The organism is Micromonospora sp. NPDC005203 (assembly GCF_042872705.1).
Classification (GTDB): domain Bacteria; phylum Actinomycetota; class Actinomycetes; order Mycobacteriales; family Micromonosporaceae; genus Micromonospora.
On sequence record NZ_JBIAKV010000002.1, the window covers coordinates 102214 to 159445 of the forward strand.

Consider the following 57232-nt stretch of genomic DNA (forward strand, 5'->3'; position numbering starts at 1 on the left):
GGTCTTCTTGGTGGTGGGTGCGTTGGTGGTGTTGCGGGCGTTCTGTTCGCGGAGTTTGCGGGTGCGTTCGGTGACGCAGGTGTCGTAGCCGCCGCATTCCTTGCGGGCCTGGAGGTAGGCGGGGTCGTTGTTGGATCGGTCGGCGCGCGTGGTGGTGGTCTTCTTGGTGTCGGTCTTCTTGGTGGTGGTGGTCTTCTTGGGTGTGGTGTTGTTGCCGGTGGTGGTCTTCTTGGTGGTGGGTGCGTTGGTGGTGTTGCGGGCGTTCTGTTCGCGGAGTTTGCGGGTGCGTTCGGTGACGCAGGTGTCGTAGCCGCCGCACTCGACGCGCGCCTGGCGGTACGCGGGGTCGTTGTTGGACCGGTCGGCCTGCTTCTTGACCTTGGTGTCGAGTTCGCGGAGTTTGCGGGTGCGTTCGGTGACGCAGGTGTCGTAGCCGCCGCACTCGACGCGCGCCTGGCGGTACGCGGCGTCGTTGTTGGACCGGTCGGCCTGCTTCTTGACCTTGGTGTCGAGTTCGCGGAGCTTGCGGGTGCGATCCGTGACGCAGGTGTCGTAGCCGCCGCAGTCCCGGTGGGCCTGGAGGTAGTTGCGGTCGTTCCTGGACCGCTTCGCGATGTTCTCGGCCTCCTCGTACTTGATCAGTGCCGGGGCGATCCGCAGCGCCTCGGTCTGTCGAAAGCCCTTCGACCCGTCGAAGTCACGCCTGGTCTTCTCCCACGGGCTGCGCTCCGGGTACTCGCGGTAGTCGGCGATGATGCGCCGGCGCAGCGCCGGATCCTCCATCGCGCGGTGCAGCAGCTTCTCATCCTTCACCCGGCCGTGCTTGCGGATCTCGTCGGCGATGCCCTGGCCGATCAGCTCGCTGGCGCCGCTGTCGACCCGCGGGCCGCCCGGCCGGAACATCGAGGACCACGGACGCGTCGCCTTCGAGCCGACGGGCCGGGGTCCCTTCGGCTCGGTCCTGGTCGCGCCGGTCGGTGGCTTCTTCGGCCCCTTCGGTTCCTTGGGGCCACGGGCGGTGGTGCCGGAGGTGTCGCCGTCGTCGCCCCTGCGACGGTCGTAGTCGGCCTTCTCCGCCTCGGCCTCGTCCAGCTCCTTCTGGATGACGTCGCGCTTCTTCGCCAGCTCCTTCTTGGCGCCCGGCAGGGCACCCCTCCGCTCGGCCGTGGCCAGATCGCGGTCCAGATCATCGAGCCTGTTCCGCAGCCGGGTGATGGTCCCGTCGTGGTCGGGTTTGGTGGTCTTCGCATCGAGGAAGTCGCGACGGTTGTCGGCGACGTCCTTCCGCTTCTGCGGCAGTTCGGCCGCTGCCTTGGCCCGTTGCTCCGGCGACCGGGTGGTGTCCTTAGCGATCTCCGTCAGCCTCTTCAGCTCTCGCTGGCTCTTCTCGTACTCCCTCTTCAGGCCCGCAAGGCTCTGCTTCGATTTGCGGTAACCCTCCTCGATGTCCTGGGCCAAGGACTGGAGGTCTTTCCAACTGAAGCCGGTCTTGCCCTCCGCCACCCACCCCTCGACCCTCTTGACGGCCAGATTTCCGATGATTTTCTTCATGTAGTTCGGGTCGTCCGGGGTCGGTGAGCCCAGGGCCGAGATGTCGTAACCGAGTTTCGCGAGCATCCGGCGGGCTCGCGACATCGCGTTACGGGATTCGGCCGGGTCCGGTGTCGGGCTGGCCGCCGCCGGGCGCTCGTCCGGATCTCCGGGGGCAGCCGACGCTGCCGAGGCCGGGGCGACAAGCACGAGGCTCGCCGCGACGGCGACCACCGCGACCAGCGGCACCAGCCAACCGCGCACCACCGCCGCCCACCGCGCCAACACCCAGCCGGTCCGCGTGGAACGGCCTTCCGCACGCCTGGTACCCATCACTGCCCTCCAGTTTTCGTCTGCCACGGTCACCCGCCGCCCAGGGCGGCCGGCCGGCCCGGGTCACGACCGGGCCGGTGGGCGCCGCCATCGCGGCCGGCGCTCACTCGTTTCATGACAGCCGTCCCCACCTCGTCCCGGAAGAGCAGCCGCAGGTCGGGACAGTCCCGGACAGCTCTGGACGGGGTCCGGGACGGGCGAGGAGGTGAACGGGTCAGACCGGCTTCAGCGGCCGTCGCGGGGAGCGAAGACGGCGAGCGCCTCGGCGTCACTGTGCCGGGACCGCAGGAATTCCTCGGCCCACTCGGCGGCGTCCGGGAAGGTCGACTCGGCGGCCACCCGGGCGCAGGCGGCGTCGACATCGAAGCGGGTACGGCGGAGCTGGACGCCCGGCCCGAGCAGCGCCCAGTACGCCCCCGCGCCGCCGTACGGCATGCCGAGGCTGCCCGGGTTGACCACCAGACGTCGATCGACAAGCCGGGTGAAGGGCATGTGGGTGTGGCCGCAGACCACCGTCGTCACCTCGGCCGGCACCTCGGCGAACACCTCTGCCCAGCGCTCCATCCGGGTGTCGACGAGGACGACCTCCTCGTCGTCGCGCGGGGTGGCGTGGCAGAACAACGTCGGTCCGAGGCCGTCGATCTCCAGGGTCACCGTCAGCGGAAGTGCGGCCAGCCGATCCAGTTGGTCGTCGCGGAGCTGCTCGGCGGCCCAGTTCGACACCTCGATGGAGGCGGGGCGGCCGGCGCGGGCCTCGACCAGCTCGCGCTCGCAGTTGCCGCCGACCCAGCAGACCCGGTCGCCGAGATCAGCGAGCAGGTCCAACACCTCGACCGGTTGTGGACCGGCCGCGATGTCCCCGGTGAGCACGATCAGATCGGCGGTGGCGACGTCCGGCTCGGCCAGCACGGCCTCCAGCGCGGGCAGCACACCGTGGATGTCGGAGAGGACAGCGACTCGGTTCGGCATCAGCCCACCCTGGCGCTGGCGCCGCGCCGGGTCCAGCGAATCTGCGGCGGGCAGACGACGAAATCCGGCCCGGTCCGCGTACCGCGGGCCGGGCCGGAACGTCGCGGGCGCCGGGGGTGGTAGCCCGGCGCGCCGGGTCAGACGCGGGCGCGCCGGGCCAGGCGCTCCGGGTCCAGGATGATGATGCTCTTGCCGTCCAGGCGCAGCCAGCCACGCGAGGCGAAGTCGGCGAGCGCCTTGTTGACCGTTTCCCGGGAGGCGCCGACGAGCTGGGCGATCTCCTCCTGGGTGAGGTCGTGGGTCACCCGCAGGACGCCACCGTCGCGGGTGCCGAACCGGCCGGCCATCTGGAGCAGGTTCTTCGCGACCCGACCCGGCACGTCCGTGAAGATCAGGTCGGCGAGCGAGTCGTTCGTCCGTCGCAGCCGCCGGGCGAGCACCCGAAGCAGTTGCTCGGCGATCTCCGGGCGGTTGGCCAGCCACGGCCGCAGCGCCTGCTTGCGCAGCCGCACGAGCCGGGTGTCCGTTACCGCGGTGGCGGTCGCCGTACGCGGACCCGGGTCGAAGAGCGACAGCTCACCGACCATGTCCGACGGCCCCATCACCGCGATCAGGTTCTGCCGGCCGTCCGCTGCGCGGCGACCAACCTTGATCTTCCCGGACAGCAGGATATAGAGGCTGTCACCGGGCTCGCCCTCATTGAAAACGATCTCGCCCTTGCGGACTTCGATCGTCTCCATCTCCTTGGCAAGCGCCTCGGCAGCTTCCGGGTCGACACCCTGGAAGATCCCGCTGCGGGCCAGTACCTCGTCCATCGCGCACCTCCGGTTGCGCGTGCCGTCCGTCGGCCGGGTCCGCCGTCCGCTGATCCCCTCGCGCGCCGCCAAGTCTAGGCGCACATGAGCTTGAATCAGAGGTCGCCCCTGGAATCTTGATCGTTGGGCGTAACCTGCCCGACGTGCTGAGCGAGCCAACTCTGACCAGTCGCTCCGAGGGCGGGTGGGACATTCCGCTGCTCGTCTGGCGCGCCGACGGACCTCTGCGGGCCGTCAGCAGCGGCCCGCTGGGCGGTGGAATCGGCGAACGGCACTGGGTGCTGAACGCGACAGTGCCGATGTCGTACGACCGGGACGACCCGGCCGCCCACCTGACCGCGCTCGCCGCCGACCTCGCCCTCGACGGACCCGGCGTTGGTCTGCTGACCGGCGTCGACGTGGCCGAGGTGGTGGCTCGGGCCGACACCGGGGTCCGGGCCTGGGCGACGGTCGGGCTCGGCACGCCGGTGCGCGCGGCCGCGCCGGCTCCGGCCGGGCTCGTCCAGCGGGTCGGCACGGTCAACATCGTGGTGTACGTGCCAGCCCGACTCGCCGACTCGGCACTGATCAACGCGGTGGCCACGGCGACCGAGGCGAAGACCCAGGCGATCACCGACCTCGGACTGCCGGGGACCGGCACCCCGACCGACGCGGTCACCGTGCTCTGCCCGGTCGACGGGCCGGGGGCCGCGTACGGGGGGCCGCGCTCCACCTGGGGCGCCCCGCTCGCCCGAGCGGTGCACGCGGCGGTGCTCGCCGGGGGTGCTCGGGCGGTCGTGCCCTGGTCAGAGCAGCTTGCCGACTGAACTTCCGACCGATCGGCTGTCGTCGGCGCGTTGTCGGCCCGGTAGGGTCGCGAGCGATGTATGCTCCCGCCTCCCTCGCGTCCCGCCCGCGTCCCCGCGTCGTCCTCGGCCTCGCCGGGCTGCTGGCCGTCCTGCTCGTCGCCGGCTGCGGCGACCCCGGCGGGGAGAAGGCTCCCGTCTGGCAGCCCGGTGCCGGCGGCGGTGGCACCGGCGCACCGGTGACCACGGCCGGCCCGGAGGCCACCGGGCCGGCGGACTCCGCCACGGGCGGCGCGATCTCGCTGTCCGCCACCGGCGACATCATCATGGGCAACGCACCGAGCCGGCTGCCCGCCGCCGGCGGCAAGGGCTTCTTCACCTCGGTCACCGAGGCGCTCAAGGCCGACCTGGTGATGGGCAATCTGGAAGAGCCGCTGACCGTGGACACCGGCACCGGCAAGTGCGGTGCCAACTCCACCCGCTGTTTCCAGTTCCGGGCCCCACCGGAGTACGCCGCGCACCTGCGCGACGCCGGCTTCGACGTGCTCAACCAGGCCAACAACCACGGCTACGACTACGGGCCGAAGGGCTACGAGAACACCCAGCAGGCGCTGGAGAAGTACGACCTGCGACACACCGGTGCGCCGGACCAGATCACCGTGGTCGACGTCAAGGGCGTGAAGGTCGCGGTGGCCGGCTTCTCGTCGTACGTCTGGTCCAACAGCCTGGTCGACATCGCCGAGGCGAAGACCGTGGTCGCCAAGGCCGCCACCATGGCCGACGTGGTCGTGGTGCAGGTGCACATGGGTGGCGAGGGGGCGGACAAGACCCGGGTCAAGCCGGGCACCGAGATGTTCCTGGGCGAGAACCGGGGCGACCCGGTCAAGTTCTCCCACGCCATGATCGACGCCGGTGCCGACCTGATCGTCGGACACGGGCCGCACGTGCTGCGCGGCATGGAGTTCTACCAGGGCCGGCTGATTGCGTACAGCCTGGGCAACTTCGCCGGCGGCGGCAACTCGCTGAGCAACGATGGCCGCCTCGGCTGGGGTGGGGTGCTGAAGGTCTCGCTGAAGCCGGACGGCAGCTGGGCCGGTGGCTCGTTCACCTCGACGTACATGAACGACGCCGGTAAGCCGACGATGGACTCGAACGACAGGGGTCTGGGCCTGATCGGCGACCTGAGCGGGAGCGACTTCCCGAAGAGTGGCGCCCGGTTCGACGAGCAGGGCCAGATCTCTCCGCGAACGGGCGGCTGACCCGAGCGGGAACGTCCGGGGCGCGACGTAGGCTGACCGTCGTGACAAGTAGTCCCCCCGGCGCCAGCGAGACCGACCTCGGGCGCACCCGCCGTGCCCGCAAGATCGGCCGGGTGCTGACCGAGACGCATCCCGACGCGCACTGCGAGCTGGACCACTCCAGCGCCCTGGAGCTGTCCGTCGCCACGATCCTCTCCGCGCAGTGCACGGACAAGAAGGTCAACGAGGTCACCCCGAAACTCTTCGCCCGCTATCCGAGCGCCGCCGCGTACGCCGGTGCCGACCGTGGCGAGATGGAGGAGCTGATCCGGCCCACCGGCTTCTACCGCAACAAGACCGACTCGCTGATCAAGCTGGGCCAGGCTCTCCTCGACCGCTACGACGGCAGTGTCCCCGGCCGGCTCGCCGACCTGGTGACGCTGCCCGGGATCGGCCGTAAGACCGCGAACGTGATCCTCGGCAATGCCTTCGACGTTCCCGGCATCACCGTCGACACGCACTTCCAGCGGCTGGTCCACCGGTGGCAGTTGACCAGCGAAACCGACCCGGTCAAGATCGAGCATGCGATCGGCGCGCTGTACCCGAAGCGGGACTGGACCATGCTGTCGCACCGGATCATCTTCCACGGGCGGCGGGTCTGTCACGCCCGCAAACCGGCCTGTGGCGCGTGCACGCTCGCAAAGCTCTGCCCCTCGTACGGCACCGGCCCGACCGAGCCCGCCGCCGCCGCGAAGCTGCTCAAGGGGCCTCGGGCGCGGGACCTGGCGGTGGCCGCTGGCGTCGACCCGGAGCTGGTGCCCGCCCAGGCGGTCGCCGCGGAGGTGCCGTGAACCGTCGCCTCGCCCTGGTGATCCTGCCGCTGCTGACCCTCGCCGGCTGCACCGGTGGCGCCGCCGACGATCCGGCCCCCCGCCGGGCCGCCGCTGAACGACCATCACCGTTCCGGGACTGTTCCATGCTGAGCGCCCGACCCACGGCTGCCTCGCCCGGCTCTGCCCCGACGGCTCCCGCCACGCCCGGCGCCACCGCCCCCGCCGCCACGGGGGGCGCGACGGCCCCCGCCGCCACGGGGGGCGCGACGGCCCCCGCCGCCACGCCCGGCGCGACGGCCCCCGCCACGGCGGCCTCCGCAACCGGCACCGGCGCGACGGCCTCCGCCGCTGGCGGTCAGGCGCTGCCGGAGCTGACGCTGGCCTGCTTCACCGGCGGCGCGCCCGTCGCCCTTCGGGACGTGGCCGGGCCGGTGGTGATCAACGTGTGGGCCTCCTGGTGCCCGCCGTGCCGCAAGGAGCTGCCCGCCTTCCAACGCCTCAGCGAGCGGGCCGCCGGTCAGCTCCAGGTGCTCGGGGTCAACAGTCGGGACAGCCGCGACGGCGCACAGTCCATCGGTGAGGACTTCGGCGTACGGTTCCCGATCCTGGTCGACCAGGGCGACGCGGTGCAACGGGAGTTGCGGCGCAACGCCATCCCGCTGACCCTGTTCGTCGACTCGCAGGGCCGGATCCGGTACGTGGACGCCAGCGGTGCGCTCGACGACGCCCAACTCGCCGCCCTGGTCCGTACGCACCTCGGCCTGGCGGTGTCCGCGTGACCCGTCGACCGCCCGAGTGGATCGAGCCGTTGCTGACCCGGCTCGGCACCGCCCGCGCCGAGGACTTCACCCGGCTGACCACTCCGGCCGAGGGTGGTCGGGAGAGCGCCGTGCTGGTGCTGCTCGGCGAGCAGCCCGGCGTCGGCCCCGACGTGCTGGTCCTGCAACGCGCCGCCACCCTGCGTACCCACGCCGGCCAGCCGGCCTTTCCCGGGGGTGCGGCCGACCCGGAGGACGCCGACGTCCGGGCCACCGCCCTCCGCGAGGCGAACGAGGAGGTCGGCCTCGACCCGACCAGCGTGACCGTACTGGCGGAGCTGCCGAAACTGTGGATCCCGGTCAGCGACTTCGTGGTCACCCCGGTGCTGGCCTGGTGGCACGACCCGCACCCGGTGCACCCCCGGGAGCCGGCCGAGGTGGCGCACGTGGCCCGTCTGCCGGTGAGCGAGCTGGTCGACCCGGCCAACCGGCTGCGGGTCCGCCACCCGAGCGGCTGGATCGGCCCGGCGTTCTCCGCACGGGGGATGCTCGTCTGGGGCTTCACCGCCGGGGTGCTGGCCACCCTCTTGGAGATGGGCGGGTGGGCTCGGCCGTGGCCGCGTGAGCGGGTGGTGGAGCTGCCGCCGAGTGGAGCGGCCCCAGCCCCGTCGGCGGGCACCGACGACGCCGACGAGAGTGCCCTGCGCTGACCGCGCCCTCACTTTCCGCAAGCGATGGTCATCCGGTGGGCACACTGCCCGTACGCTTGACCCGTGTCGGTCGTGGATCTGCTGCTGCTCCTGCTCATGCTCCTGTTCGCGATCAGCGGATACCGTCAGGGCTTCGCCATCGGCATTCTGTCGCTCGCCGGGTTCTTTCTGGGCCTGCTGCTGGGCCTCCAGCTCGGGCCGCTGTTCGCCAGGCAGTTCGCGGATCCCGTCGCCCGGGTGCTGATCTCGCTGGTGGCGATCTTCGGCCTGGCAGTGATCGGGCAGGCACTCGCCGGCTGGCTCGGCTCCCGTCTGCGTAAGACGATCACCAGTGAGGTGGGCAGGCGGGCCGACGACATCGGCGGAGCCGTCGTCTCACTGCTCGCGGTGCTCCTGTTCGCCTGGCTGATCGCCGTGCCGTTCGGCTCGTCCGCGGTGCCCGGGATCGCCGCTGCGGTGCGCAACAGCGCGCTGATCACGGTGGTGAACCGGGTCCTGCCCAACCAGGCCCACGATCTGACCACGGCATTGCAGGACACTCTCGACACCGACGGGTTCCCGGACGTCTTCGGTGACCTCGCGCCCACGCGCGCCCGGCAGGTCGAGCCGCCCGACCCGGCACTGGCCGGCTCACAGGTGGTGGTCAACGGGCAGCGGTCGGTCGTCAAGGTGCTCGGCTCCGCGCCCAGCTGTTCACGCCGCATCGAGGGTTCCGGCTTCGTCTATGCCGACGACCGGGTGATGACCAACGCCCACGTCGTCGCCGGGACCCGCTCGGTCGCCGTGGAACTGGGCGGCGAGCGGTACGACGGCAAGGTGGTGGTCTACGACCCGGACCGGGACCTGGCCGTGCTCCTCGTACCCGGACTGCCCGGTCCGTCCCTGCGCTTCGCCGCCGGTAACGCGGGCAGCGGCGCCGACGCCATCGTGCTCGGCTTCCCGCTCGACGGCCCCTACAACGCGCAGTCGGCGCGGATCCGCGACGTCGACCGGATCAAGGGACCGGACATCTACTCCGACGGTGACGTCACCCGGGAGATCTACACGATCCGGGCGCTGGTCCGCAGCGGCAACTCGGGAGGTCCGCTGCTCTCCGCCAACGGCCTGGTGCTCGGCGTGATCTTCGCGGCGGCGGTTGACGACTCGAACACCGGCTTCGCGGTGACCGCGGCCGAGGCCCGCCCGGTCGCGCTGGCCGGTGCCGAGCGTAACCGGCAGGTCGGCACCGGCGAGTGCACCTGACCGCCGTGCGGGGTCAGCTGGGAGTCGGCGCGGCTCGTCGCGCGGCCGGCAGCTTGGCCCGCCCCCACCGCAGCCCGCGGTCCAGCACGGCACGGGCCATGATCGCCACGCAGGTGCCGCCGTTGAGGAAGGACGCCACCACGTCGCTCGGGTGGTGCATCCCCCGATACATCCGGGTCAACGCCACGCCCAGCGGCACCATCAGCAGCAGCGTCCACCAGGCGACCTTCGCCCCGGTGCTGCGGACCCGCAGCGCCATCAGCACGGCGATGCCGACGTAGAGTGCCACCGCCGCCGAGGTGTGCCCGGACGGGAAACTCGACGTGGGCGGCGAGACGTCCATGTGCTCCACCGCCGGCCGTTGCCTGTCGATCACCATCGTGGTCAGCAGGAACACCAGCGCCTGGGCGGTGACCGCCGCGCACAGGAACAGGGGCTCCCGCCAGCGCTTCAGCCAGAGCCGCAGCGCCAGCGCCACCAGCACGGTGACCACGACGATCATCTGGGTGCTGGCCAGCGTGCTGAACACCAGCGAGACGTCGTTCCAACCGCCGGTGCGGTCACCGGCGAACTCCCGATTCACCGCGTCCTCGACGGTGAACGGCCAGGTCCGGGCGAGCACCCGGGTGACCAGCACTCCGAGCAGCACCATGACGCCGAACAGGAGGGACACCGGCAGGAGCACCCGCCGGACGATCTGGACCACGGTGTCGGGCATGGGCCGGCCAATACCCGTTCGACGTCGTCGGCACGCCTCAGGCCGCGTCGGGATGCCGCTCGATCTCGGGAGCGACGCCGTCGCGGGCCGGCCGGACCGGTCGCAGGCCGGTGTGTGCCCGCCAACTGGTGAACGCGGCGGTGGTCGCCGCGACCACCGCCACGCCGAGCAGCCAGCCGCCGAGCACGTCGCTGCTGAAGTGCACGCCGAGCGCCACCCGGCTCAGCCCGGTCACCACGGTGAGCAGCAGCGCGCCGACCCAGAGCGCGATCCGTGCCACTCCCCGGCCGACGTACGGCAGAAACACCAGCAGCAGCACCCCGGCGGTCAGGGTGGCGTTCAGCGCGTGACCGGAGGGGAACGAATAGCCGGCGGCCCGCGCCACCGGGTCGAGCAGCTCCGGTCGGTCCCGGCCGACGAGCAGCTTCAGCAACGGGCCGAACAGCCCACCCACCACCATGGTGGTGGTCGCCCACAGGGCCAGTCGGCGGGCTCCCCGGCGCAGCAGCCAGATCACCACGAGCAGGGTGACGGCCCGCAGCGGCATCGGCGCGAACACCTCGCTCCAGGTGTGCATCAGCACGACCCAGGCCGGGTGGTCGACGGCGTGACCGTGCAGCGCCTCGGTGACCGCCGTGTCCAGCCGGTGCAGCGGTGCCCAGGCGCCGAGCACCAGCAGCGCGAGCAGCGCGAAAGGCACGAGCACCAGGAACGCCGCCGTCGCGGCCAGGGTGAGCCGCAGCCCGAGCGAATGGTCGGGGTCGAGTCGGCGGTGCCGCCAGGACGGGTGCCGGGCGGTGCCGAGGGTACGTGGGCCGGGCGCGCTCATGCGAACCGTTCTACCCCACCGTCCGGCCGGTCAGGCCTGCCGGTGGGCCCCGATCACCGGGACCGCTGGCGGAGCCGGCGCACCAGCAGGGTGGCGCCGCCGGTCAGGGCGACGAGAAGCATGAACCCGGTCCACAGTTGCTCCGGTGCCGACGTGTCCTCGCCACCAGCCGCCCGGGCCGTCCACCGGCTCTGCTGACGAGGAGCGGCGAGACCGAGCGGATTGCTGCCGGCGCCGGCCACCGAGTCGTCAGCCGAGCCGGGTGCCGGACCGAAGCCGGTCACCCCCGGCGACGTCTGATCGTCGAGCGGGTTCGCGGTCACCGGTGGCACGTCGGCGCTCAACGCGGCCACCGGGTCGACCATCCCGTACCCGAAGCGGTCGTCCCGGCCGGTCGGCCCGAGGTCCCGGGCGGTGGTCAGCAAGCGGTTGACCACCTCACCCGCGGACATCTGGGGATAGCGGGACCGGACCAGCGCGGCGGTGGCCGCCACCAGTGGCGCGGCGAAGCTGGTGCCCTGCACCCGCCAGTACCCGCTCGGGGGTTTGGCGCCGACCAGCCCGGTGGCGGGGGCGCTGAGCACCGTCGCCCGGCCGGTGATCGACCCGGACCACAGGTCCTCGCTGTTGCGCTCCAGGCCGGCGACCGCGATCACCCCCGGCTCACGCGCCGGATACCACACCTTGGTGCTGCTGGAGGTGGCCAGGTTGCCGGTGCAGGCGACCACGACCACGTCCCGGACGAACGCGTAGTCCAGGGCCGCCGCCAGGGCGGGGCTGTCGCCGCTGCCGCCCAACGACAGGTTGATCACGCGGGCGCCGTGATCGACCGCCCAGCGGACCCCCTGGGCCACGATCAGCGCGTCGTCGTAGCGGTTGTCCTCGTCGAGCACCCGGACCGGCAGGATCCGCGCGTCCGGCGCGAGCCCGACCACACCCCGCTTGTCGTCCCTGCGGCCGGCGATCAGGCCGGCGACTGTCGTGCCGTGCCCCACCGGATCTGGTCCCGCGCCGCCGCTGGAGCCGACCAGATCCTGACCGGGCAGCACCTGGCCGACCAGGTCCGGATGACTGCCGTCCACCCCGGAGTCGACCACCGCGACGGTCACGCCCCGGCCGGTCGAGCTGCGCCAGGCCGTCTCGGCCTGCAACTCGTCGAGCTGCCACTGCTCGTCGCGGACCTGATCGGTGCGAGCGATCGAGTCGCCGGGGGCGAACATCGTCGGCCCGCCGGCCAACTGGCCGCCGTGGCTGGGCGCGGCCACGGGCACGGCCGCCGCGGTCGGCGCGACGACGGCGAGCGCCGCGGCCGCACCGAGCAGCGCCCGGACGGTCGCCCGTCGGGCGGCCGACGGACCGCTGTGCCGCACCCCTGTCACATCCCCAGCCATTCATCCCGACAGAACCATGACGATCGGAGATTACCGGTTTCCCCACCCGCCACGGGAAGAACCGGCGAGTCGGGTCATTGTGGCGGCAGTTGTGCGAGCTGAACGAGGCGTACGCCCTCCCGCCGGGTGACCAACCGACCACGCCCCGGCGGCAGCGGCCCCGGCCGCACCGGCCCGACGAGCGCACCCTCCTCCGGGCTGCCCGCCATCACCAGACCGGCGGTGGAAAGCTCCCGCAGCCGTTGCACGATCGGCTCGTACTGGGCCCGGCCCGCGCCACCGGACCGGCGGGCCAACACCAGGTGCAGCCCGACGTCCCGGGCGTGCGGCAGGTGCTCCTCCAGCGCCCGCAGCGGGTTGGCCGGCCCGGCCGCCACCAGGTCGTAGTCGTCGACGAGCACGAACAGCTCCGGCCCGGACCACCAGGATCGATCCCGCAGTTGTGGCCCGGTGACCTCCGGCCCGGGGGCACGCCGCTCCAGGTAACCGGCGGCCGACTCGACAAGCTCGGCGGTGTGCGCCGCGGCGGTGCCGTACCCGATCAGGTGCGGCGTCTCGATGGCGCCGAGCAGGCTGCGCCGGTAGTCGACCAGGATCACCCGGGCCTGCTCGGGGGTGAACCGGGTGGTGATCGACGAGGCCAGCGCGCGCAGGAACGACGACTTGCCGCACTCCGAGTCCCCGAAGACCACGAAGTGTGGCTCGGTGGCGAAGTCGAGCCACACCGGCCGCAGGTCCGCCTCCGCGATCCCGATCGGCAACCGCAGCCCGGACGTCGCGGTCAGGTCCATTTCGTCGTACGGCAGCACCGGCGGAAGCAGCCGCACCCGGGGCGCCGACGGGCCACCCCAACTGCCGGCGACCCGTTTGACCAGATCGGCGGTGTCCCCGTTATCGGCGAGCTGGGGCAGCGCGGTGAGGAAGTGCAGGCCCTCCGCGGTCACTCCCCGACCGGAGCGCTCCGGCACGTTGGCGGCGGCACGCCGGGCCACCAGCGAGTCGGACGGATCGCCGAGGCGCAGTTCCAGCCGGGAGCCGAACAGGTCCCGGATCGCCGGCCGGAAGTCCAGCCAGCGCAGCGCGGTGGCGACCACGTGCAGCCCGTACGACAGTCCCCGGGTGGCCAGGTCGGTGACCAGCGGTTCCAGATCGTCGTACTCGCCCCGGACCGTAGTCCAACCGTCGATCACCAGGAACACGTCGCCGAACGGATCGGCCCCGAGCTGGCTGGTCGTTGGAGCTGCGGCCCGCCGCTGCCGGTACGCGGCCATCGACTCCACGCCCAACTCCGCGAACCGGCGTTCCCGATCGGCCAGCACGGTGCTCATCTCGCCGACGGTGCGCCGGACGGCGGTCGGGTCGGCCCGACCGGTCACCCCACCCACGTGCGGAAGGTCGCGCAACGCGGCCAGCCCGCCGCCACCGAAGTCCAGGCAGTAGACCTGCACCTCGACCGGGGTGTGGGTGAGCGCCAACGCGCAGATCAGCGTACGCAGCGCGGTGGACTTGCCGCTCTGTGGCGCACCGACCACCGCGACGTGCCCGGCTGCCCCGTCCAGCGTCAGCCAGAGCAGGTCCCGGCGCTGCTCCAACGGCTTGTCCACGACGGCCAGTGGCACACCCAGCGAGCCGTGCAGCTCCGGGTTGCCCACGCTGAGCCCGCGCTCCTGGTCCACCTCGACCGGGCCGAGCAGCTCATCCAGGGCCGGTGGCGGACCGAGCGGCGGGAGCCAGACCTGGTGCGCTGGTGGACCCTGCCCGACGAGCCGGTCCACCAGCAGGTCGAGCAGTGTCTCCCGGTCCTCCTCCTCCGCCGCGGCGGGCACGACCGGGGTCGCCGGTTCGGGCACCGGCACCACGTGGGTGGTGAAGGTGAGTAGCCGGGCACCCCCCTCGGCCGCGACGCCGGCCGGCGCGGTCTGCCGGCGGACCGCACCGGAGACGTACGCGGCCTTGAACCGGGCCAGCGGGTCGGTGCCGGCGCGCAGGTAGCCGTGCCCCGGCGAGCGGGGCAGCTCGTGCGCGTCCGGCACCCCGAGCACCGTGCGCGACTCCAACGCGGAGAAGGTTCGCAACCCGATCCGGTACGACAGGTGGGTGTCCAGCCCACGGAGCCGCCCCTCCTCCAGCCGCTGGCTGGCGAGCAGCAGGTGCACGCCGAGCGACCTGCCCAGCCGGCCGATCTGCACGAACAGGTCGATGAAGTCGGGCTTGGCGGAGAGCAGTTCGGAGAACTCGTCGCAGATCAGCAGCAGCGACGGCAGCGGGGCCAGTGGGCTGCCGGCCGCCCGGGACCGCTCGTAGTCGCGCACGCTGGCGAAATTGCCGGCGCGGCGCAGCAGTTCCTGCCGGCGGACCAACTCCCCGTTGATCGCGTCGACCATTCGGTCGACCAGGGGCAACGCGTCGGCCAGGTTCGTGATCACCGCCGCGGTGTGCGGCAACCTGTCGAACGAGGCGAAGGTGGCGCCACCCTTGAAGTCGACGAGCACGAAGTTGAGCTGCTCAGAGCTGTGCGTGGCGGCGAGCCCCAGCACCAGCGTGCGGAGCAGCTCGGACTTGCCGGAGCCGGTCGCCCCGATGAGCAGGCCGTGCGGTCCCATCCCGTCCTGGGCGGACTCCTTGAGGTCCAGCTCGATCGCGCCGCCATCCGCACCCACCCCGATCGGCACCCGCAGCCGGTCCCGTGCCGAGCGCGGCAGCCAGCCCTGCTCAGCGGTGAAGCTCTGCGGGTCACCGAGCCCGAGTAGTTCGGGAAGGCCCAGGTCGGCCTGGAGCGGGGCGTCCGGTCCGCGGGCCGCGCCGGCGAGCCGCAGCGGCGCCAACCGTCGGGCGACCGCCTCGGCGTCGGCGAGGTCCAACTGATCGGCGGTGCCCACCTCGGCGTGCCCGTCGGACGACCACGAGTGCAGCCGTCGGTCGTGCAACTCCAGCAGCAGCGCGTACCTGTCGAGCAGCCGGGGCGGCGGAGTGTCCAGGTCCAGCACGGTGAGCGCATCGATGCCGCCGTCACCGGTCAGGTCACTGGCGCCGGTCAGGTCGCCGCCGTCGAGCACCACCACCACGTGCGGGCCGTCGGTGGCGGGTCCGGCCGGGCTGAACCGCGACCGGCTGGCCAGCACGTCGGCGAGCAGCCGTTCCAACTCGGCGGCGGAGCTGGTGACCAGCCGTACCGGGCCGAGCGCGTCGGTGCGGCTCGGATGGTGGGCGTGCGGGAGCCACTTCACCCACTCCCAGCAGGCCCGGCGTTCCGGTCCCGCGCAGACGGCGACGAGCAGCTCGTCGGGGGCGTGGAAGACCGCGAGCTGGGTCAGCACCGCCCGGACCAGCGCCTGCGCCGCCGGGTCGCCGGTGGGTGGCCCGCCGGTGGTCGGGGCGCCGCCACCGCTCCGGCTGGCGGGCCGCACGTGCACCCGGGCGAAGCTGCGCAACGACAGGGCCACCGGCAGGTCCGGCACCACGGAGTACGCGTCCAGAAAGCGGCGCAACGCGCCGGCGGTCATCGGCTCCAGCTCCTCCAGCGGCCGGGTGACGGGTGGGACGAGCGGGGTGGCCAGGGTCTGCGGCCCGACGGCGACCCGGACCACCGCGAAGTCCGGGTCGGCGGGACGTCGTTCCCAGACCCGGTGACTGTCCACAGTCGACCAGAGCCCGCCCGGGTCCGGGTGCCGGTAGTAGAGCCCGGCCCGCTGCTGGCCCGCGGTGCGTCGGACCCGCCGCCGTAGCGTGGCCAGGTGGCGCAGGTACTCCCGGCGGGCGGCCATCATCTCGGACTTCTTCGGTGTGCCGGAGGCGCTGCCCCAGGAGGTCACCAGCATCGCCAACGAGGAGAGGCCGAACATCCCACCCACCACGTACGAGTAGGCGCCGCCGCCCCGGCCGAACATCATCGCCATCGCGACCGTACCGCCGAGCATCGGCAGCAGCATGAGCATCTGCTGCCACCGCCCACCGGTCACCACGGGGATCTCCGGCGGTGCCTCGACCGGCAGTTCGCCGGCGGGAATCTCCGGCGCCGGTCGACGTGGTGGGCGCTTGATGACGACTGTCGACACTCGGCCTCCTGACTGCGCTGGGTAACCCGAGCCGGACTCATGGTAGGTAAAGTCCTGTCGTCCGCACAGCCTCCGATCCCTCCGAGATGGAGACCAGTCGATGACTACCGGTCTGGCCCGCGTCACCATCAGCGCGCCACAACGACGGGTGGACGTCGCCCTGCCAGAGCAGGTGCCTCTCGCCGAGCTGCTGCCCGACGTGCTCCGGCACGCCGGCGTCGGGCTGGCCGACGACGGCGAACAGCACGGCGGTTGGGTTCTACGCCGCACCGACGGCGCGCTGCTGACGACCGCACAGGCACTGCTGCCCCAAGGGGTCCGCGACGGTGAGGTGCTGCACCTCGTGCCGGCCCGCGCGCACTGGCCCGAGCTGGAGTACGACGACGTGGTCGAGGCGATCGCCGACGGTGCCCGCCGCCGCGGCGGCGCCTGGTCGCCCACCGCCACCCGGGCCGCCGGTCTCGCCGGTGCGGCCGTCCCGCTCACCGTCGGGCTGCTCGCCCTGCTCGTCGGCGGCCCGACGTACCGGGCTGGCTGGCTGGCCGCCGCCGTGGTGGCGCTGCTGCTCACCGTGGCCGGTGCGGTCGCCTCCCGCGCCAACGGCGACGGCACCGCCGGGGCGACACTCGGCGGCTACGCGCTGCCGTACGCGTTCACGGCCGGCGCACTCGCGGTCGGCTCCGGCGACCCGGTCGGGCCGTTCGGGCCGGTCCGCTGGGTGGGCGCGCCCGAGCTGCTGGCCGGCTCGGTGGCGCTGTCACTGGTGGCGCTGATCGGCCTGCTCGGAGTGGCCAGCCGGCTACGGGTCTTCGTGGCCGGTGTGACGGTTGGCCTGATCGGTGCCGGCGCGGCGCTCGGTGGGCTGCTGCTCAGCCCGGCCGGCGCGGCGGCGGTGCTGCTCAGCGCCCTGGTCTTCGCCGTCGGCGTGATCCCGCTGCTGGCCATCCGGCTGGGCAAACTCCCCCTGCCGCCGATCACCCTGCCGACCTCGACCTCCAGCGAGGGGCCGGAGCGATCCCGGGATCTGCCGGACCGGAGCCGGGTGAACGCGGCGGTGACCCGCACCGAGGAGGTGCTCACCGGGATGTTGATCGGGCACGCCCTGCTGGCGGTGGCCGCCGCGGTCGTACTCGGGGTTGCCGGCACGGCGGCCGGCTGGGTGCTGCTGGCGGTCACCTCGGCCGTGCTGCTGCTGCGTTCGCGGCTGTTCGTGGCGTTGCGGCACCGGCTTCCCACGGTGCTGGCCGGGCTGGCCGGCTACACCGTGCTGGGCGTGGTGCTCGTTGGCCGGGCCGACGACGTCGGGCGGTTGGCGCTGGTCCTGGGCGGTGCGGCGTTGGCCCTGGTGGCTGCCGCCAGCGGCACCGGATACGCCCGCCGGCCGGTCTCGCCGTACCTCGGAAGGGTCGCCGACCTCATCGACACGGCCCTGGCGGTCGCCGTGGTGCCGATCGCCTGCGCGGTGCTCGACCTGTACGAACGGGCCCGAGGGCTGCTCGGTTGAGCGGCCCTCGGGCCCGGTGCGTCAGGGGTACGTTAGTGCATGGATTCGCCGCGCGCCTCGGCGTCCCTGGCCCGCTGGTACGAGGCATGGACCTCGGCCTCGGCCTCGGTGCGGCCGACCCAGGTCGCGCCCTCCACCGACTTGCCGGGCTCCAGATCCTTGTACACCTCGAAGAAGTGCTGGATCTCCAACCGGTCGAACTCGCCCAGGTGGTGGATGTCGCGCAGGTGCTCCTGGCGTGGGTCCTCGTAGGGCACGCAGAGGACCTTGTCGTCCCCGCCCTTTTCGTCGGTCATCCGGAACATGCCGATGGTGCGGCAGCGGATGAGGCAACCCGGGAAGGTCGGCTCGGGGACCAGCACCAGAGCGTCCAGCGGGTCGCCGTCCAAGCCCAGCGTGCCCTCGATGAACCCATAGTCCGCCGGGTACTGGGTTGAGGTGAAAAGGGTGCGGTCCAGCCGGATGCGACCGGTCTTGTGGTCCACCTCGTACTTGTTCCGGTGACCCTTGGGGATCTCAACCGTCACGTCGAAATCCATCTGCACGCTCCCTCGTCTGCCCACGCTGGCTAACGGAACCAATGGCGGCCCCTCCGGACAGGTGAATGCCCACCCGCCGACTCCGGCCGCCGCATAGTCTTCGGACCGAAGTAGTGTCACCCAAGCCGATTTTCGCTGGGGGAGGAGGGGGTCGTGGGGAGGGAAGATTCACACTACCGCCCGGACGGGGGCTCCGCGCACGGTACCGGACGATCCGGCTCCGGCGGCGCCACGGGCCGGGTTCCGGTGCCGGAGGCCCACCTGCCCCGGGCTCCCGAGCCGGGGACGCCGGCAACCGGGACGCCCCCACCAATGCCCTGGCGGCCCCCCGGCTCGACCCCGCCCACCCCGAACAACGGCCGCTTCCCGGTAGCCGGCGGTGACCGGCCGACGAGCGGCCCGCCGCGCGGCAGCGCGTCCGTCCCGGTGAGTCCGGCTCCGCCCGGCCCGACCTCGGGTGGCCCGTCGCGCGGGAGCGCGTCCGTCCCGGTCAGTCCGGCTCCGCCCGGTGCGTGGCCCGGCCCGACCGCCACCCCCGGTGGCGCCCCACCGCTGGGTCCGCCGATCTCCGCGTTGCCGTCGCCCGCCGGTGCCGCGCCGGCCCCCGCACCGGTCGCCCCCGCTCGTCGGCGGCGGCTGCCGGTGGTGTTGGCCGTCGTGCTGCTGCTGGTGCTCGCCGGTGTCGGCGTCGTCGTCGTCCGACCCGGGCCGGTCGCTGGATGGCTGGGCAACGACGCCGGGTCCGCGCCGAACGCCGTGGGCGCGACCCCGGAGCCGGACCCGGCGGACGTGCTGTCCGGCCCGGACCCGAACGCTCCGGTACCCACCCCGGACGGGGTTCGTGCCGCGCTCGACCCACTTGTCGGGGTCGCCGCCCTGGGCGATCGGGTGAACGTCTCGGTGGCCGATGTCAGCTCCGGCCAGACGCTGTTCGACAAGGGGGCGGACGACGGCACCGTGCCCGCCTCGGTGACCAAACTGGCGACCGCGGTCACGGCACTGGCAGCCCGGGGACCCGGCTACCGGATCCCCACTCGCGCCGTGGCCGGCACGAAGGCCGGCGAGGTGGTGATCATCGGTGGTGGCGATCCCACCCTCGCGATCGACAAGAAGGGCTACTACCCGGGCGCGGCGCGGCTCGACGAGTTGGCCGCCCAGGTGCGTACGGCGCTCGGCGGCACCACCCCGACCAGTGTCACCGTCGACGGTTCGGTCTACTCCGGCCCGGTCTATGGTCCGGGCTGGGACGACGACATCCCCACCGGTGGCTCCGGTGGCGCGGTGACGGCGTTGATGACCGACGGCGCACGCCGGGATCCGAGCGTCCCGCACGGGGCCGCAGCGCGGTTCGCCGAGCCGGACCTGGCCGCCGGCAAGGCGTTCGCCCGGCTGCTCGGCGTGTCGGGCGACGCTGTGAAGCGGGGCACGGCACCGGCGCCCGCCGCGGGCGGTGGCACCCCGGCGCCGGGCACCGAACTGGGTGCGGTGCAGTCGCCGCCGATGATCCGGCTGGTCGACATCATGATCAGCGAGAGTGACAACCTGGTGGCCGAGGCGTTGGCCCGTCAGGTCGCGATGGCCCGCAACCAGCCGGCCTCGTTCGACGGTGGCGCCGCCGCGATGGACGCGGAGGTGGCCGAGTTGGGCCTGCCCGCCGACGAGATCACCCTGTCCGACGGCAGCGGGCTGTCCCGCAACAACCGGATCAGCCCGTCGTTGCTGACCGACCTGATCCGACTGGCCGCCAGCCCGGATCATCCGGAGTTGGCGGGCGTCTTCGGCGGTCTGCCGGTGGGCGGCTGGTCGGGGACCCTGGACGAGCGCTACCGCACCGCCGCCGGCACCGCCGCCGGGGCGGGCAGCGTCCGGGCGAAGACCGGCACACTGACCGCCGTGCACTCCATTGCGGGCCTGGTCACCACCGCCGATGGTCGGCTACTCACCTTCGCGGTGCTCACGGATCGGGTGCCGGGCGGAAAGGAGACCGCCCAACCGGCGCTGGATCGGATCACCGCCGCGCTGGCCGGCTGCGGCTGCCGCTGACCGGCACTGCGGCCCTACCGGGGGACGCCCTCGCCGTGGATCGGGATCGCGAGCGCGGGCCGGGGTGTCGCGGCGCGGGTACGGTGGGTCCATGGCGCAGTTCGTGGACTGGGATCTGGCCGCCGCCACCGCGGGGGCGTTGAGCAAGTCGGGCCCCCGGGTGTCGTACTCCGAGGCCACCGACGTGGTCGGCGACCTGCGCCGGCTGACCGATGAGGCGGCCGGGCACGTGGCCGACTACACGGGGCTGCGGGCGCAGGTGGCGCATCCGCCGGTCCGGGTGGTCGACCGGCGCGACTGGGCGGCGACGAACATCGCCGGCCTTCGCGAGGTGATCACTCCGCTGGTGAGCCGGCTTTCCGGCGACAAGCAGCCGGGTGCGTTGACCGAGGCGGTCGGCTCGCGGCTGACCGGTGTGCAGGCCGGCACCGTGCTGGCGTACCTCTCCGGTCGGGTGCTCGGGCAGTACGAGGTCTTCTCGGCCGACCCGGGCCAACTGCTGCTTGTCGCACCGAACATCGTCGAGGTGGAGCGCAAGCTCGGTGCGGACCCGCGGGACTTCCGGCTCTGGGTGTGCCTGCACGAGGTCACCCACCGGACCCAGTTCACCGCCGTTGCGTGGATGCGGGCCTATTTCCTCGGCGAGGTGCAGGCGTTCGTCGACGCCTCGTCCAGCGGCAGTGAGCATGTCGTCGAGCGCCTGCGGCGCGGGGTGGCCACGCTGTCCGAGGCGGTCCGTGACCCGGAGAGCCGCACCAGTGTGCTGGACATCGTGCAGACCCCGGCGCAGCGGGCGGTGCTGGACCGACTCACCGCGTTGATGACCCTGCTGGAGGGGCACGCCGAGTTCGTGATGGATGGAGTTGGTCCGCAGGTGATCCCGAGCGTGGAGCGGATCCGGGCGTCGTTCAACCAACGTCGGGAGGCGGGCAACCCGCTGGAGAAGGCCATCCGCCGGCTGCTCGGGGTGGACGTCAAGATGCGCCAGTACGCCGAGGGGCGCAAGTTCGTCCACGGCGTGGTGGAGCGGGTCGGCATGGACGGCTTCAACTCGATCTTCAACTCGCCGCTCACGCTGCCCCGGCTGTCCGAGTTGGGTGACCCGGATGCCTGGGTGGCCCGGGTGCACGGCCCGGCCGGCACCATTCGGGCAGCTGGCTGACCACCCAGCGGTGGCCGCGCTCGCCCCGCCAGTGGCCGCGATCCGGGTGGCGGTCCGTCGCGCCCTGACCGGTCTGCCGTCCGGTGGGCCGGTGCTTGTCGCCTGCTCCGGCGGAGCCGACTCGCTCGCCCTCGCGGCGGCCACCGCCTTCGTGGCACCGCGGCTGGGTCGGGCCGCCGTGCTGGTCTCGGTCGACCACGGTTTGCAGGACGGCTCCGCAGAGCGCGCCGAGGCGGTGGCCGCCTGGGCCGGTGGGTTCGGGTACGCGTCGGCGACCGCCGTGCGGGTGGAGGTGGCGGGGCGTCCAGGCGGGCCGGAGGCGGCCGCCCGGGAGGCTCGTTACCAGGCGTTGACCGAGGTGGCCCGGCGGCAGAACGCGGTCGCGGTGCTCACCGGGCACACCCGCGACGACCAGGCGGAGACGGTGCTGCTGGCGCTCGCCCGGGGTGCCGGTCCCCGCGGGCTGGCCGGAATGCCCGCCCGGCGGGACCTTCACGGGGTGCCGCTGCTGCGTCCGCTGCTGGAGATCGGTCGGGCGCAGACACGCGCCGCCTGTGCCGTGCTCGGGCTGAGCCCCTGGCAGGACCCGCACAACACCGATCCGTCGTACGCCCGCTCCCGGGTGCGGGCCGACCTGCTGCCGGCGCTGGTGCGGGCGCTCGGACCCGGCGTGGTGGACAACCTCGCGCGTACCGCCGGTCTGGTGGCGGCTGACAACGCCGCGCTCGACGAGGTGGCGGCGACGGCGCTGGCCGGGGCACGGCACCCCGAGGGAGGCCTCTCCGTGCCCGCGCTGGCCGGTCTGGCCCCCGCGGTGCGTGGCCGGGTGCTGCACTCCTGGGCGCGTGAGGTGGGCGCCCTGCCGGGAGCGCTGTCGCACCGGCACGTCAACGCCCTGGAAGCACTGGTCACCGCGTGGCATGGTCAGGGTCCCACCGATCTGCCCGGGGGTGTCCGGGTGCTCCGCCGCGCCGACCGGCTGGCGCCGGTTACCCCGACCTGACGCCGGCATCCAGCTCGCAGCGCGCTCGATCGACGCGGTCAGCGTTGCAGGCGTTGCGTCATCAACTCGTCCAACTCGGCCCCGAGATCGCGGGGGTCGACGTCGCCCTCGTAGACCAGGGCGAGGTCGCCGGGCGGCAGGTCGGGGGAGAGGCAGTAGAAGAGGAGGCCCCCGTCGGAGCTGATCCGCAGCAGCCGGGTGGAGGAGATGTCGCTGTCCTCGTCCCATCCCGGGATGCCGTCCGGGTAGTCCGCCATCTCGGCGAGGGTCAGCATCTGCTCCGGACGGGCCGGCCCGAATCCGGTCCGCGCCCCGGAGACGAAGCCCGCGTGTACGTCGCGGAGGAACTCCCGCAACGGCTCCGGAAAGTCCGCCCAGAACGGTGGCTGCTCGAAGGTGCGCGGGTCGTAGCCGACCCATGGCACGTACTGGCCGTCGTCGGCCCGTACGACGTACACCAGGGCCGGACCGTCGGCGGTGCGGTAGGGGACGACGTCGACCAGCCGGTCGCGGAGCACGGCGGCGAATCGGGGTACGAGACGGAGGAATCCGGCGTTCCACAGGGCCATCGCGGTCTCCCGGCGCTCGGCCGGTTCGGCGGCAATGACGATCGGCCGCCACGGGCCCGGCAGGTGTCCGGCGTCGTCCACGCGGACCGCCACCGGGTCGGACGTCCAGTCCCGCAGCATGTCGGTCAGCTCGGCGGGATCCATGGCAGCCTTCCGTCCGGGGTCCACGTCATCCATCTCCGCCTCACTCCCGGAGGTCTTGGTCTTGACCAGTGCGGGTCGATTGCCGAACGGGTGCGCCTTACCGGGCGGCGATGTCAGCCGCTGTGTGCCCGGTCCCGGAAGGTGGTCCGGTAGCTGTGCGGGGTGGCGCCGACCCGGCGGGTGAAGTGGTGGCGCAGCGCTGCGGCGTCGCCGAAACCGGACTGGTCGGCGACGGCCTCCACGCTCAACGGGGTCTCTTCGAGCAGTCGCCGGGCGAGCAGCACCCGTTGGTTCGTGAGCCAGTCGTGCGGGGTGGTGCCGGTCTCGGCGCGGAACCGGCGGGCGAACGTGCGAGGTGCCATCCCGGCGCGGGCGGCCAACTCCTCGACCGTGATCGTCCGGTCCAGGTGACCCATCAGCCACTCCAGCACCGGTTCCAGGGTGGGTGCCTCGGGCGCCTTCGGGATGGGCGCCTCGACGTACTGGGACTGGCCGCCGTCGCGGTGCGGCGGGACCACCATCCGTCGCGCCAGTCGGGTCGCGGTGGCCGAGCCGTGCTCCTGGCGGATCAGGTGCAGGCAGGCGTCGATGCCGGCCGCCGTGCCGGCGCTGGTGAGCAACCGGCCGTCCTGGACGTAGAGCGAGTTGCAGCGCACCCGGGCGCGTGGGTGCCGGCGTTGCAACTCGTCCACGTACCGCCAGTGGGTCGTGCATTCCCGGTCGTCGAGCAGGCCGGCCTCGCCGAGCAGGAAGGCGCCCGAGCAGACGCTGAACAGGTACGCGCCGCGGGCGTCGGCCCGTCGTAGCGCGTCGAGCACCGGGTCGGGAACGGTGGTGCCCTGGCTGTGCGCGGGAACAGCCACCAGGTCGGCCTCCTCGACCGGGCCGAGGTCGGCGTGCGGGGTGAGGTGGAAGCCGGACGACGTACGCACCGGAGCGCCGTCGGGGCTGCACACCTGGAATTGGTAGCCGGGAAAACCGTCGGCGGTGCGGTCGGTGCCGAACACCTCGGCGAGCACGCCGAGCTCGAAGGGGGCGACCTGGTCGAGGGCGAGCACGGCGATGGACCGGAGCATGTGACGAGGGTAACCCGACTGGTGGCAGTAAATCGATGACCAATGGCATTCCTGCCACTGTTTGGTCGGCGCGAGAGGTCGCAGACTGGTCTCAGTCCGGTGCGCACCGGCGGCGAAACCGACAGCAATCATGCGAAAGTGAGCGCCGCCATGGAGTTCCTGCTCTTCCTGCTCTTCCTCGTCCTGCTCGTCGCCGCCTCGGCGGCCGGCCTGACCGTCGACAGCCACGATTCGGCGGACTGGAAGCCCAGCGACGACGGCCGCCGCTGGCGGTCACGTACGAACTGATGCGTTTAGCGTCTTTTGCCCAAAAAATCCCGGGCGGGACCGCGCCAAAAGGTGCGGCCCCGCCGACGGAGGCCATCCGACGTACGGCAGGCTAGGAGTCATGGCTGACGGCTCCTGGTACGACGCCGACATCGACCACGTGATCATCTCCGAGGCGCAGATTCGCGAGAAGACGGCGGAGCTGGCCAAGCAGGTCTCCGCCGACTACTCCCACGTGAACGACGGGCTGCTGCTCGTGTGCGTGCTCAAGGGTGCCGTGATGTTCATGGCGGACTTCGCGCGGGCGCTGGGCCGCAACGGCCCCCCGGCCGAGCTGGACTTCATGGCCATCTCCTCCTACGGCCAGGGCACCACCTCCTCCGGGGTGGTCCGCATCCTCAAGGACCTGGACCGGGACATCGCCGGCCGGCACGTGGTGGTCGTCGAGGACATCGTCGACTCCGGGCTCACCCTTTCCTGGCTGCTGCGCTACCTGGAGTCCCGCTCGGCGGCAAGCGTGGAGGTCGTCGCGCTGTTCCGTAAGCCGGACGCGGTCAAGGTGCCCGTCCCGGTCAAGTACGTCGGCTTCGACATCCCCACCGAGTTCGTGGTCGGCTACGGGCTGGACTTCGCTGAGCGCTACCGGGAGCTGCCGTACGTCGGGGTGCTCAAGCCCGAGGTCTACGCCCGCTCCTGAGGCCGGTCGCGAGCCCGCCGGGGTGACCCGGAGTGGCATGAGGTCGACTCGTATCGGCATTCATCGAGCCGACGTTCAGCGCGCTCTCAGCTCTTGCGGCTACCGTGGACCCGGTGGCCCGGAGGTTTCTCCGCGCCCGACCCCCTCGGCCGCGTGATCGGGCCGTCGGGTGGCCGGGCCGGACTCCCCGCCACGCCGGTTTCCACCCGGACCCGTCGTACGCGGGTCGCGGGGCTGGTGGGCCTGCCCACGGTGCGTGCCATCGATATGAAAGGTGCGCCCAGTGCGGGGCTCGCGGGCTCGCTCCTCGCGTACACGGTGTACCGTCGAATGACCGCGGCGCGGCAGTTTTCGCGTCTCGGGGTCGAGGTCGCCCCGCATGGCAGCTTCGACCGTCGCTCACCGCGGCGACACCAATCAGATGGTCAGGACGTCGATCAGGAGGATGCGGGCGCTCCGGCGCTCGACAACAGTATGGAACGTACGCGTTTCTTCCGCCGACCGGTGGTCTGGATCATCCTGGTCATCCTCGGCGCAGTTGTGCTCAGTCAACTGTTCACCGCTGGTCCCAGTTACCACCGCGTGGACACTTCCGTTGCGCTCGACCAGCTCCACACCGCCAAGATCAACAAGGTGATCTTCCAGGACAAGGAGCAGACGCTCCAACTGGACCTGGCCCAGAAGACCAAGTTCGGCAAGACCGAGACCAACAAGATCGAGGCTCAGTTCCCGTACCAGGTCGGTGACGAGATCTGGAACGAGGTGCTGGACGCCAAGGCGGCCAACCGGGTCACCGGCCCGGCCGACGCCAAGGTCTCCTCGGACAGCATCTGGGTGAGCCTGCTGGTCAACCTCCTTCCGATCGCGTTGCTCGTCCTGCTGCTGCTGTTCTTCATGTCGCAGATGCAGGGTGGCGGCTCCCGGGTGCTCAACTTCGGCAAGTCCAAGGCGAAGATGATCACCAAGGACACTCCGAAGACGACCTTCGCGGACGTCGCGGGTGCCGACGAGGCCGTCGAGGAGCTGCACGAGATCAAGGACTTTCTCCAGAACCCGGCGAAGTACCAGGCCCTGGGTGCCAAGATCCCCAAGGGTGTGCTGCTCTTCGGCCCGCCCGGTACGGGCAAGACGCTGCTGGCCCGCGCCGTCGCCGGCGAGGCCGGGGTGCCGTTCTACTCCATCTCCGGCTCCGACTTCGTGGAGATGTTCGTCGGTGTCGGCGCCAGCCGGGTCCGCGACCTCTTCGAGCAGGCCAAGACCAACGCCCCGGCGATCGTCTTCGTCGACGAGATCGACGCCGTCGGCCGCCACCGCGGCGCCGGCATGGGTGGCGGTCACGACGAGCGTGAGCAGACGCTCAACCAGCTGCTCGTCGAGATGGACGGCTTCGACACCAAGGGCGGGGTCATCCTGATCGCCGCCACCAACCGGCCGGACATCCTCGACCCGGCGCTGCTGCGCCCGGGCCGGTTCGACCGGCAGATCCCGGTGGACGCCCCCGACATGGAGGGCCGCAAGGCCGTCCTGCGGGTGCACGCCAAGGGCAAGCCGTTCGCGCCCGACGTCGACCTCGACGCGGTGGCCCGGCGCACCCCGGGCTTCAGCGGCGCCGACCTGGCCAACGTCATCAACGAGTCGGCCCTGCTCACCGCCCGCAAGGACCAGCGGGCGATCAGCAACGACTCGCTCGAAGAGTCGATCGACCGGGTGGTCGCGGGTCCGCAGCGACGGACCCGCGTCATGAGCGACAACGAAAAGAAGATCACCGCGTACCACGAGGGTGGGCACGCGCTCGTCGCCTGGGCGCTGCCGCACGCCGCGCCGGTGCACAAGGTGACGATCCTGTCGCGTGGTCGCTCGCTGGGCCACACCCTGGTGCTCCCCACCGAGGACAAGTACACCCAGACCCGCGCCGAAATGATCGACACCCTGGCGTACGCGCTGGGCGGCCGGGCCGCCGAGGAGCTGGTCTTCCACGAGCCCACCACCGGTGCCGGCAACGACATCGAGAAGGCCACCCAACTGGCCCGCGCGATGATCACCCAGTACGGCATGAGCTCGAAGCTCGGTGCGATCAAGTACGGCACCAGCGGAGACGAGCCGTTCCTCGGCCGCAACATGGGCCACGAGCGGGACTACTCCGACTCGGTCGCCGCCGAGATCGACGGCGAGATGCGGGCACTTGTCGAGCTGGCGCACGACGAGGCCTGGGAGATCCTGGTGGAATACCGGGACGTCCTGGACAACATCGTGCTCGAGCTGATGGAGAAGGAGACCCTCTCCACGGCCGACATGGCGCGGATCTGCTCCCGGGTGGTCAAGCGCCCGCCGCTGGCGCCGTACAACGGCTTCGGCAAGCGCCAGCCGTCCACCGAGCCGCCCGTGCTCACCCCGACGGAGAAGGACAAGCTCAAGGCGCAGGCCGAGGCTGACGGCGCACAGGCGTCCGTCGGTGGCGGAGCGCCGTCCAACAACTCGGACGGCACGCACTGAGCAACGACCCGACGGCCAGCTCCCCGCACCGGGAGCTGGCCGTCTCCGCGACCGAACCCGACGATGACCTCGACTACGTCGCCGCGCGGCTGATCAGCGGCAGGCTGACCGGCCGCCCGGTCGAGGACGCCGTCGACCTGGGTCGGATCGAGAAAGCCGTCCGCGAGATCCTGATCGCCGTCGGGGAGGACCCCGACCGCGACGGGCTCCAACAGACCCCGGCCCGGGTCGCCCGCGCGTACGCCGAACTCTTCGCCGGCCTGCGGGTCGACCCGGCCCAGGTGCTCAGCACCACCTTCGAGGCCAACCACGAAGAGCTGGTGATCGTCCGGGACATCGACGTGATGAGCCTCTGCGAACACCATCTGCTGCCGTTCCGCGGCAGCGCGCACATCGGCTACATCCCCGGGCCGGACGGGCGGATCACCGGCCTGTCCAAGCTGGCCCGACTTGTCGAGGTCTTCGCCCGCCGGCCCCAGGTGCAGGAGCGGCTCACCTCGCAGGTCGCCGACCTCTTGATGAGCAAACTCGCCCCCCGCGGCGTCGTCGTCGTGCTGGAGTGCGAGCACATGTGCATGGCGATGCGTGGCATCCAGAAATCCGGAGCCAAGACCATCACGTCGGCGGTGCGCGGCGTCCTGCAGTCGGACTCCAAGTCGCGAGCCGAGGCAATGTCCCTGATCATCCCCCGCTGACAGTCCGACGCAACCCGGCCGGCCGACCCTTGCGGGGGACGGCCGGCCGTCGCCTTCCCATCCGTCGGCTCTCCTGCCCGGCGCCGACCAGCCGGGCAGGTCACCCGGCGAGCAGGACCAGCAGCAGGCCGGCCGTCACCAGCACCGCCGGCACCAGACACACCAGCGCGCCGAGACGCACCGTCCGGTCCAGTCGCTCGGCGGGGCTCACCCGGAACAACCGCCCAATGCCCACCCAGCCAGCGACGAACGCGACCGCCGGCATCGGCAGCCCAGAGATCAACGCGGCCACACTGGCCGGTCCCACCCCCGTCGCCGCGTACACCGCGACCTGGATCAGCGGCACCACCAGCGCCAGCGGCCCGTACACCAGAAGATTGCGCACCCGCGCGGGCCAGGATCCCGGCCGGAACCGGGGCCGCGCCGCCAGGACGACGTCCGCCGCCTCGGCCCAGCCCCGCGCGGCCCGCAGCGCGGCCAGTACGGCCGCCGGACCGCCCGCCATCGACCGGGACGCCTCGGTCACCTCCGGCGGTGACGGCACCAGGGAAATCGCTGGTACGCCCAACTCGCGAAGCCGTTCCTGCTGGCTCGCCAGGCCGGTACGGACCACCGTCAGCTCCTCCCGGGCGGTCTCCGCCGACCGGGCCTGCTCACCGGCGGCGGCAGCCGCGCTGCGGCGTACCCCGTCCAGCTGGCGGGCCGCGGCCAGGTATTCCGCCCACGCCGTGCTGGGCTCGACCGCCGCCGGGGCGGAGTCCCCGTTCGACGCGGCAACCCGCTGGCGCCCCGGCCCGGTCGCCGTCGCCGTCGGACTCATCTCGACATCCCCTGCCCGCGCCACCGGATCACCCGGCCTCGTCGGCGAACGGCACCAGGACCGTGCCCCGCTCGTCCGGACCGTCCCAGAGCACCGCCCGGTCCGGGCGCGCCTGCCACTCCACCGCGTGACCGAAGACTGCGCTGAGCTGCGCGACCGGCACGTCCAGCACGGCCACGGCGGCCAACTTGTCAACCTCGCCCGCCGGCTCGAACAGCGCGGCGAACGGGGGCACCGCGCGCCACCAACCCAACAGGTGCCTCCCCGTCGGCGGTCCGTTGCGTAACAACGCACGCAACCGGTCCACCGGCACCTCCCGGGGGCCCGGCCGGTCCAGCCCGAAGGCCACCAGATACGTCGGCACGTCGTCGGCCGGGGCCGCGAGCAGCGTCGGCAGATCCACCAGCTCGGCCGGATGCCGGGCGGCCAACTCCGCAGTCAACGCCTCCGCCAGCGCCCGAGCTCCCGGATCCGGCACCGCCACCAGGAAACGGGCGGTGCCCGGCGCGTGATGGTCCGCGGTGCTCCGGGCCGCCGTCGCCAGCAACCCGCCCGCCGCGGCACCCGACCCGAGCACCGCGAGGTTGCGACCCGCGGCCGGCCCCAACGGTACGGCGACCGTCGAACGGGCCACGTCGACCGCGCGGCCCAGCAGGGCGGCCGGCCCGTGCGACTGCCCCGCCAACGCCGCCCGGTACCGCGGATCGTTGCCGAGCAGCGGGCGAGCGTACCCGGCGAAGACGACAGGCGGCACCGACCCGGCCGGCCGGGCCTCCCACAGCTCGTGCCGAAGCCCCTCCACCACCGCCGGGTGGTCCTGCGGATCGGGGTGCCGGATCAGCCGTTCATGACCTCGGATCGCGCCCCGGGGGCCGCCGAGCCCGCCTGCGGTGTTCACCACCGCGCTGCCCACCGGCAGCCCGGCGGCCGAGTCGTTCGTCGGCTCCAACACCGGACTGCCACCCGGCAGCGCCACCCGCACCGGAAACTGCCCGAGCACAGAATCCCGGTGACCCGCATCGGCGCGGGCACTCAACCCCAACTCGCCCGCACCGGCCAACACCAGGTGCACGCCGTACGCCCGACCGGCCCGAGCCAACCCGTCCAGCTGGGCGGCCACCTCGGTGGCCAGCCGGTCCCGCTCGGCGAAGAGCAACGGCACGTTGTCCAACACGCAGACGATCCGGGGCAGCGGCTGGTGCTGACGCAACTCCGCGAAACGTTGGCCGCCGGCCCGCGCCCCAGCCTCCGCCCTGCGCTGCACCTCGGCCGTCAACTCGTCGAGCAGGTCCCGGACGTACTCCCGATCGGCGGCCATCGCCGCAGCGCGCACCTGCGGAATCCACGACCGGTCCCGCTCGGTCTGCAGAAACTCCACGAACGACTCACCATCGGCGAGATCCACCAGGTAGAGCGCCAACTCGTCCGGACCGTACCGGGCGGCCAACCCCAGCAACGCGGTGGTCAGGAACGCCGCTCGACCCGCTGCGGACCGTCCACTGACCAGCCAGTGCGGGGTCAGCTCGGTGAAACCCAGCGGCACCGACCGGCCCCCGGCATCACCGACCGTCGTGGTCAGCCCGTCCGTGGAATCCGCCTCCCAGAGACGCTCACCCGTCGGCGGCAGCAGAGCCACCAACCCCAACCGCGAACCGGCCTCCACCTGCTCCGCAAGCCGTCGACACACCCCGTCGACCAGCTCGACCGGCGGGTCCACCTCGACGAAGACCGGCGAGTTCAGTCCGCCCGGCGGGTCCACGCCCGGACTCGCGAAGGACGCCCCCGGCGGATCACCGAGCAACGCGTACGAGTTGCGCAGCGCCAGCGCGGTGCTGTGCGGCAGCGCGGTGCTGTGCGGCAGCGCTGCCCGCGTCGCATACGGGCCGGCCGGAGGCCAACCCGCCACCACCAGATGCAGGCCGGCGGCGGGCCCCTGCTCGGCGAGCGCCTCGATCCGCGCCAGATCGGTCGGACCCGTCGACTCCGGCAGAGCGGCGAACACGAGCAGCAGCGTGCGATCGTGCCGACGTCGCCCACTCGCCCCCGGAGTAACCCACTGCTCCGCCTCCGTCAGCACCGCGCGCAACCCCGCCAGATCCACCGCAGGCGGCGGCAACAGGCCAGCATCAGCGAGCGCCCCGAACGGGGTCAACGCCGAACCCGTGGCATCCACCGCCCGAATCAACAGCGCACCCGCCGGCGTCGCCGCCAACAACCGCAGGAGTACGGCCCGGAGCAACCCCGCCACCCGTGGCTCCCGAGCGTCGGCGTCCACGCTCAGATGACCGGTGCCAACCAGCGGCACCAACGCGGGAAAACGCGCGTCGTCCAACGGCGCCGCCGTGCCGACCCGGACGAACGACGGCGGGCCGTCACCCGCCGGAGAGTCCACGGTGAGGGAGTCCAACGCAGCGCCCGCCCAGCCCGGAGCCAACCGCGCGGCGGCCTCCCGGAGTCGATCGGCCAGCTCGTACTGGCGGCGCTGGTCGGCGGGAGCCGGCCGCGTCTCGTCCAGAATTCCGGCGGCAGCAGTGGCGACTGCCGCCGCCCGGCGATGCAGGGCAGCGGCGCGGTTCGTGCGTGCCTTTGGACCGGCCACCGCATCCACCCCCTCTGCCCGAGGTTGGCAACCCCTCCCGAGCAGAGACGGTATCCCAGCCGAGGCTGCTCCTCCGGGAGGTGGCACGGCGCTGCGCCGGTGATGTCGTAGATCTCACCGTTGGGTAGGGGTCCGTGACGATCCGCTGGATCTGGGGCATTGGCTCCGGGGCCTCCAGCCGTTAACGTCAGGAGGTGGAATCAGTGCAGCCCCCCGCCGGTTCCCAGGTCTCCCACGTACCGGCCCAACGGGCATCATCCGAGCAGCTGCCGCCTGCCCCGGTGCCGCCACAGACGCAGCCGCCGCCCCGCCGAATGCGGACGATGCTCACGGTCGTCGCCGGGGTGCTTGCGCTGCTCTGCCTCGGCGGCCTCGCCACTGGCCTTGTGCTGTACCACCGCGCGTCCGCCCCGGACCGCAGCGCTCCCGACGTGGTGGTCGACAACTATCTGCGCGCGTTTCTCGTCGATCGCAACGACGCGAGAGCAGACCTCTTTACCTGCGAGGGCGGATCTCAGTTGGAGGCGATGCGGTCCTTACGGACCGATCTACTCGCGCGTGAGAAGCGTTTCGGCGTCACAATTGCCGTCAGTTGGGGGAGCCTCAGCGTCCAGAAGCAGGATGAGGCCGCAGCCGTCGAAGTCACGCTTATCATTTCTGCTCGAGTGGACGGTATGAATCAAAGCGATCGTCAGCCCTGGCGGTTTGAAACTCAGCGCGACGATGGCTGGCGAGTCTGCGGTGGGGCGCAAGCCAGTTGACGTCATTCGATCCACAGCAGATGGACCGGAACCTCCAACGTGGTGGGCGACTGGCCGCGCCAGGCCCAGCGGTACCACTCCACCTCCGGAGTGATCCGGACGCAGATGTCCCCCTCGGCACCCGAGTAGGTCTCGGTGACCGCGCGCAGATCCCGGCGCTCCAGACCGCCCTCGACGTGCACCACCCGGCGGCCGGTGACGGCGTCGGCCTCGAAGACCGGCGTGGGAGCCCGGTGTGCCGGGCCGTCCAGCGAGACCAGCCGGATGCCGGTTTCGCGGGGACTCTCCGACTCCGGCCGGTTGCCAACGGTTTCCACCCAGACGCGTTCCACCGGCACCAGCGGTGCGAATACCTCGACCTGGTCGGCCTCGGCTCGATACCACTCGTGCTCGGGAATCACCGGCACATAAGTCCGAGCGCTCTGCACCACCCGGTCGTCCGCGCGCAGATCTCCTCGCCAACCCAACCCCGGCAGACCGACGAGCACCCGTCGTCCGCGTAGCTCCACCCGATCGGTGGCGGGAACCATGGCCAGCGGGCGGGGTGGCCGGGGCGCCCAGTCGGGCTGGTCTGCGAAGGGGTCCGGCATAGGTCCGGTCATGCCCGTGGTGGCCTCACGCCGGACGACGCAGCGGAGCGCCCCGGTCGTGCATGAACGGGACCGGATTCACGGCGCCGGAGGAGTTGCGGTTGTTGCGAAGGTGCACCTCGAAATGCAGGTGCGGGCCGGACGAGTTGCCGCTGCTGCCCACCTGGCCTATCACCTCACCGGCAGCAACCATCTGCCCTTCTCTGACGCGGGGCCGGACCACCATGTGGCAGTACCGCGTGATGTAGCCGCCCGCATGCAGCAGGTCGACGAACCAGCCGCAGCCACCCTTGTCGGGGAACCCGTCTACGTCGCAGTCCTCACGCTGGCGGTGGTCCGGGTCGCATTTGGCGACCAGCACCCGGCCGGCCGCTGCGGCGCGGATCTCCGTCCCCTTGGCCGCGCCAATGTCGACCCCGTCGTGGCCGGGTCGGCTGGCGGTGCGGAAGCCGGAGCCGACGTCGCCGGGGATCGGCGCGGTCCAGCCGGAGGCAGCGATCTCGCCACGCTCAGCCGCGTTGCACACCGCCTTGCCGTTGATCTCGACGGTACGGGCGGCGCCTCCGGCCAGCGCGTCCACGATCCGGCTGGACAGCTCCTCGTGTTTGGCGTACGCGTCCGGATAGGCGCTGACCTGAATCTGCTGCGCTACCGAGGTCAGCGGGCGGCGCTGCCAACCCCGCATCTTGACGAGCTTCTCGTAGAACTTCCGGGCCGTGTACGCGGGTGTCATCCGCTCGGCGACCGTGCCCCACCCCGGCCGCTGCTGGAACAGGCCCAGCGAGTCGTGGTCGGCGCCGACTCCTTCGTGTGGCAGTGCCAGCGACGCAGGCACCGTGCTGTTCGCCAGGTTGCGCAGGGCGGACTCCTGCATCGCGGTGGCCAAGGCGATCACCCAGCCCCGGGTGGGTACACCCATGTCCTGACCGACCTTGATGATGATCGCTGCGTTGCGGACTTGCCCGTCGCCGTATTCGGTGAATCGTGGCAGTTTGCCGGTGATGTTCACCGGACGGACCGGTCCGCATCCCCAGCCCGCCGGGTCGTCCCCGTCCTTCGCATCTTCGCCGCCGAGCCCGGTGAGGAAGAACGCCGCAGTGCCTCCGGTGCAGCACAGGAGGAGCAGCAACCCGGTAAGCGTTGCGGCGATCAGACCGAGTCGGAGGTGCCGACGGTGTGTGACGCCACTGCCAACGTCGTTCACGGCCTCTCCCAGTCCAACACGTCGACCAGCCATGCTCCGTTAGAGGCGACTAGTTCCAGCCGGAGCTGCCCGGCGTTGAGGGGAAGTAGCATCTCGACGAAGGTCTCGGTCCGTTGCCGCATGGTCAGGGATCCCGTGACCTTCTCGGCGGGCACGGTCGCGGGCTCGGCACCGTTCAACTTCTCGGTCAGTGCCGGCGTGGAGAGCGGCCGCATGCCGGCGTGCCACTCTTCAGCGGTCATTCCGGGGCGGCCGAGCCAGGCGGCGGCGAATCGTTCGGCGGTCTGCTCGGGTGTGCGGGCGCCGGGTCGGGTCAGCGGCGTCGGCGGCGTCTCGGTGGACAGCACGCCGTCTGCGCCAGCCGTTGGGTCTACGGTGCTGACCGGCTGGTTCGGCCGACTGCTCAACCCTTCTGCGGGGTCGGCTGCGCCGGAAACGAGTCGGGCTGCCCCGATCACGCCAAGGACTAGCACCGCGATCACGAGCGCCACGCCCAGTCGGGACCGCAGCCCCCGGGTGACGAGAAACTCCAGCGCTCGTCGCATCGTCGTCACCGTGCCTCTGAGCGCACCCGCGGCCCGGTGCGGTCGGGTACACGCTCCGTGGAGCCCGGTCGATAGACCACGAACGACGGGTTCTCGGCAGGCACGTCGGGCTCGGTCCAGGTCGCTGGTTGTCGCCGGCGGGGTTGAGGCGGCACCGAGCCGCGTCGGCCGCCGGACTGCTGCAAAGGCGTCTCGTCCGGGCGTTCCTGACCGTCCGGCCGCCCGGACTCGGTGCGTCCGCCAGCGGTCGGGACGGTCGGTGTTGGAGCCGGGTCCTCCATTCGTGCCTCCGGGCGTAGCCGGGTCTGCTCCGCGTCCGGTGACCGGCGACGGCCGCCCACAGGTTGAGCGGTGCCGCCCGGCTCCACCGCATCGAGGCGCGCCGCGACACGTATGTCCCGGAAGAACCGGCGGTGCCAGGACCCAGCCGAGCTGACCGCCTCGCTGCTGTCCTTGCCGCCGAGTTGGGTGATCCGCCGGTAGGGTCGCAGCAGCAGCCAGCCGACCACGCCGCATAGCCAGACCAGCACCACCTGGAGCCAGCCCGGCAGGGCGGGCGAACTCATGATCAGATCGACCGCGAACAGGTAGATGGCTGCGCCGGTGCCGAAGATGGCAATGTTGAAGACCGCCGCGACCACGGCGTTCGCCAAACGTCGAAGGCCCGCGCTGGCCGGCCGGAGAAGCCCGATTGTGCCCAGGATCGGTGCCGCGATCACCGCCCAGCGGAAGATCAAAAAGCCCAGCAGAACCAGCACCGAGGCGGTCAGGTCGAACATCGCGAAGAGCACGGCCGCGAGCAGCGCAATGAATCCAGAGCCGATGCGGTCCATGTCGCGAGCTCCCGTCAGGAACTCGTACGCCTCCGGGTCCTCCGCCTTGATCTGCTCAGCGACTGTCATCCACTGCTGCTGCTTGGCTTTGATCGTCCCGGGACGGGTGGCCGGGTTGGCGCGCAGCTTCTCCGACTCCTCCCACGAGAACGCCTTCGCGTCGTAGAGGGCGGGGCCATACTTGCGGGCCGTCTCGCTGTCTGCTGAGCCAAGGACTCCCCGTAGCCAATTGCGGTAGAGCATGGATTCGGTGGCAGTGTCACTGGCCCGGACCGCTGGCGGCCGCTTGTCGACACAAGCTTCTGGGTTTGGAACGGCACAGCGATCCGGCGGGGTGTCCCTGGATGCCGGACCTATGGCGTCGTGCACGACACCGAGAGAGGTGATCAGAGTGCCGTCGGCAACGTTCGCTGACTTGACCGGCCAGGCAGCCAACGCGGTGACCGCCACCATGACCAGTAGTGCCCAGCCTGCTGTCGTCATCGCATTGCTCATGTCCGACTGACGGGAGCGCCAGAGGAGGTAAAGGCCCACGACGCAGAGCGTGATGATCCCGAAGACGCTGAATACCTTCTGGTAGACGGCCTTGGTGGCCTTCTCCACCAGCGGGTCGGCCCATTTCCACATCTCGCGTGGATCCCAGGCACGTTCCCGCAGAGCGTTCGAGGCGCCTACGACGGCCGTGGCCATCATGAGCTCACCATTAGAGACGGTCGTGGTGAACTTATAATCCGGATGGAGAATGGTAGAGGCACACCCGCCATCCACGTCATAGGTGTTGAAACTGTAGCCGCCGTAGCCGTAGTCGCTGTAAAGGCCCTTTGGCCCGGGCAACTTTGACGAATCCGGGCGGGATGAGAACCATCCGGCCAAGCCTGAGTCCGGGGCCGACGGCACAGGCGGTTTCCGACAGTCGATCTCCGAATCGCTGACCTGCTTCAGCTTCCCCACGCAGGCGCGGAAGTCGGCCTGCCATTCCGCGGTCGTGCAGAGGTCGGCGCGGGCCTGAGCGGCAGGCGGTGCGGCTGCGGCCTGCGCGCCGATCAGCGGCCAGGTGACGGTGGCCCCGGCCAGTACGCCGAGGGCGAGCAGGAACGACGCGATCCTTGCCCAGGCCCTCGCCATGTCACGCCTCCAGATCCGGCAGGGAGATGCTCGGTAGCACGCCGGCCGCCGCGGCGATTGCGGCGGGCGTCGTGTCGAGATGGTCCAGCAGCCCTTCGACGTAGGAGACGTCGACGCGGACCTTCTGCACGCGGCCGTCGACGTCGCGCATCACGAACTCGCGGAAGCCGAGCCGGCTGGACGAGCTGGTGTCGGCGGCGGAGAGCGAGGCGAGGGTGGCTTCGTACCCGTCGTTTACCGGCACTCGCAGCAGGCGCAGCGCTTCGGAGGCGATCTCGGCGTCTTCGGCGATCCGGCCGACGAAGACGGTGGAGACCAGGTTCTGCACGTCGAGGCCGAGGATGTCTTTGGGGTTCTGCGAGGCGACCAGGGCCGCGAGGTTCCATTTTCGGGAGTCCCGGGCGAGCCGGACCAGGAACGAACGGCCGGACCGCCAACCCTCCATGAAGTGCGCCTCGTCGAGGCCGACGAGCTTGCGTGACGACATCGACCCGCCGTAGCAGCGGCGGACGGCGAGCCGGTGCGCGGTGTGCAGCATCGGCAGGGCGAGTGCCTCCTCGGCGGACCAGTACTCGCGTTCGATCTTGAGGTCCGGCAACCGCAGCCCGGCCATGGTGATCACGGTGAGTGCGGCGTCGGCACCGAGCAGCCCTTCCGGTGGCCGGCCGAAGAAGAGCATCGCCAGTGGCATCTCGGCGGTGTCCAGCAGGAGGTTGGCCAACTCCTTGCCGGCGTCGTCGTCGAGCCGCCCGAGGCAGCTCACCACGTCGTCCAGGGTGGACGTCTCCTCGGCGGGGACCTGCCGGACCGCGTGCCGGAACAGGGTGGCGGTCGACGCCTCACGGGCCACCTGCGGCGGAACGAGCATCATGCAGATGTCCTGGACGAGCATCCGTCGCTCGGCCCGGGCGTTGGAGACCGCGATCTCGAACTCCCGGTCGCCAGCCGCGCCGGCAGCGAACTCGCTACGCAGCGGGGTGGGAATGAGTGAGTAGGGCGCCAGGGTGCCGTGCTCGGAGCCGGTCAGGTTCAACACCCGGGAGTACGGGCGTAGCTCGGGCATCGCGCAGAGGCGGGCCAGCGGCCCGGACGGGTCGAGCAGGGTCACCTGGACACCTCGGCGGGCGGCCAGGTAGCCCAGCGCGCCGAGCAGTGTCGACTTGCCACCGCCCGGTTCGGCGACGAAGACCGCCAGCCCGGAGCGTTCCCGGACCTCCATGGGGAAGTGCAGGTCGAGGAAGACCGGCCGGCGGCAGGTACCGGCGGTTCGCCCGATCAGATCGCCTCGCCGGTCGCCCACGTTGGAGGCGGCCTGGGGGAGTGCGGCGGCGAGCAACGGCACCGGCATGCGGCGGACGTAGCCGGTGTTGGCGATCGGCTCGCCGGGGATGAACTCGCGGGCCAGCCAGTCCTGGTTCTTCGGGTGTTGCAGGGAGATGCGCAACTCGCGGGAGTAGAGCTGGATGAGCCGGCGGGCGCGTTCCAGGCACTCCTCCCTGGTCCGACCGCCGATGGCGATCCGGTGCCAGCCGTGTGCACGGGCCGAGTCGACCGGCAGGCCGGTGGTCATCTCGTCACCGATCACCAGTGCGCGCTTGGCCAGTCGCTCCAGCTCCGGGGGTGCGTCGATGCCGTGCTCGGCGTAGTCGAGCTGCTGCGAGCGGATCATCCGCAGCCGGTGTTCGAGATTGCGGAAGGAGTCACCGGAGCCGAGGATGTCGACGCGGGTGGAGATCTCCATCGGCCACGGCAGCCGCTCGTGGAAGTGCAACCAGGGCTCGTGCCGCTCGGGGATCTCCAGCGGCTCCATCCGGCCGACGGCGAGCACGGCCACGTGTCGTTCCTCGCCGGTCATCCGGTTGACGAGTTTCACCGTCGAGCCGTACGGGGTGCGGTAGCGCTCCACCTGTTCGGTGAGGGCGAGCAGGTCTCCGCGTTCCCAGTGCCCGTCGGTGACCGGGGAGAGGGTGCCCGGCGGGGACATGCACAGCGCCACCGAGCGGTAGAGCAGCCATTCCAACTCCTGGGCGGTGACCCGCCGGCCGCGCATGCCGAACGCGCCCAGCACCTCGTCGAACTGCTCCACGGTGCGGCCCAGCTTGCGGCGTTCGCCCTCGGCGGTGCCCCGCCCGAAGGTGCGCAGCACCCGCTCGGTGAGCGAGTCGCCGAGGGAGCGGCGGGCGAAGGTGACGCCCAGGTAGGTCTGCCCTTCGGCGTGGTTGACGGCCATCAGGTGCCGCTGGGCGGCGACCAGGTGATCGGCCCAACCGGTGGTGCCGGCCACGTCGGCGAGCGGTGCGGGGGTGTGTGCGTCGATGGTGCGCGCCCACTCGTCGGCGGGGAACGGCCGGGTGGTGCGGCGCAGGTGCAGCCGGAAGCCCGCCAGGCCGGCGTACTGCTCGGAGATGGCTGACAGCAGCGCTTCGCGCTCGGCGTCCGGCCGGAACGCCCAGCGGACCTCGGGCAGCCAGTACCAGGCGGTCACGGTGTTGGGGGTGAAGGTCAGGTGACCGGCGATCTCGGTGATGGCCAGCTCGACCGACGGGTCCCGATCCCCAAATTTGATCTTCGGGGCGCGGACCCGGGTCGGTTTGGTCGGTCGGTCCGGTCGGCTCGCGGCACGCTGTCGGGACGGGGCGATCTCCCGGCCGGTCGGCTCGGTGCCCGAGCCCTCGGGGCGATGATCCGGGTCGGTGGCGCGCTTTGGCGCGCGCTCCAGCGCCGGCCGGTCCGTGGGGCCGGTGTTGGCCGGCAGTTCGGCCGGGGCCGTCGGCCGGGCCGTCTGAGCTGCCGGTCGGCCTGCCGGCGTCGCTGGGCGACGCTCCGGGGTGGCCGCCGGACGGCGTCCCGACGTGGTGCCTGTGGGTCCGCTGACGGGACCGGTGCTTACCGGTGGTGTGGTGGGGGTCCGGTCGGGCTCACCCGATGGGCGGAGCATCGGCAGCCGATCGCCGGCCTGGTGCGGCACCCGGGACTCGCTGGCCGGGTGGCCACCGCCGTGGCGTGGCTCGATGGACCGGCGGCCGCCGCGGGGCTGGTCGTCGGGCGTCCATGGTGGTTCCGGTTCGGGAACCGGACGGGCCGGCGACGGGCCGACCTGCGGCGGTGCCTGTGGTGGGATCGCCTGCTGCTCCTGGGTGCTCGGACCGGCCGAAACAGCTCGCGCGGCACCGGGCCGTGCCCCACCGAAGAGGTCCAGGAACGGGGAGTCGATGTCGGCGTTCTCGCCGGCCGACACCGCGCTGGGCTCGGCGGGTGGCGTCCGGCGGGGGATCGGCCGGGGCGCCTGGAACACGCCCACCGCTCCGTGGCCGGGCGACGTCACAAGCGCAGGATCGAGCGCCACCTCGTCCTCGTCTTCGACGTAGCCGAATGACTGCGCACGGTGACCGGCCGGCACGGCCGGGCTGCCGGCCGGAGAGCCCGGCGTGGACGAGCGACTCATGCGACCGCCTTCGGGAAGGGCAGCAGGCTCCCACCCGCGTCGTGGAACGAACCGATCGACGTACGCCCGGTCATGCCAGCTCCTCCCGGATCCTGATCCGGCTGCCGACCAGGCGCGGGTCGCGCTGCTCGACCGCCGGCTCCCGGGTGCGTCGCCAGTCGGTCAGCGCGGTGCGGATGACCACCCGCGCCGGCCGATCGGGGTCGACGTGCCGGAAGATGAACGACGTGGTCACGATGGCGAGCGCGATCTCCCAGGCCGGGAAGAGCTCGACCGTGAACGTGAACAGCCAGTGGATGAACATGTAGAGGGGGACCAGCAGCATGAAGAGCCCGTACTGGGCGTAGGGCAGGTGGACCGGAAGGGTGTAACCGGGCGGCCCGAGGTAGACCAGGCGGGCCCGGTAGATGTCGTCGTCGGTGCGCAGCCGCATCTGGTAACGCGCCTATTCGAAGATGAGGTCGATCAGGTAATCGCCGACGAAGAAGAGTGTTGCCGCGCCGGCGATGAAGGCGAGCCCGACGATCGCGATCGCGGAGCTGGTCAGCACCTTGGAGATCTCGCCTCGGCTGGCTCGGCCGATGAAGATGACGCCCAGGACGGCGAGCAGGATCGGCGCGATCTTGCTGGCGAAGAAGGTGACCACACTGTTCGTGTCGATCCCCTTCGGTGCCGGCTCCGCGAGCGGAGTCGACGCCAGGGTGGAGAGCGCGTGGGCGACGCCGGACGACGCCGTCTCCATGAGCTCGAAGGCGATCACTGGAACCTCCCCATAGCGCGGCCGGCGGTGCCGCGGCGGTGCGATAGGCAAGCCGGGCGGGAAATCTGCCTCGCAGGGCATGGCGTTCTTGACCCTGCGTTCGTTACTCACCACGGAGGGTGGCGAGGTTTGGGCGGATTTTCCCCGCTTCGGCCCTCCCTTCAAGCTTCGCCATCTCGATGCTGGCCGATTCCAAAGCGTACGGCCCGCCCCGGATTGCGACAAGCCGCGAAGGGACGGCCTGATACTGCCCGAATGACCGATCGTACACCTGTTCTAACGAGCACGTCAGGGGTGGTCGGTTGAGCTGACCCGGGTCGGTTGGCGCCGCTGCCGCGACCGGTACCGTCTAGTCGTGACCGATCTGGTGCGGGCCTCGGGCCCGGTGGTGATGGGCGTCCTCAACGTCACGCCGGACTCCTTCTCCGACGGCGGACGGTACGCCGACCTCGACTCGGCCGTCGGACACGGCGTCCGTCTGCGCGACGCCGGTGCGGACCTGATCGACATCGGCGGCGAGTCGACCCGGCCGGGCGCTGAACGGATCGATGCCGCGACCGAGGCCGCCCGGGTGTTGCCGGTCATCCGCGAACTGACGGCCGCGGGCGTGGCGGTCAGCATCGACACCAGTCGCGCCCGGGTGGCGGAGGCCGCCCTGTCGGCCGGGGCGGCGGTGGTCAACGACGTCTCCGGCGGGCTGGCCGACCCGGACATGGCCCGCGTGGTTCGCGACGCGCGCTGCCCCTGGGTGTTGATGCACTGGCGGGGCCACTCCCGGGCGATGCGCGAACTGGCCAGCTACGGCGACGTGGTGGCCGACGTCCGGGCCGAGCTGGCCCAACGGATCGACGCGGCGCTGGCCGCCGGGGTGGCCGCCGAGCGCCTCATCGTCGATCCCGGGCTCGGCTTCGCCAAGACGGCCGCGCACAACTGGGAACTCAGCGCCCGCCTGCCGGAGCTGCTGGATCTCGGCTGTCCGCTGCTCTTCGGTGCCAGCCGCAAGTCGTACCTCGGCGGGTTGCTCGCCGCCCCGGACGGCACCCCACGACCGACCGCCGAGCGGGAGGCGGCCACGGTGGCGACCAGCCTGCTGGCGGTCGCCGCGGGCGCCTGGGGCGTTCGCGTGCACGACGTGCGGGCCACGGTCGACGCCCTGGCCGTCTGGGTCGCGACCGGCAGACCGCGCCTGGCCATGCCATCGCACGACCGGGAGCGGACACCACACGATCACGAGCATGGGGTACGGCGATGACGACGGACCGGATCCACCTGACCGGCCTGCGGGCGCACGGCCGGCACGGCGTGTACGACTTCGAACGCGAACAGGGGCAGGACTTCGTTGTCGACGCCGTCCTGGAGTTGGACCTCGGCCCGGCCGCCGCCAGCGACGATGTCACCGACACCGTCCACTACGGCGAGTTGGCCGAACGCCTGGTCGCGGTGGTGACCGGCGAGCCGGTGAACCTGATCGAGACTCTCGCCGATCGACTCCTCACGGTCTGCCTGACCGACGAGCGGGTGCGCACCGCCACCATCACCGTCCACAAACCGGAGGCCCCGGTGCCGCACACCTTCACCGACGTGGCCGTCAGCATGACCCGGACGCGGGACCGGTGACCAGGGCCGTGCTGTCGCTCGGCAGCAACCTGGGCGACCGGCTGGAGCACCTGCGCACGGCCGTCGCCACGTTCGGCGACGCCGTACTCGTGCTCTCCGGGGTGTACGAGACTCCACCGTGGGGCGATAGCGACCAGCCCGCGTACCTCAACGCGGTGTTGCTCGCCCAGGACGCGAGCGCGACCCCCCGCGACTGGCTGGAGCGGGCTCGCGACGCGGAGCGGGCGGCCGGCCGGGTCCGTGACCCGCGGCGGCGGTTCGGGCCGCGCACCCTCGACGTGGACGTGGTCGCGGTCTGGGGCGACGACGACGAGCCGGTGTTCAGCGACGAGGAGGAGCTGACCCTGCCGCACCCCCGGGCGCACCTGCGGGCCTTCGTGCTGCGGCCGTGGATCGACATCCAGCCCTACGGTCGGCTGCCCGGCCACGGCTGGTTGACCGATTTGCTCACCACCGGACCCGCGGCGGACGACGCGCTGGAACTGCGTCCCCGGCCGGAGTTGGCGTTAGAGTCGACGGCATGACCGAGCGGAGCCGGCCGGCATGACCCAGGCGAAGTCCCCACCACCGGGCGGGTCCGACCCGGGCCGGTCCCGGATGGGCCCCACCCGGATTTCGACACTGGTCGTGGCCGCGCTGGCCGCGGCGGCGGTGGCCTGGCTGCTGATCAGCAGCCTCTACTACAAGGGCGTCCCCCGGTTGCCCTGGCTGCCGGTGGTGACGCTGGCCGGGCTCGCCGTGCTCGAGGGGTACGCCGCGATCAACACTCGGGGCCGGATCGAACGCAAACCCGGCCGGGACGCGGTCGATCCACTGCTGGTTGCCCGCCTCGTGGTGCTGGCCAAGGCGTCGGCGCTGGCCGGGGCCATCTTCGCCGGCTTCTACGCGGGGCTCACCGGCTGGCTGTTCCTGGAGACCACCCGCGCGGCCCTGGACGACCGACCGGCCGCGGGCGGGGGTCTGCTCGCCTCGCTGGCTCTGGTCGGTGCCGCGCTGTGGCTGGAGCGCTCCTGCCGGGTGCCGGAACGCCCGGACGACGAACACGAGCAGGACCCACGGGAGAGCCGCCCCGGCCAGCGCTGAGCAGGGGGTTACGCCCGGCTCCGAGCGCGGGTACGGTGCCTGCGATCGGAGAGCAAGGGCCGCCCAGGGTCCGTCCGCGCGCCGGACCGGGACGGCCGGCCACTGGGGAGGCTGCGTGATGGGTTACGAAGAAGCGGGCCGGGACCGCTCGGCCGAGCCCTCGTCCGGGGTGCCGGCCGCCGTTCTGGAGAACGTCTTCGACGACCCCACCCACGGTGATCCCGGCCGGGATCGAATCGGCGTTCAGGTGAGCTGGGAGCTTGCGCTGCTGGCCGCGGTGGCGGCGGTCGGCTGGCTGCTCTGGCAGGAGGACCAGACCGCCCTGCGCGCCGACAACCTGCGCACGCTCCTCGTCGACGCGGTCGGACTGGGGCTGCTCGCCCTGGCCGCCGGGCTCAGCCTGCGGACGGCGGCACCGAACCTGGCCGTCGGACCGGTCGCGGTCGCCACCGCCCTGCACTACGCCGAGCAGGGTGATCGGGGCCTGCCCGCGTCGGTCGGCCCGGCCGTGGCCGTCGCCGCGCTGGGCGGGCTCGCGCTGGCGCTGGCCGTGGTGGTGCTGCACGTGCCGGGCTGGGCTGCCAGCCTGGCCGGCGCCGCCGGCGTGGTGGTGTTCATCGAACGCCGCTCGGCGCCCGTGCTGGTGCAGGGCGACTACGACCCGGGGCGCAGCGCCGGATACCTGTTCGCCGGCTTCGCGGCGGTGGCCGCTCTCGGCGGGTTGTTCGGCGCGATCCGGGCGATCCGCCGGCTGGTCGGCAGGTACCGGCCGATCGCCGACCCGGCTCGACGGCGGGGCGCGGTGGCCGCCGTGGTCACCGCGGTCGCGCTGGTCTGCTCCACCGTGCTGGCCGCCCTCGCCGGTGTCCTGGTCGCCGCCAACCATTCCGGGTCGGTCGCGGAGCCCGGATCGGTCGCACCCACCTCGGGGCTGGACTGGACGGTCCTGGCGATCGGGGTGGCCCTGCTCGCCGGCACCAGCGCGTACGGGCGGCGCGGCGGTGTGTTCGGCACCGTGCTGGCGGTCAGCCTGGTCACCGTCTTCCAGGCGTACGCGCCGGAGCGTGGTTGGACGCTGAGCACCTGGGCGGTGGGTGGCGCCGCACTCGGCGTCGGATTGCTGGTCACCCGGCTGGTCGAGACGTTCGGTCGGCCCCGACCGGACAACACCGAACCACCCGAACCGGTCACCGACGGCGCGATCAGCACGGGTTGGACCATGCCGCAGTCACAGTCGGTGGGCAACTGGCCGCCGACGCTGCCGACTCCGGCCGCGCCGCAACCGGTCGATCCGTGGCGGGATCCGCGCTGGGAGGACAGCCCGCGTCGGTGGGACGCCGACGAGCGGTGATCACCGTGGCGTCCGCCGAGCCGGAGCTGATCTCGACCGTTAGGCTCGGCGACATGACCGACACACCTGCCGCCACCCCCGGCGGAACCTCGTTCGCCGAGCTCGACGCGCTGTCCACCGAGGAGCTGCGGGAGCGGGCGTTCGCCCTGGCCCGGGAGCGTCGCGACGTCAGGTTCTACTGGTCGGTGCTGCGGCGCCTGCCGAACGCGGACGAGGCCACGGTGCTGGACGGCGCACCGAACTCGATCGGCCCGACCATCGACGAGGCGAACGCGCTGTGGCGGGAGCTGACCGGTCACGGTTACGAGGAGTCCGCGCCGCTGCTGCGGGCCGCCTTCATCGACTACCTGCTGAAGCACTGAACCGCTCGGGGCAGCCCAGGTCCGCCCGGACGACGGGTGCGGGGCCTGGGCGGATGGCGTCGCTCTTCCACCGCTCCGGTCCGGTCAGCCGCTACGGCACGGCCGCCGGCACCGGCGCGCTTGCCGTGTTGTTGCTGGTCGGGATCTGTGGCAGTCCGGCGTACACCCGTTGGGCCGCGACCCAGACCGACCCGGAGTCGGCCGGCGCCTTCTATCTGCGTCTGCTGGCGTGGCCGGCCTGGCGGCTCGACGCGGACGGGCAGGCCGGGGGCCTGTTCGCCGCCGACCTGCGGGCCGTGCTGCTGGTGGTCCTCGCGGTCGCCCTGCTCTACCTGTTGCCCGCCGCGCAGGTGGCCCGGGTGCCCGGCTCGGTCAGCCAGTTCCTCTCCGGCTGGGCCGCCTACGTGCTCGCCGGCGGGCTCGCCGCCGTGCTGGCGGCCCTGCTCAGCCCGGATCCGTCGCTGCTGGGTGCCCTGCAGGACGCCAGCACCGGCGCCGGTTACGGCTTCCTGACCGGATGGATCATTGGCACCGCCAGCCTCGGCGGTCGCGCTTGAGCCGGCCCGGCGCGGTCGCGCTTGAGCCGGCCCGGCGCGGTCGCGCCTGAGCCGGCCCGGCGCGGTCGTTCGGGGCGGCCGGGACCGGGACGGCGACGGTGGCAGCCCGGTCGCCGTCCGGTCACTTCGCCGGTCGGCTGAGGTCGAGTAGGCGGTGTCGGCTGAGCGCACCCACCGGTCGGCCGGCGTCGGTCACCACGAGTTGGTCCCGTCCCGAGGTGAGCAGCACCGCCAGCGCGTCGTAGGCGGTGCCGTCCAGTGCCACGGTGGGCAGGTCCGCGGCGGCGTCACCGGGTACGGGCTCCAGCGACTCCCGGTCGAGCGGGGTCACCGCCAGCCGGCGGATGCCCCGGTCGGCCCCGACGAACTCGCGGACGAACGGTGTGGCGGGTGCGCCGAGCAGAGCGGCCGGCGTGTCGTACTGCTCCAGGTGCCCGCCCTCGGAGAGGACCGCGATCCGGTCGCCGAGTCGGACCGCCTCGTCGAGGTCGTGGGTGACCAGGACCGTCGTCTTGCCGACCTCGGCCTGGAGGCGCAGGAACTCCTCCTGCAGCCGGGTACGGACGATCGGGTCGACGGCCGAGAACGGTTCGTCCATCAGCAGCACCACCGGGTCGGCGGCGAGCGCGCGGGCCACCCCGACCCGTTGCCGCTGGCCACCGGAGAGCTCGTGCGGGTAGCGGCCGCCGAACTGGGCCGGGTCCAGGCCGACCAGGTCGAGCAACTCGTCGACCCGGTCCCGGGTCTGGCGCTTGGGCCACCGCAGCAGGCTCGGCACGGTTGCCACGTTGGCCCGGACCGTCTGGTGTGGAAAGAGGCCGACGTTCTGGATCACGTAACCGATGCGGCGGCGCAGCCGCACCGGATCGACGTCGGTGACGTCCTCGTCGCCGAGCGTGATCCGGCCGGCGGTCGGCTCGATCAGGCGGTTGATCATGCGCAGTACCGTCGACTTACCGCAGCCGGACGGGCCGATCAGCACCACCAGCTCGCCGGCCCGGACGTCCAGGCTGAGCTCCCGGACGGCCTCGGTGCCATTCGGGTAGCGCTTCTGGATGCCCTGTAGGGAGATCGACGCCGCGCGAGGGGATCGGGCCGCCTCGGCAGCCTTCGGGGTAACGTCCACGTATGTCCTTCCGCCTGAGCTACCGGGCCGACCCGGGTAACCCCTGGTTCTCCTGGCAGTACGTGCGGGACAACTCTGACACGATCCTCGCCGCCGTGCGTGAACACGCCTCCCTCACCGGGCGGGCGGTGCTGCTCGCGGTGTTGATCGCGCTGCCGTTGTCCGTGTTGGCGTACTGGTTCCGGCCGCTCGCCGGTCCGATCCTGGCGGTCAGCGGGATCGTCTACACCATCCCGTCGTTGGCGCTCTTCGCGTTCGTCGCGCCCTACCTGGGCACCGGGACCACCACCGTACTGGTCGGGCTGGTGCTCTACGCGCTGCTGCTGATCGTGCGCAACGTGGTGGCCGGCCTCAACCAGGTGCCCCCGGAGGTCGGTGAGGCCGCCGAGGGGATGGGGTACGGCCGCTGGGGCCGACTGTTCCGGATCGACCTGCCGCTGGCGCTTCCGGGCATCGTGACCGGGGTACGACTGGCGACCGTCTCGACGGTGGCGTTGGTCACAGTCGGCGTGCTCGTCGGGCATGGCGGCCTCGGCCAGTTGATCTTCGCGGGCTTCCAGAACAACCTCTACAAGGCCGAGATCATGACCGCCGCGCTGCTCTGCGTGGCCCTCGCGCTCGTGCTCGACCTCCTGCTCGTCCTGGTCGCCCGGCTGGTGACCCCCTGGTCCGCCCGGAGGGCACGGTGACCGTCGCGGCAAATCCGATCGGCCAGGCGATCACCTGGATCAACGACCCACTCAACTGGACCAACCCCGGCGGGATGCTGGACCGGCTCGGTGAGCACCTGACGATCTCGGCCCTGGCGGTGGCCCTCGGCTGCCTGGTGGCCTGGCCGCTGGGGCTCTGGCTGGGGCACCTCGGCCGGGGCGGTGGCCTGGTGGTGCTGGTGTCCAACGCCACCCTGGCCATCCCCACCCTGGCGCTGCTCACCATCCTGCCGGTGGTCTTCGACAGCGGCTTCGGGCAGACCCCGGTCGTGGTGGCGCTCGCCGTCTTCGCCGTGCCGCCGCTGCTGGCCAACGCGTACACCGGGGTGCGGCAGGTGGACCCGGAGGCCCGCGACGCGGCCCGGGGGATGGGCCTGTCCGGCGGGCAGTTGCTGCGCCGCGTCGAGTTGCCGCTCGCGGTGCCCTACCTGGCCGCCGGCTTCCGGACCGCCGCGGTCCAGGTGATCGCGACCGCCGCGCTTGCCTCGTTCGTCAACGGCGGCGGCCTCGGCCAGATCATCCGAACCGGCTTCGGCATCGGTATCGCCGCCGGTGGCGGCCAGATCGTCGCCGGTGGCGTGCTGGTGGCCGGGCTCGCGCTGCTGGCCGAGGTGCTGCTCGGCGGTGTCGAACGCCTGGTCACCCCCCGTCCGCTGCGCCGCGGACGAGAGCGGCTGGCTCGGCCCCGAGCCGCGGACGCCACCGGGCGCGCCTGACCCGACCGGGTGAGCCCCACGTCAGGTCGGCCACCGAAGGTGGTCCGATCGATGACGATGAGGTGACGAAGCCCATCCCAGGTTGTCGGTCGGTTGCGGAGCATGTTGGGTGGACATTCGCGGGCGACCGACAGTCAGGATCGCCCGTCGGACACGCGGCCGGCCCGGGACGGGCCGCGCCGGGACACGGAAGGCGGGCACATGCGCGCACGTACACGTCTGGCGATCGGCGCGATCGGCGCCGTCGCCGGGGCAGCTCTTCTCACCGGCTGCGGTGACGCCGGCTCGTCCGGCACGGACGCACCCCAATCGAGCGCATCCGGCGCCGGATGCGCTCCGGTCGCCGGCAAGCAGCTCATCGCTCTGCAAGATGACAAGAAGCTCCAGAACTCCGACAACGTCATCCCCGCGGTCAACAGCAAGGCGGCCAACCCGCAGCTGCTCGCAGCACTGGACAAGGTCTCCGCCGTGCTCGACACCCCGAAGCTGGTCCAGCTCAACAAGGCAGTCAACGAGGACCGCAAGACCGCCAAGGTGGCGGCCGAGGAGTTCGCCAGCGCCAACAACGTCACCGCCGGCATCGCCAAGGGGCCGGGCGGCGACATCGTGGTGGGGGCCGCCAACTTCGCCGAGAGTCAGATTCTGGGCGAGCTGTACCGGATCGCGCTCACGGCCGCCGGCTACCAGGTCAAGGTGCAGCAGATCGGCAACCGCGAGCTGTACGAGCCGGCGCTGGAGAAGGGTGAGATCCAGGTCGTTCCGGAGTACGCGGCGACCATGGCCGAGTTCCTCAACACCAAGGCCAAGGGCGGCACTCCTCCGCCGATCTCCTCGCCCGACATCAACACCACGGTGACCGCGCTCAAGGCCGAGGGCGACAAGGTGGGCATCACCTTCGGCACCCCGGCCGCCGCGCAGGACCAGAACGCCTTCGCCGTCACCAAGGAGTTCGCCGACAAGTACGGCGTGCGGACCCTGTCCGAGTTCGCCGCCAAGTGCTCCGGCAGCGCGACGGTGCTGGGTGGCCCGCCGGAGTGCGAGCAGCGGGCCTTCTGCAAGCCGGGTCTGGAGAAGACGTACGGGCTGAAGGTCGGCTCGTTCTCCTCCCTGGACCAGGGTGGACCGCTCACCAAGAGCGGTCTGCGGGACGGCACGATCAGCGTGGGCCTGATCTTCTCCTCGGACGGCGCGTTCGCCACCAGCTGAGCCCTCCCCGGCCGTGCTGAGGACGCCCCCGCCCCGACCGGGCGGGGGCGTCCGCGCGTCCCGGGACCCCGTTCCCTCCGGTGAAGCTCGTCGGTAGGCTGCACATCCATGCCAGCCCCGGCCACCTCCGACGCCCGGCGTCGACCATCGCTGCTGACCGTGCTCTTCTGGGCGGGCGTCGCTCTCGCGCCGGTGGCGGCGCTGATCCTGCTGGTCGCCGACGGTAACGGTCCGCTGCGCTTCGCCGCGGTGCTCGCCATCGTCGCGGTGGTGCTGATCGGCCTCTCCATCGCGCTGCGGCCCGACGGTGAGGGAGCGCGAGCCGACGAGCTGTTGGATGAGATCGAGGAGCTTCGGCGGGAGCTGCGGACCGAGATCGCCACCGCCACGCAGCGCGGCAGCCAGGCGCTCGACCAGGCGCACCGGGCGCAGGAGGGGATCGCCGCGGTCCGTCGCCGGCTGGACGCCAGCGGTGCCGCTCTGGCCGGCGCTGCCCCCGTCGGTGCCGCTGCCCCCGTCGGTGCTGCCGCCGTCCCCGTCGCGGAGCCGCCAGGCCCCGGCCGGGCGCGGGTGCCGAGTGTCGAGCCGCCGGTGGACAACGCGGCGGTGGCCCGTAGCCGCGTCCAGGCGCCGGGTGACGTACCGCCGGGCCGGGCCCGAGTGTCCGGGGCGGACGACGCGTCCCGGTGGGGCCGTCCCGCGCACCCGGACGACGACGAGCCCGCCTACCCACGGGAGGCCGCGGAGCCGCGGGCGGCCGCGAGGACGTACGGCGCAGCGCGCCCAGCCGACCCCGGGCACGGGTCGGCCCGCCCCCGGGAGCACGACCGCCCCGAGCCGGCGCACCGGCCGGTCGGCGTGGTCCGGCACACCGAGACCGTGCATGTCACCACCCGGCACACGGTGGTGGACGGCGGGCCGGCCGAGCCGACCGGTCGCTACGACGGCGAGTACCCGGGCCGGTGGACCGCACCGGCGCAGGAGTGGACCCGGGGCGGTGGAACGGACGAGCCTGCTCGCGCGGCCGGCCGACCGAGGGGCGAGGCGGCGGAGCGCCCCCGAGCCGGGTACGGCGACGACCGGCACCCCGGTGACGATCGTGCCCGCCCCGGCGAGCCGGAGTGGACCGGTCCGCGCGACAGGTACGCCCAACCCGACGAGCCCGGCCCGGCCGCCAGGTCGCACCACGCGCCGGAGCGGGCGACCTCGGGGTCCTGGGACAACCCGGACGATCGCGGCTGGTCGGACCAGCCCGATCGGGCGGGTGCGGCCGCTGCCCAGCCCGGGCCGCCGCTGCGGGCCGACGACACGGGCGAGTACTGGTCACAGCTGCGGGCCGGTGACCGGTGGGCCGCCGTCCGCGACGACGAGAACGGCCGCGAGCTGCGGGTCGGCGAACGCCGGGCCGAGGTGCGCGCCGACGCCACCGGCACCGAGTACCGGGTGGCCGACCGCTGGGCCGAGGTCCGCCACGAGGAACCCCGCCAGCACGAGCAACCGCGCCGCCCTGAGGAGTCGCGCCGCCCTGGGCAGCCGCGTCGCTACGACGAGCCGCGCCGCCCGGAGCAGCTGCGTCAGCAGGACGAGCCGCGCCACCCTGAGCAGCCGCGCCACTACGACGAGCCGCGCCGCCCGGAGCAGTTGCGTCAGCAGGACGAGCCGCGCCACTACGGGGAGCCGCGTCGGAGCGAGGAGCGCGAGTCGTACCACCGGGCCGAGCCGGCGGACCGGCCGGCGCTGCCGGTGGGCGGCGTTCCGGTGCCGGACGAGTGGCGCCCGCCGCGCCAGCGCGGCCACCAGGCGGAACCCGCGCCGGAGCGGCCCGGCCGGCGGCGAGTCGACGAGCGCTACGGCTACCCGCCGCAGGACGACGCGCCGCGCGCTGGCGGCACCCCGCCCGGCGATCGCTGGCGCTGACCGCTCAGGCGGCTCGCGTCACTTGTCGATGTCGCCGACCACGAAGAACATCGAACCGAGAATCGCGATCAGATCTGGAACCAGGCAGCCGGGCAGCAGGGTGGCCAGCGCCTGCACGTTCGCGTACGAGGCGGTGCGCAACTTCAACCGCCACGGCGTCTTCTCACCCCGCGACACCAGGTAGTAGCCGTTGATGCCGAGCGGGTTCTCCGTCCACGCGTAGGTGTGCCCCTCCGGCGCCTTGAGCACCTTCGGCAGCCGGGTGTTGATCGGCCCGGTCAGCTGATCCACCCGGTCCAGGCACTGCTCGGCGAGGTCCAGCGACGCGTACACCTGGTCCAGTAGCACCTCGAAGCGGGCGTGGCAGTCCCCGGCGGTCTTGGTGACCACCGGCACGTCCAGCTCGTCGTAGGCCAGGTACGGGTCGTCGCGGCGCAGGTCCAGGTCGAGCCCGGAGGCGCGGGCCACCGGCCCGGACGCCCCGAACGCGGCGGCGTCGGCGGCGGAGAGCACGCCCACGCCCACGGTGCGGGCCAGGAAGATCTCGTTTCGCCGGATCAGGTGGTCCAGGTCGGGCAGCCGCCGGCGTACCTCGCCGATCGCCGCGCGCGCCCGCCCGGTCCACCCGTAGGGCACCTCCTCCTTGAGGCCGCCCACCCGGTTGAACATGTAGTGGATCCGGCCGCCGGAGACCTCCTCCATCACCGCCTGGATGGTCTCCCGTTCCCGGAAGGCGTAGAAGATCGGCGTGATCGCCCCGATCTCCAACGGGTACGAACCGAGGAACATCAGATGGTTGAGCACCCGGTTCAACTCGGCGAGGGCCATCCGCAGCCAGGTGGCCCGCTCCGGCACCTCCATGCCCATCAGGCGTTCCACCGCGAGCACCACACCCAGTTCGTTGGAGAACGCCGAGAGCCAGTCGTGCCTGTTCGCCAGCACGATGATCTGCCGGTAGTCGCGTACCTCGAAGAGCTTCTCCGCGCCCCGGTGCATGTAGCCGATGATCGGTTCGCAGGAGACCACCCGCTCACCGTCGAGCACCAGCTTGAGTCGCAGCACGCCGTGTGTGCTGGGGTGCTGCGGGCCGATGTTCAGCACCATGTCGGTGCCGAGTTGCTGATCACCGGTGCCGGCGATCAGGCCGGCCCCGGTGCCGACGGTCAGTTCACGGAGGTCCCCGGCGTCGGTGGTCATGCCCGTCATCGTGCCACGGCCGGGCCGAGCGGGATGCCGACCGGTTGGCGCAGCCACAGGTGCCCGCCGAGCCCGGCCGGGTCGGTCAGCTCGGCCACCGCCGACGCGGCGGCCAACGCCCGCACGTACCCCGCCGGGTCGGTGCCGGCCAGGCTGAGCGGCGGTCGGCCGCCGTCGGCTCCGAGCGCCCGCAGCGCCTCCCGCTGCGAGACCAGGGAGTACGCACACCGGGCGACCGCCGCACCGGCGGAGGCGACCGAGTCCATGGCGACGTGGGCGGTGACGTCACTCGACCCGTCCGGCACCGGAGGCACCTGCCGCCCAGCCCGGTAACCCGTCAACGTCCCGTGCACCGGCCTGCTGTCCCGCAGGTGTCCGTAGTCGATGGCGACCGCCAGGCCGCGTTCGATCTTGCGTACCGCGCTGGCCCAGGCTTCGTCCCTGGTCCGACCGATCTCTGCGCGGTGGTCGGGGTGGGGGGTTTCCGGGCAGCCCGGCCGGCTCCGGGCGGTCAGGCTTGATCCCTGCGCCGGCCGGGCTGCCCGGGAACCCGACTCGCTTCCGCTTGTCGCGTCCGCCCAGGTCACCGCCAGCCTCGGGTCACTGTCCGCGCTGACTGGGCTCGCGGCGCTGGGCCACCACTTCGTCAGCCACTCAAGATCAGCGGGACTGACCGGGTCACCAGTCGTTTCGGTGCCGCTCTCGGGGTCGACCAGCAGGTATCGCCAGCCGTCCTCGGTCTGTACCGCTATGTCCAGGGGGACGTTGTCCAGCCACTCGGTGGCCAGTAGCACGCCGGTGATCTTGGTTGGGATCTGGGCTGTCCAGCTGATCTCTTCGGGCAAATTCTTCGGGCGGTCGGCGTACTCGACTGCTGTGAAGCGCACGCGTTCCGCGAGCGACGGACGGACCGTGCCGGACGGCGGCTCCTCTCCCAGCGGACGGGCGGACGCCGTGGAAGCCCTCACCGCAACCCCGACGGCCGGTTCCGCTGCGACGAGCCTGAGCAGGCTGTGCAGCAGCTCCCCACGCCCAGCCCCGACGTCGACCACGTCGAGCCGTGGCGGATGGCCGAGTGCGGCGTCCACCTCCGAGATGAGGCGCAGCAGGGCGGTGGCGAAGGCTGGGGAGGCGTGCACGCTGGTGCGGAAGTGGTCGGCCGGCCCGGTGCCGGCGACGAAGAAGCCACCCGGCCCGTAGAGGGCTCGGCTCATCGCATCCTGCCAAGAGGCCGACATCAGTTCACTCCGGGTTCAGGAGGCGTCACGTCACCGTGCCGACCCTACGGCCACCGATGGTGCGACGACTCCCGTCCCCCGCTAGGTCGGCTTCGATGTTCAGGCCCGGAAATAGTGCCCTTCGTCCAGGTCGGCGATCAGTCCGGGGTGGGTGGGGACCCAGCCCAGCAGTTCGCGCGTGATCGCGGCTGACGTCGGGTTGTCCAGCTGCGCGAACGACCCGAGGAAGCCGAAGTAGTCGTTCGCCTCGTCGGGGCCGATGCTCCGGACCGGGAGGTCGAGGTTGCGGCCGATGGCAGCGGCGATCTGCTGGAGGGGGACACCTTCGTCGGCCGCCGCGTGCAGGCGCGTACCGGCCGGGGCCTTGTCGAGTGCGAGCCGGTAGAGCTCGGCCGCGTCGAGCGTGTGCACGGCCGGCCACCGGTTGGTGCCCTCGCCGACGTACGCGGCGTACCCGTGCTGCCGAGCGGCAGCGATGAGAACGGTGATGAAGCCGTAGTGGTCGAGCGGACTGTGCACGGTGGGGGCGAGCCGGACGACGGAGGAGCGCACATCGCGGGAGGCAAGGCCGGCGACGAAGTTCTCGGCGTCGATCCGGTAGCCGCTCGGGAAGGTGTCCCGTTCGGTGCCGGGGCGGCCGACGACGCCGCCCAGCGCGAGCATGGCCGTCCCGCTGGTGCCGATCAGCGGTTTGCCGGAGCCGTCCAAACCGTCGGCGAGCGCCCTGAGCGCGTCCAGGTCGACCTCGGCAGCGCCGGCCATGTCGCCGGTCAGCATCAGGTCGTGGCGGAACGCCAGGTGGATCACCCCGTCGGAGGCGGCCGCCTCCGCACGAAGCAGGTCGAGGTCGGAGAGGTCGCCGCGGCGCACCTCGGCGCCGAGCTTCTCGATCGCGGCGGCGGACGTGTCGGAGCGGGCCAGGCCGACAACGTCGTGTCGGGCGGAGAGTAGCGCCGGTACGACCGCGGAGCCGAGATGGCCGGAGGCGCCTGTGACGAATACGCGCATGGCAGTTCCTTCGTGGGAGGGTGATGTCACCTTGCGACATGACCGTATCTCGTGATGTCGCAAGATGGCATGGCTCGGACGAAAAGAATGTCGCAGTGTGACATCAGATACCATGGCCGGATGGCCCGCTGGCAACCGGACGCGCGCGGCCGCCTGGAGGCGGCCGCCTTCGAGCTGTTCCGTGAGCGCGGCTTCGAGGAGACCACCGTCGCCGACATCGCCACCCGAGCCGGCGTCGACAAGCGCACCTTCTACCGGCTCTTCGGCGACAAGCGCGAGGCGCTCTTCAGCGGCAGCGGGCAGCTGGAGGAGATCCTGGTCAAGGCGGTGGTCGAGACGGACGCAGCCCCCTTCGAGGCGGTCGTCGCCGCCTTCCGCCGGGCGGCGGAGGAGATCTTCGCCGACCGCCTTGAGCTGGTCCGGATGCGTCAATCCATCATTCAGAGCAGTCCCGAGCTGCAGGAGCGCGAGCTGCGCAAGACGGGTGCGCTGGTGGCTGCGGTCAGCGTTGCCCTACGCGCCAAGGGCCTCGACGAGAGCACGGCCACCCTGGCCACCGAGTCGGGTGTCACGGTCTTCCGCGTCGCGTACGCGCGCTGGGTCGCGCCCGACAGCGACGCCTCGCTCGCCGACCTGATCACCGAGGTGGCCACCGAGCTGCGCGCCGTCACGTCCGCCCCAGGGCGGCGTTGACGGAGGCCTTCCGTCAGTGGTGAACGTTTTCACACATGCTTGTCCTGGTTCGGCAGGCCGGGCGCATACTTGCGATCGACCGGTACCCCTCCTCGTGGACTGGATCGTCGTCATGAGCGCACCGCTGCGCCCGCGTCCGGCAGCCCCGCACGGGCTTGCCGCATCGCGGGATCGCGCCGTCATCGGCGCCTCCTCCTCCCGCCTGCTCACCGTCGGCGTCGTTGGCGCCGGTCGGGTCGGAGCCGTCCTGGGCGCCGCACTCGTCGCCGCTGGGCACCGTGTGGTCGCCGTCACCGGCGACTCCGGGGCCAGCCAGGCCCGCCTCGCCCTGCTGCTGCCCGAGGTGCCCCGGCGCCCGGCCGCCGCCGTCGCCCACGCCGCCGCCGACCTGCTGCTGATCGCGGTGCCGGACGACGCGTTGGCCGGTGTGGTGGCCGACCTCGCCGCCCGGGGCGCGCTGCGTCCGGGCCAGATCGTCGCGCACACCTCCGGCGCGCACGGCCTGACCGTGCTGGGGCCGGCCGCCGCGGTCGGCGCCCGTCCGCTCGCTCTGCACCCCGCGATGACCTTCACCGGTACGCCGGACGACCTGGCCCGGCTGGACGGCATCTCGTACGGGGTGACCGCCCCGGCGGAGCTGCGCCCCCTCGCCGCCCGGCTGGTCGCCGACCTGGGCGGCGTGCCTGAGTGGGTGGCCGAGTCGGACCGCCCGCTGTACCACGCCGCGCTGACCCACGGCGCGAACCACCTGGTGACCCTGGTGAACGAGGCGACCGACCGGCTGCGCGACGCCGGGGTGGCCCGACCCGAGAAGGTGCTCGCCCCGCTGCTGCGAGCCGCCCTGGAAAATGCGCTGCGCCTCGGTGACGACGCGTTGACCGGCCCGGTCTCCCGGGGCGACGCGGGCACCGTCCAGCGGCACCTGGCCCGGCTGGCGGCCACCGCACCGGAGTCCGTCCCCGCCTATCTCGCGTTGGCCCGGCGTACCGCCGACCGGGCGATCGCCGCCGGCCGACTGCGGCCGGTGGACGCGCAGTCGCTGCTCGGCGTGCTCGCTGACACCGCCCGGGAGGTGGCCACTGTGAGCGCGAGGAGTGAGCCGATCTTGCGAGCCCCGCAGTCGCGAACCGAGGGGGCGCTGTGAGCGCGAGGAGTGAGCTGATCTTGCGAGCCCCGCAGTCGCGAACCGAGGGGGCGCTGTGAGCGCGAGGAGTGAGCTGATCTTGCGAGCCCCGCAGTCGCGAACCGAGGGGGCACTGTGACACAGCTCGTGCACTCGCGCGCGGAGCTGGCCGAGGCTCGGGCCGCTCTGAAGGGCACGGTCGGGGTCGTGATGACGATGGGCGCCCTGCACTCGGGGCACGAGACGTT

The 57232-nt window shown here is 72.1% G+C and carries 51 protein-coding genes and 1 pseudogene (1 of these 52 cut by a window edge); 29 read left to right on the forward strand and 23 right to left on the reverse strand.

From position 1 onward, the window contains the following. The 3 genes from ACFYPM_RS05670 to ACFYPM_RS05680 form a co-directional block, all read right to left on the reverse strand. Positions 1–1863 (reverse strand): hypothetical protein (locus tag ACFYPM_RS05670; protein WP_387191639.1); only part of this gene is annotated, 1863 nt, incomplete at its 3' end. A gap of 225 nt (positions 1864–2088) precedes the next feature. Continuing rightward, on the reverse strand, positions 2089–2832 hold the full coding sequence (locus tag ACFYPM_RS05675; RefSeq protein WP_387191641.1) for a metallophosphoesterase family protein: 744 nt from the start codon (positions 2830–2832) through the stop codon (positions 2089–2091). A gap of 137 nt (positions 2833–2969) precedes the next feature. After that, on the reverse strand, positions 2970–3647 hold the full coding sequence (locus ACFYPM_RS05680) for a Crp/Fnr family transcriptional regulator (RefSeq protein WP_110563686.1): 678 nt from the start codon (positions 3645–3647) through the stop codon (positions 2970–2972). Positions 3648–3790: 143 nt separating this feature from the next. On the opposite strand from ACFYPM_RS05680, the gene ACFYPM_RS05685 reads away from it, so the two are divergent. From ACFYPM_RS05685 to ACFYPM_RS05710, 6 genes are all read left to right on the forward strand, one after another. After that, positions 3791–4453, forward strand: a complete 663-nt coding sequence (locus ACFYPM_RS05685; protein ID WP_387191642.1) for an adenosylcobinamide amidohydrolase — start codon at positions 3791–3793, stop codon at positions 4451–4453. A 56-nt stretch (positions 4454–4509) separates the two neighbouring features. After that, positions 4510–5691: a CapA family protein gene (locus ACFYPM_RS05690; protein ID WP_387191644.1), complete on the forward strand. Its 1182-nt coding sequence runs from the start codon at positions 4510–4512 to the stop codon at positions 5689–5691. 41 nt (positions 5692–5732) lie between these two features. Continuing rightward, entirely contained in the window at positions 5733–6521 is a 789-nt protein-coding gene (gene nth, locus ACFYPM_RS05695) for an endonuclease III (RefSeq protein ID WP_387191646.1), read from the forward strand. Beyond that, a complete protein-coding gene (locus ACFYPM_RS05700; RefSeq protein ID WP_387191648.1) occupies positions 6518–7282 on the forward strand; it encodes a TlpA family protein disulfide reductase in 765 nt (254 codons plus the stop codon). The genes nth and ACFYPM_RS05700 overlap by 4 nt, the downstream gene beginning before the upstream one ends. After that, complete coding sequence (locus ACFYPM_RS05705; RefSeq protein WP_357252925.1) at positions 7279–7971, forward strand: CoA pyrophosphatase; 693 nt, start codon at positions 7279–7281, stop codon at positions 7969–7971. The genes ACFYPM_RS05700 and ACFYPM_RS05705 overlap by 4 nt, the downstream gene beginning before the upstream one ends. A 63-nt stretch (positions 7972–8034) precedes the next feature. Beyond that, positions 8035–9213, forward strand: coding sequence for a MarP family serine protease (locus ACFYPM_RS05710; protein WP_387191650.1), 1179 nt, complete (start codon positions 8035–8037; stop codon positions 9211–9213). 13 nt (positions 9214–9226) lie between these two features. Here the strand turns inward: ACFYPM_RS05710 and ACFYPM_RS05715 are convergent, their stop codons facing one another. From ACFYPM_RS05715 to eccCa, 4 genes are all read right to left on the reverse strand, one after another. After that, positions 9227–9931: a phosphatase PAP2 family protein gene (locus ACFYPM_RS05715; RefSeq protein ID WP_387191652.1), complete on the reverse strand. Its 705-nt coding sequence runs from the start codon at positions 9929–9931 to the stop codon at positions 9227–9229. A gap of 37 nt (positions 9932–9968) precedes the next feature. After that, positions 9969–10760, reverse strand: coding sequence for a phosphatase PAP2 family protein (locus ACFYPM_RS05720; protein WP_387191654.1), 792 nt, complete (start codon positions 10758–10760; stop codon positions 9969–9971). Positions 10761–10813: 53 nt separating this feature from the next. After that, a complete protein-coding gene (mycP, locus tag ACFYPM_RS05725; protein ID WP_387191656.1) occupies positions 10814–12151 on the reverse strand; it encodes a type VII secretion-associated serine protease mycosin in 1338 nt (445 codons plus the stop codon). A 74-nt stretch (positions 12152–12225) separates the two neighbouring features. Further along, positions 12226–16206: a type VII secretion protein EccCa gene (gene eccCa, locus ACFYPM_RS05730; protein ID WP_387191658.1), complete on the reverse strand. Its 3981-nt coding sequence runs from the start codon at positions 16204–16206 to the stop codon at positions 12226–12228. Between the two features lie 100 nt (positions 16207–16306). Here eccCa and eccD point away from each other — a divergent pair, with 100 nt between their 5' ends. Further along, complete coding sequence (gene eccD, locus ACFYPM_RS05735) at positions 16307–17710, forward strand: type VII secretion integral membrane protein EccD (RefSeq protein ID WP_387191660.1); 1404 nt, start codon at positions 16307–16309, stop codon at positions 17708–17710. A 32-nt stretch (positions 17711–17742) separates the two neighbouring features. Here the strand turns inward: eccD and ACFYPM_RS05740 are convergent, their stop codons facing one another. Then, positions 17743–18249 carry an inorganic diphosphatase gene (locus tag ACFYPM_RS05740; RefSeq protein ID WP_357857125.1) on the reverse strand — a complete coding sequence of 169 codons (507 nt, stop codon included), beginning with the start codon at positions 18247–18249 and terminating at the stop codon, positions 17743–17745. A 312-nt stretch (positions 18250–18561) separates the two neighbouring features. On the opposite strand from ACFYPM_RS05740, the gene dacB reads away from it, so the two are divergent. The 3 genes from dacB to tilS all read left to right on the forward strand — a co-directional run bounded on the left by dacB (position 18562) and on the right by tilS (position 22457). Further along, complete coding sequence (gene dacB, locus ACFYPM_RS05745) at positions 18562–20292, forward strand: D-alanyl-D-alanine carboxypeptidase/D-alanyl-D-alanine-endopeptidase (RefSeq protein WP_387191663.1); 1731 nt, start codon at positions 18562–18564, stop codon at positions 20290–20292. A gap of 91 nt (positions 20293–20383) precedes the next feature. After that, complete coding sequence (locus ACFYPM_RS05750; RefSeq protein ID WP_387191665.1) at positions 20384–21454, forward strand: zinc-dependent metalloprotease; 1071 nt, start codon at positions 20384–20386, stop codon at positions 21452–21454. A 10-nt stretch (positions 21455–21464) separates the two neighbouring features. Then, a complete protein-coding gene (tilS, locus tag ACFYPM_RS05755; protein ID WP_387191667.1) occupies positions 21465–22457 on the forward strand; it encodes a tRNA lysidine(34) synthetase TilS in 993 nt (330 codons plus the stop codon). Between the two features lie 38 nt (positions 22458–22495). Here the strand turns inward: tilS and ACFYPM_RS05760 are convergent, their stop codons facing one another. Together ACFYPM_RS05760 and ACFYPM_RS05765 are read right to left on the reverse strand one after the other, a co-directional pair. After that, entirely contained in the window at positions 22496–23203 is a 708-nt protein-coding gene (locus ACFYPM_RS05760; protein WP_387191669.1) for a hypothetical protein, read from the reverse strand. Between the two features lie 80 nt (positions 23204–23283). Beyond that, the gene (locus ACFYPM_RS05765; protein ID WP_387191671.1) at positions 23284–24246 is read right to left on the reverse strand and encodes a GlxA family transcriptional regulator; all 963 of its coding nucleotides are present in this window, start codon (positions 24244–24246) and stop codon (positions 23284–23286) included. A 138-nt stretch (positions 24247–24384) separates the two neighbouring features. On the opposite strand from ACFYPM_RS05765, the gene ACFYPM_RS05770 reads away from it, so the two are divergent. The 4 genes from ACFYPM_RS05770 (at position 24385) to folE (ending at position 28398) form a co-directional block, all read left to right on the forward strand. Beyond that, complete coding sequence (locus ACFYPM_RS05770; RefSeq protein ID WP_355032650.1) at positions 24385–24534, forward strand: hypothetical protein; 150 nt, start codon at positions 24385–24387, stop codon at positions 24532–24534. A gap of 100 nt (positions 24535–24634) precedes the next feature. After that, positions 24635–25210 (forward strand): hypoxanthine phosphoribosyltransferase, encoded by a 576-nt coding sequence (gene hpt / locus ACFYPM_RS05775; RefSeq protein WP_387191673.1) that lies wholly within the window; start codon positions 24635–24637, stop codon positions 25208–25210. A 474-nt stretch (positions 25211–25684) separates the two neighbouring features. After that, positions 25685–27703: an ATP-dependent zinc metalloprotease FtsH gene (gene ftsH / locus ACFYPM_RS05780; RefSeq protein WP_387191675.1), complete on the forward strand. Its 2019-nt coding sequence runs from the start codon at positions 25685–25687 to the stop codon at positions 27701–27703. A gap of 35 nt (positions 27704–27738) precedes the next feature. Then, positions 27739–28398, forward strand: coding sequence for a GTP cyclohydrolase I FolE (folE, locus tag ACFYPM_RS05785; RefSeq protein ID WP_387193343.1), 660 nt, complete (start codon positions 27739–27741; stop codon positions 28396–28398). Positions 28399–28498: 100 nt separating this feature from the next. Here the strand turns inward: folE and ACFYPM_RS05790 are convergent, their stop codons facing one another. Together ACFYPM_RS05790 and ACFYPM_RS05795 are read right to left on the reverse strand one after the other, a co-directional pair. Continuing rightward, entirely contained in the window at positions 28499–29218 is a 720-nt protein-coding gene (locus ACFYPM_RS05790; protein ID WP_387191677.1) for a hypothetical protein, read from the reverse strand. Between the two features lie 28 nt (positions 29219–29246). Next, positions 29247–31826 (reverse strand): FtsK/SpoIIIE domain-containing protein, encoded by a 2580-nt coding sequence (locus ACFYPM_RS05795; RefSeq protein ID WP_387191679.1) that lies wholly within the window; start codon positions 31824–31826, stop codon positions 29247–29249. A gap of 194 nt (positions 31827–32020) precedes the next feature. On the opposite strand from ACFYPM_RS05795, the gene ACFYPM_RS05800 reads away from it, so the two are divergent. Continuing rightward, on the forward strand, positions 32021–32578 hold the full coding sequence (locus ACFYPM_RS05800; protein WP_387193346.1) for a hypothetical protein: 558 nt from the start codon (positions 32021–32023) through the stop codon (positions 32576–32578). A 2-nt stretch (positions 32579–32580) separates the two neighbouring features. On the opposite strand, the gene ACFYPM_RS05805 is transcribed toward ACFYPM_RS05800, so the two are convergent. From ACFYPM_RS05805 to ACFYPM_RS05835, 7 genes are all read right to left on the reverse strand, one after another. Beyond that, complete coding sequence (locus tag ACFYPM_RS05805; protein ID WP_387191681.1) at positions 32581–33180, reverse strand: hypothetical protein; 600 nt, start codon at positions 33178–33180, stop codon at positions 32581–32583. A gap of 13 nt (positions 33181–33193) precedes the next feature. After that, a complete protein-coding gene (locus ACFYPM_RS05810) occupies positions 33194–34405 on the reverse strand; it encodes a M23 family metallopeptidase (RefSeq protein ID WP_387191683.1) in 1212 nt (403 codons plus the stop codon). Continuing rightward, the gene (locus tag ACFYPM_RS05815) at positions 34369–34926 is read right to left on the reverse strand and encodes a hypothetical protein (RefSeq protein ID WP_387191685.1); all 558 of its coding nucleotides are present in this window, start codon (positions 34924–34926) and stop codon (positions 34369–34371) included. The genes ACFYPM_RS05810 and ACFYPM_RS05815 overlap by 37 nt, the downstream gene beginning before the upstream one ends. Next, positions 34923–36875, reverse strand: a complete 1953-nt coding sequence (locus tag ACFYPM_RS05820) for an MFS transporter (protein WP_387191687.1) — start codon at positions 36873–36875, stop codon at positions 34923–34925. Before ACFYPM_RS05820 ends, ACFYPM_RS05815 begins: the two co-directional genes overlap by 4 nt. Before the next feature lies 1 nt (position 36876). Beyond that, positions 36877–40320: an ATP-binding protein gene (locus tag ACFYPM_RS05825; RefSeq protein ID WP_387191689.1), complete on the reverse strand. Its 3444-nt coding sequence runs from the start codon at positions 40318–40320 to the stop codon at positions 36877–36879. A 70-nt stretch (positions 40321–40390) separates the two neighbouring features. Next, positions 40391–40753, reverse strand: a complete 363-nt coding sequence (locus ACFYPM_RS05830) for a hypothetical protein (RefSeq protein WP_139583242.1) — start codon at positions 40751–40753, stop codon at positions 40391–40393. A gap of 12 nt (positions 40754–40765) precedes the next feature. Continuing rightward, entirely contained in the window at positions 40766–41080 is a 315-nt protein-coding gene (locus ACFYPM_RS05835; RefSeq protein WP_074315118.1) for a hypothetical protein, read from the reverse strand. Between the two features lie 355 nt (positions 41081–41435). Here ACFYPM_RS05835 and folP point away from each other — a divergent pair, with 355 nt between their 5' ends. The 7 genes from folP (at position 41436) to ACFYPM_RS05870 (ending at position 46050) form a co-directional block, all read left to right on the forward strand. Further along, a complete protein-coding gene (gene folP / locus ACFYPM_RS05840; protein WP_387191691.1) occupies positions 41436–42332 on the forward strand; it encodes a dihydropteroate synthase in 897 nt (298 codons plus the stop codon). After that, on the forward strand, positions 42329–42697 hold the full coding sequence (folB, locus tag ACFYPM_RS05845) for a dihydroneopterin aldolase (RefSeq protein WP_387191693.1): 369 nt from the start codon (positions 42329–42331) through the stop codon (positions 42695–42697). The genes folP and folB overlap by 4 nt, the downstream gene beginning before the upstream one ends. Then, positions 42694–43221: a 2-amino-4-hydroxy-6-hydroxymethyldihydropteridine diphosphokinase gene (gene folK / locus ACFYPM_RS05850; protein ID WP_387191695.1), complete on the forward strand. Its 528-nt coding sequence runs from the start codon at positions 42694–42696 to the stop codon at positions 43219–43221. The genes folB and folK overlap by 4 nt, the downstream gene beginning before the upstream one ends. A gap of 19 nt (positions 43222–43240) precedes the next feature. Next, a complete protein-coding gene (locus ACFYPM_RS05855; RefSeq protein ID WP_387191696.1) occupies positions 43241–43780 on the forward strand; it encodes a DUF3180 domain-containing protein in 540 nt (179 codons plus the stop codon). 118 nt (positions 43781–43898) lie between these two features. Beyond that, positions 43899–45131 (forward strand): ABC transporter permease, encoded by a 1233-nt coding sequence (locus ACFYPM_RS05860; protein WP_387191698.1) that lies wholly within the window; start codon positions 43899–43901, stop codon positions 45129–45131. A gap of 53 nt (positions 45132–45184) precedes the next feature. Next, the gene (locus tag ACFYPM_RS05865) at positions 45185–45493 is read left to right on the forward strand and encodes a hypothetical protein (RefSeq protein WP_387191700.1); all 309 of its coding nucleotides are present in this window, start codon (positions 45185–45187) and stop codon (positions 45491–45493) included. 53 nt (positions 45494–45546) lie between these two features. Then, positions 45547–46050 (forward strand): hypothetical protein, encoded by a 504-nt coding sequence (locus ACFYPM_RS05870; protein WP_387191702.1) that lies wholly within the window; start codon positions 45547–45549, stop codon positions 46048–46050. Positions 46051–46171: 121 nt separating this feature from the next. On the opposite strand, the gene ACFYPM_RS05875 is transcribed toward ACFYPM_RS05870, so the two are convergent. Continuing rightward, positions 46172–47176: an ABC transporter ATP-binding protein gene (locus ACFYPM_RS05875; RefSeq protein WP_387191704.1), complete on the reverse strand. Its 1005-nt coding sequence runs from the start codon at positions 47174–47176 to the stop codon at positions 46172–46174. Between the two features lie 2 nt (positions 47177–47178). Here ACFYPM_RS05875 and ACFYPM_RS05880 point away from each other — a divergent pair, with 2 nt between their 5' ends. From ACFYPM_RS05880 to ACFYPM_RS05895, 4 genes are all read left to right on the forward strand, one after another. Further along, complete coding sequence (locus ACFYPM_RS05880) at positions 47179–47865, forward strand: ABC transporter permease (RefSeq protein ID WP_357252846.1); 687 nt, start codon at positions 47179–47181, stop codon at positions 47863–47865. Continuing rightward, entirely contained in the window at positions 47862–48602 is a 741-nt protein-coding gene (locus ACFYPM_RS05885) for an ABC transporter permease (protein WP_387191706.1), read from the forward strand. The genes ACFYPM_RS05880 and ACFYPM_RS05885 overlap by 4 nt, the downstream gene beginning before the upstream one ends. A gap of 201 nt (positions 48603–48803) precedes the next feature. Beyond that, positions 48804–49808, forward strand: a complete 1005-nt coding sequence (locus ACFYPM_RS05890) for a glycine betaine ABC transporter substrate-binding protein (protein WP_387191708.1) — start codon at positions 48804–48806, stop codon at positions 49806–49808. A 108-nt stretch (positions 49809–49916) separates the two neighbouring features. Further along, on the forward strand, positions 49917–51725 hold the full coding sequence (locus ACFYPM_RS05895; RefSeq protein WP_387191710.1) for a hypothetical protein: 1809 nt from the start codon (positions 49917–49919) through the stop codon (positions 51723–51725). 18 nt (positions 51726–51743) lie between these two features. Here ACFYPM_RS05895 and ACFYPM_RS05900 read toward each other — a convergent pair whose 3' ends face one another. From ACFYPM_RS05900 to ACFYPM_RS05910, 3 genes are all read right to left on the reverse strand, one after another. Then, on the reverse strand, positions 51744–52931 hold the full coding sequence (locus ACFYPM_RS05900) for an NADH-quinone oxidoreductase subunit D (protein WP_357252834.1): 1188 nt from the start codon (positions 52929–52931) through the stop codon (positions 51744–51746). Continuing rightward, the gene (locus ACFYPM_RS05905; protein ID WP_387191713.1) at positions 52928–54160 is read right to left on the reverse strand and encodes an SAM-dependent methyltransferase; all 1233 of its coding nucleotides are present in this window, start codon (positions 54158–54160) and stop codon (positions 52928–52930) included. Before ACFYPM_RS05905 ends, ACFYPM_RS05900 begins: the two co-directional genes overlap by 4 nt. Before the next feature lie 99 nt (positions 54161–54259). Continuing rightward, complete coding sequence (locus ACFYPM_RS05910; protein WP_387191715.1) at positions 54260–55168, reverse strand: SDR family oxidoreductase; 909 nt, start codon at positions 55166–55168, stop codon at positions 54260–54262. Between the two features lie 120 nt (positions 55169–55288). Here ACFYPM_RS05910 and ACFYPM_RS05915 point away from each other — a divergent pair, with 120 nt between their 5' ends. From ACFYPM_RS05915 to panC, 3 genes and pseudogenes are all read left to right on the forward strand, one after another. After that, positions 55289–55861, forward strand: coding sequence for a TetR family transcriptional regulator (locus ACFYPM_RS05915; RefSeq protein WP_387191717.1), 573 nt, complete (start codon positions 55289–55291; stop codon positions 55859–55861). Positions 55862–55973: 112 nt separating this feature from the next. Then, positions 55974–56939 (forward strand): annotated as a pseudogene (locus tag ACFYPM_RS05920) (Rossmann-like and DUF2520 domain-containing protein); the annotation flags it as partial. 180 nt (positions 56940–57119) lie between these two features. Beyond that, a protein-coding gene (gene panC, locus ACFYPM_RS05925) for a pantoate--beta-alanine ligase (protein WP_387191719.1) crosses the window boundary here: on the forward strand, positions 57120–57232 show its beginning. The gene runs 736 nt beyond the window's last position; the window shows 113 of its 849 coding nt (coding positions 1–113); it begins with the start codon at positions 57120–57122; its stop codon lies beyond the right edge, outside the window.

Coding starts and splice junctions, on each gene's coding strand:
- ACFYPM_RS05675 (WP_387191641.1), bottom strand. CDS start 2,832: ATGCCGAACCGAGTCGCTGTCCTCTCCGACATCCACGGTGTGCTGCCC.
- ACFYPM_RS05680 (WP_110563686.1), bottom strand. CDS start 3,647: ATGGACGAGGTACTGGCCCGCAGCGGGATCTTCCAGGGTGTCGACCCG.
- ACFYPM_RS05690 (WP_387191644.1), top strand. CDS start 4,510: ATGTATGCTCCCGCCTCCCTCGCGTCCCGCCCGCGTCCCCGCGTCGTC.
- ACFYPM_RS05715 (WP_387191652.1), bottom strand. CDS start 9,931: ATGCCCGACACCGTGGTCCAGATCGTCCGGCGGGTGCTCCTGCCGGTG.
- ACFYPM_RS05720 (WP_387191654.1), bottom strand. CDS start 10,760: ATGAGCGCGCCCGGCCCACGTACCCTCGGCACCGCCCGGCACCCGTCC.
- mycP (WP_387191656.1), bottom strand. CDS start 12,151: ATGGCTGGGGATGTGACAGGGGTGCGGCACAGCGGTCCGTCGGCCGCC.
- eccD (WP_387191660.1), top strand. CDS start 16,307: ATGACTACCGGTCTGGCCCGCGTCACCATCAGCGCGCCACAACGACGG.
- ACFYPM_RS05740 (WP_357857125.1), bottom strand. CDS start 18,249: ATGGATTTCGACGTGACGGTTGAGATCCCCAAGGGTCACCGGAACAAG.
- dacB (WP_387191663.1), top strand. CDS start 18,562: ATGCCCTGGCGGCCCCCCGGCTCGACCCCGCCCACCCCGAACAACGGC.
- ACFYPM_RS05750 (WP_387191665.1), top strand. CDS start 20,384: ATGGCGCAGTTCGTGGACTGGGATCTGGCCGCCGCCACCGCGGGGGCG.
- ACFYPM_RS05760 (WP_387191669.1), bottom strand. CDS start 23,203: ATGGATGACGTGGACCCCGGACGGAAGGCTGCCATGGATCCCGCCGAG.
- ACFYPM_RS05765 (WP_387191671.1), bottom strand. CDS start 24,246: ATGCTCCGGTCCATCGCCGTGCTCGCCCTCGACCAGGTCGCCCCCTTC.
- hpt (WP_387191673.1), top strand. CDS start 24,635: ATGGCTGACGGCTCCTGGTACGACGCCGACATCGACCACGTGATCATC.
- ftsH (WP_387191675.1), top strand. CDS start 25,685: ATGGAACGTACGCGTTTCTTCCGCCGACCGGTGGTCTGGATCATCCTG.
- ACFYPM_RS05790 (WP_387191677.1), bottom strand. CDS start 29,218: ATGAGTCCGACGGCGACGGCGACCGGGCCGGGGCGCCAGCGGGTTGCC.
- ACFYPM_RS05805 (WP_387191681.1), bottom strand. CDS start 33,180: ATGACCGGACCTATGCCGGACCCCTTCGCAGACCAGCCCGACTGGGCG.
- ACFYPM_RS05810 (WP_387191683.1), bottom strand. CDS start 34,405: ATGGCTGGTCGACGTGTTGGACTGGGAGAGGCCGTGAACGACGTTGGC.
- ACFYPM_RS05820 (WP_387191687.1), bottom strand. CDS start 36,875: ATGGCGAGGGCCTGGGCAAGGATCGCGTCGTTCCTGCTCGCCCTCGGC.
- ACFYPM_RS05825 (WP_387191689.1), bottom strand. CDS start 40,320: ATGAGTCGCTCGTCCACGCCGGGCTCTCCGGCCGGCAGCCCGGCCGTG.
- ACFYPM_RS05830 (WP_139583242.1), bottom strand. CDS start 40,753: ATGCGGCTGCGCACCGACGACGACATCTACCGGGCCCGCCTGGTCTAC.
- folB (WP_387191693.1), top strand. CDS start 42,329: ATGACGACGGACCGGATCCACCTGACCGGCCTGCGGGCGCACGGCCGG.
- ACFYPM_RS05855 (WP_387191696.1), top strand. CDS start 43,241: ATGACCCAGGCGAAGTCCCCACCACCGGGCGGGTCCGACCCGGGCCGG.
- ACFYPM_RS05860 (WP_387191698.1), top strand. CDS start 43,899: ATGGGTTACGAAGAAGCGGGCCGGGACCGCTCGGCCGAGCCCTCGTCC.
- ACFYPM_RS05865 (WP_387191700.1), top strand. CDS start 45,185: ATGACCGACACACCTGCCGCCACCCCCGGCGGAACCTCGTTCGCCGAG.
- ACFYPM_RS05870 (WP_387191702.1), top strand. CDS start 45,547: ATGGCGTCGCTCTTCCACCGCTCCGGTCCGGTCAGCCGCTACGGCACG.
- ACFYPM_RS05880 (WP_357252846.1), top strand. CDS start 47,179: ATGTCCTTCCGCCTGAGCTACCGGGCCGACCCGGGTAACCCCTGGTTC.
- ACFYPM_RS05890 (WP_387191708.1), top strand. CDS start 48,804: ATGCGCGCACGTACACGTCTGGCGATCGGCGCGATCGGCGCCGTCGCC.
- ACFYPM_RS05895 (WP_387191710.1), top strand. CDS start 49,917: ATGCCAGCCCCGGCCACCTCCGACGCCCGGCGTCGACCATCGCTGCTG.
- ACFYPM_RS05900 (WP_357252834.1), bottom strand. CDS start 52,931: ATGACGGGCATGACCACCGACGCCGGGGACCTCCGTGAACTGACCGTC.
- ACFYPM_RS05905 (WP_387191713.1), bottom strand. CDS start 54,160: ATGTCGGCCTCTTGGCAGGATGCGATGAGCCGAGCCCTCTACGGGCCG.
- ACFYPM_RS05910 (WP_387191715.1), bottom strand. CDS start 55,168: ATGCGCGTATTCGTCACAGGCGCCTCCGGCCATCTCGGCTCCGCGGTC.
- ACFYPM_RS05915 (WP_387191717.1), top strand. CDS start 55,289: ATGGCCCGCTGGCAACCGGACGCGCGCGGCCGCCTGGAGGCGGCCGCC.